The organism is Serratia sp. DD3, from assembly GCF_000496755.2.
Genome location: NZ_AYKS02000033.1, coordinates 1 through 57,671 on the forward strand (window position 1 = coordinate 1; position 57,671 = coordinate 57,671).

At 48.9% G+C, this 57,671-nt stretch carries 54 protein-coding genes, 1 other RNA gene and 3 pseudogenes (1 of these 58 running past the window's edge); 39 read left to right on the forward strand and 19 right to left on the reverse strand.

The features are described from left to right. Window positions 1–8: 8 nt before the first annotated feature. The 7 genes and pseudogenes from IO95_RS23880 to IO95_RS25970 all read left to right on the forward strand — a co-directional run. Window positions 9–311: pseudogene (locus IO95_RS23880) on the forward strand (GrpB family protein); the annotation flags it as partial. 118 nt (window positions 312–429) lie between these two features. Further along, on the forward strand, window positions 430–1,410 hold the full coding sequence (locus IO95_RS04925) for an MBL fold metallo-hydrolase (RefSeq protein WP_023492652.1): 981 nt from the start codon (window positions 430–432) through the stop codon (window positions 1,408–1,410). Between the two features lie 262 nt (window positions 1,411–1,672). Further along, a complete protein-coding gene (yjjJ, locus tag IO95_RS04930) occupies window positions 1,673–2,977 on the forward strand; it encodes a type II toxin-antitoxin system HipA family toxin YjjJ (RefSeq protein ID WP_023492651.1) in 1,305 nt (434 codons plus the stop codon). A 271-nt stretch (window positions 2,978–3,248) separates the two neighbouring features. Continuing rightward, window positions 3,249–3,908 (forward strand): hypothetical protein, encoded by a 660-nt coding sequence (locus IO95_RS04935; RefSeq protein ID WP_037384121.1) that lies wholly within the window; start codon window positions 3,249–3,251, stop codon window positions 3,906–3,908. A 14-nt stretch (window positions 3,909–3,922) separates the two neighbouring features. Beyond that, window positions 3,923–4,159: pseudogene (locus IO95_RS23885) on the forward strand (SDR family oxidoreductase); the annotation flags it as partial. Window positions 4,160–4,391: 232 nt separating this feature from the next. Then, window positions 4,392–4,643, forward strand: coding sequence for a hypothetical protein (locus IO95_RS25965; protein WP_235186732.1), 252 nt, complete (start codon window positions 4,392–4,394; stop codon window positions 4,641–4,643). Window positions 4,644–4,658: 15 nt separating this feature from the next. Beyond that, window positions 4,659–4,895, forward strand: a pseudogene (locus IO95_RS25970) (DUF2569 family protein); the annotation flags it as partial. Window positions 4,896–5,037: 142 nt separating this feature from the next. Here the strand turns inward: IO95_RS25970 and IO95_RS04945 are convergent. After that, window positions 5,038–5,418, reverse strand: coding sequence for a helix-turn-helix domain-containing protein (locus IO95_RS04945; protein WP_072011648.1), 381 nt, complete (start codon window positions 5,416–5,418; stop codon window positions 5,038–5,040). Window positions 5,419–5,539: 121 nt separating this feature from the next. Here IO95_RS04945 and IO95_RS04950 point away from each other — a divergent pair, with 121 nt between their 5' ends. Beyond that, the gene (locus tag IO95_RS04950) at window positions 5,540–6,283 is read left to right on the forward strand and encodes an SDR family oxidoreductase (protein WP_037384127.1); all 744 of its coding nucleotides are present in this window, start codon (window positions 5,540–5,542) and stop codon (window positions 6,281–6,283) included. Between the two features lie 152 nt (window positions 6,284–6,435). Here the strand turns inward: IO95_RS04950 and IO95_RS04955 are convergent, their stop codons facing one another. The 4 genes from IO95_RS04955 to IO95_RS04975 form a co-directional block, all read right to left on the reverse strand. Continuing rightward, entirely contained in the window at window positions 6,436–6,990 is a 555-nt protein-coding gene (locus IO95_RS04955; RefSeq protein ID WP_037384129.1) for a chorismate mutase, read from the reverse strand. Between the two features lie 340 nt (window positions 6,991–7,330). Continuing rightward, on the reverse strand, window positions 7,331–9,358 hold the full coding sequence (locus tag IO95_RS04960) for a family 10 glycosylhydrolase (RefSeq protein ID WP_051791110.1): 2,028 nt from the start codon (window positions 9,356–9,358) through the stop codon (window positions 7,331–7,333). Window positions 9,359–10,295: 937 nt separating this feature from the next. Continuing rightward, entirely contained in the window at window positions 10,296–12,281 is a 1,986-nt protein-coding gene (locus IO95_RS04965) for an autotransporter outer membrane beta-barrel domain-containing protein (protein WP_023492855.1), read from the reverse strand. A 575-nt stretch (window positions 12,282–12,856) separates the two neighbouring features. Next, a complete protein-coding gene (locus tag IO95_RS04975; RefSeq protein WP_037384134.1) occupies window positions 12,857–13,393 on the reverse strand; it encodes a ClbS/DfsB family four-helix bundle protein in 537 nt (178 codons plus the stop codon). Between the two features lie 286 nt (window positions 13,394–13,679). Between IO95_RS04975 and gss the strand changes: the two genes are divergently transcribed. The 3 genes from gss to IO95_RS04990 all read left to right on the forward strand — a co-directional run bounded on the left by gss (window position 13,680) and on the right by IO95_RS04990 (window position 16,617). After that, entirely contained in the window at window positions 13,680–15,539 is a 1,860-nt protein-coding gene (gene gss / locus IO95_RS04980; protein ID WP_023492857.1) for a bifunctional glutathionylspermidine amidase/synthase, read from the forward strand. A 395-nt stretch (window positions 15,540–15,934) separates the two neighbouring features. Beyond that, window positions 15,935–16,189 carry a type II toxin-antitoxin system Phd/YefM family antitoxin gene (locus IO95_RS04985; protein WP_037384135.1) on the forward strand — a complete coding sequence of 85 codons (255 nt, stop codon included), beginning with the start codon at window positions 15,935–15,937 and terminating at the stop codon, window positions 16,187–16,189. Continuing rightward, window positions 16,189–16,617: a type II toxin-antitoxin system VapC family toxin gene (locus tag IO95_RS04990; protein WP_037384237.1), complete on the forward strand. Its 429-nt coding sequence runs from the start codon at window positions 16,189–16,191 to the stop codon at window positions 16,615–16,617. The genes IO95_RS04985 and IO95_RS04990 overlap by 1 nt, the downstream gene beginning before the upstream one ends. 237 nt (window positions 16,618–16,854) lie before the next feature. Here IO95_RS04990 and IO95_RS04995 read toward each other — a convergent pair whose 3' ends face one another. Next, entirely contained in the window at window positions 16,855–18,315 is a 1,461-nt protein-coding gene (locus IO95_RS04995) for an EmmdR/YeeO family multidrug/toxin efflux MATE transporter (RefSeq protein WP_037384136.1), read from the reverse strand. Window positions 18,316–18,585: 270 nt separating this feature from the next. Between IO95_RS04995 and yfcF the strand changes: the two genes are divergently transcribed. Next, window positions 18,586–19,221 carry a glutathione transferase gene (yfcF, locus tag IO95_RS05000; protein WP_023492655.1) on the forward strand — a complete coding sequence of 212 codons (636 nt, stop codon included), beginning with the start codon at window positions 18,586–18,588 and terminating at the stop codon, window positions 19,219–19,221. Between the two features lie 73 nt (window positions 19,222–19,294). On the opposite strand, the gene aqpZ is transcribed toward yfcF, so the two are convergent. From aqpZ to IO95_RS05015, 3 genes are all read right to left on the reverse strand, one after another. Next, window positions 19,295–19,990, reverse strand: coding sequence for an aquaporin Z (gene aqpZ, locus IO95_RS05005; RefSeq protein WP_023492656.1), 696 nt, complete (start codon window positions 19,988–19,990; stop codon window positions 19,295–19,297). Between the two features lie 618 nt (window positions 19,991–20,608). Continuing rightward, window positions 20,609–21,952: an APC family permease gene (locus IO95_RS05010; protein ID WP_023491404.1), complete on the reverse strand. Its 1,344-nt coding sequence runs from the start codon at window positions 21,950–21,952 to the stop codon at window positions 20,609–20,611. Between the two features lie 331 nt (window positions 21,953–22,283). Then, a complete protein-coding gene (locus IO95_RS05015; protein WP_023491406.1) occupies window positions 22,284–23,990 on the reverse strand; it encodes an amidohydrolase in 1,707 nt (568 codons plus the stop codon). A gap of 265 nt (window positions 23,991–24,255) precedes the next feature. On the opposite strand from IO95_RS05015, the gene IO95_RS05020 reads away from it, so the two are divergent. Then, on the forward strand, window positions 24,256–26,277 hold the full coding sequence (locus tag IO95_RS05020; protein WP_023491408.1) for an FAD-dependent oxidoreductase: 2,022 nt from the start codon (window positions 24,256–24,258) through the stop codon (window positions 26,275–26,277). Between the two features lie 52 nt (window positions 26,278–26,329). Here IO95_RS05020 and rlmG read toward each other — a convergent pair whose 3' ends face one another. After that, window positions 26,330–27,469 (reverse strand): 23S rRNA (guanine(1835)-N(2))-methyltransferase RlmG, encoded by a 1,140-nt coding sequence (gene rlmG, locus IO95_RS05025; RefSeq protein WP_023491409.1) that lies wholly within the window; start codon window positions 27,467–27,469, stop codon window positions 26,330–26,332. A 185-nt stretch (window positions 27,470–27,654) separates the two neighbouring features. Between rlmG and IO95_RS05030 the strand changes: the two genes are divergently transcribed. The 4 genes from IO95_RS05030 to sstT all read left to right on the forward strand — a co-directional run bounded on the left by IO95_RS05030 (window position 27,655) and on the right by sstT (window position 32,197). Beyond that, window positions 27,655–28,203, forward strand: a complete 549-nt coding sequence (locus IO95_RS05030; protein WP_023491410.1) for a M48 family metallopeptidase — start codon at window positions 27,655–27,657, stop codon at window positions 28,201–28,203. A 51-nt stretch (window positions 28,204–28,254) separates the two neighbouring features. After that, window positions 28,255–29,235, forward strand: coding sequence for a Gfo/Idh/MocA family protein (locus IO95_RS05035; RefSeq protein WP_023491412.1), 981 nt, complete (start codon window positions 28,255–28,257; stop codon window positions 29,233–29,235). Window positions 29,236–29,708: 473 nt separating this feature from the next. Then, window positions 29,709–30,683: a TerC family protein gene (locus IO95_RS05040; protein WP_037384137.1), complete on the forward strand. Its 975-nt coding sequence runs from the start codon at window positions 29,709–29,711 to the stop codon at window positions 30,681–30,683. A 278-nt stretch (window positions 30,684–30,961) separates the two neighbouring features. Further along, window positions 30,962–32,197 carry a serine/threonine transporter SstT gene (sstT, locus tag IO95_RS05045; protein ID WP_023489468.1) on the forward strand — a complete coding sequence of 412 codons (1,236 nt, stop codon included), beginning with the start codon at window positions 30,962–30,964 and terminating at the stop codon, window positions 32,195–32,197. A gap of 39 nt (window positions 32,198–32,236) precedes the next feature. Here the strand turns inward: sstT and IO95_RS05050 are convergent, their stop codons facing one another. The 4 genes from IO95_RS05050 to IO95_RS25045 all read right to left on the reverse strand — a co-directional run bounded on the left by IO95_RS05050 (window position 32,237) and on the right by IO95_RS25045 (window position 36,310). Further along, on the reverse strand, window positions 32,237–32,806 hold the full coding sequence (locus tag IO95_RS05050) for a YgjV family protein (protein ID WP_023489469.1): 570 nt from the start codon (window positions 32,804–32,806) through the stop codon (window positions 32,237–32,239). A gap of 61 nt (window positions 32,807–32,867) precedes the next feature. Further along, complete coding sequence (locus tag IO95_RS05055; protein WP_023489470.1) at window positions 32,868–34,358, reverse strand: UxaA family hydrolase; 1,491 nt, start codon at window positions 34,356–34,358, stop codon at window positions 32,868–32,870. A gap of 20 nt (window positions 34,359–34,378) precedes the next feature. After that, a complete protein-coding gene (gene uxaC / locus IO95_RS05060; RefSeq protein WP_023489316.1) occupies window positions 34,379–35,791 on the reverse strand; it encodes a glucuronate isomerase in 1,413 nt (470 codons plus the stop codon). 234 nt (window positions 35,792–36,025) lie between these two features. Beyond that, the gene (locus IO95_RS25045; protein WP_152554900.1) at window positions 36,026–36,310 is read right to left on the reverse strand and encodes a hypothetical protein; all 285 of its coding nucleotides are present in this window, start codon (window positions 36,308–36,310) and stop codon (window positions 36,026–36,028) included. Window positions 36,311–36,433: 123 nt separating this feature from the next. On the opposite strand from IO95_RS25045, the gene exuR reads away from it, so the two are divergent. From exuR to IO95_RS05095, 7 genes are all read left to right on the forward strand, one after another. After that, window positions 36,434–37,210 (forward strand): transcriptional regulator ExuR, encoded by a 777-nt coding sequence (gene exuR, locus IO95_RS05065; protein ID WP_023489315.1) that lies wholly within the window; start codon window positions 36,434–36,436, stop codon window positions 37,208–37,210. 265 nt (window positions 37,211–37,475) lie between these two features. Continuing rightward, on the forward strand, window positions 37,476–37,925 hold the full coding sequence (locus tag IO95_RS05070) for a hypothetical protein (protein ID WP_152554901.1): 450 nt from the start codon (window positions 37,476–37,478) through the stop codon (window positions 37,923–37,925). A gap of 146 nt (window positions 37,926–38,071) precedes the next feature. Further along, window positions 38,072–38,737, forward strand: a complete 666-nt coding sequence (locus IO95_RS05075; RefSeq protein WP_023489313.1) for a DedA family protein — start codon at window positions 38,072–38,074, stop codon at window positions 38,735–38,737. Window positions 38,738–38,947: 210 nt separating this feature from the next. Then, on the forward strand, window positions 38,948–39,253 hold the full coding sequence (locus IO95_RS05080) for a YqjD family protein (RefSeq protein ID WP_023489312.1): 306 nt from the start codon (window positions 38,948–38,950) through the stop codon (window positions 39,251–39,253). 2 nt (window positions 39,254–39,255) lie between these two features. Then, window positions 39,256–39,675: a phage holin family protein gene (locus IO95_RS05085; RefSeq protein ID WP_023489311.1), complete on the forward strand. Its 420-nt coding sequence runs from the start codon at window positions 39,256–39,258 to the stop codon at window positions 39,673–39,675. Then, window positions 39,653–39,952 carry a YqjK-like family protein gene (locus IO95_RS05090; RefSeq protein ID WP_023489310.1) on the forward strand — a complete coding sequence of 100 codons (300 nt, stop codon included), beginning with the start codon at window positions 39,653–39,655 and terminating at the stop codon, window positions 39,950–39,952. Before IO95_RS05085 ends, IO95_RS05090 begins: the two co-directional genes overlap by 23 nt. Window positions 39,953–40,183: 231 nt before the next feature. After that, window positions 40,184–40,579 carry a DoxX family protein gene (locus IO95_RS05095; RefSeq protein ID WP_023489309.1) on the forward strand — a complete coding sequence of 132 codons (396 nt, stop codon included), beginning with the start codon at window positions 40,184–40,186 and terminating at the stop codon, window positions 40,577–40,579. A gap of 201 nt (window positions 40,580–40,780) precedes the next feature. On the opposite strand, the gene IO95_RS05100 is transcribed toward IO95_RS05095, so the two are convergent. Continuing rightward, window positions 40,781–41,686, reverse strand: a complete 906-nt coding sequence (locus IO95_RS05100) for a LysR family transcriptional regulator (RefSeq protein ID WP_023489308.1) — start codon at window positions 41,684–41,686, stop codon at window positions 40,781–40,783. Window positions 41,687–41,793: 107 nt separating this feature from the next. Here IO95_RS05100 and IO95_RS05105 point away from each other — a divergent pair, with 107 nt between their 5' ends. Next, window positions 41,794–42,495 carry a pirin family protein gene (locus IO95_RS05105; protein ID WP_023489307.1) on the forward strand — a complete coding sequence of 234 codons (702 nt, stop codon included), beginning with the start codon at window positions 41,794–41,796 and terminating at the stop codon, window positions 42,493–42,495. 105 nt (window positions 42,496–42,600) lie between these two features. Here the strand turns inward: IO95_RS05105 and rnpB are convergent. Then, an RNA gene (gene rnpB, locus IO95_RS23435) (RNase P RNA component class A) lies at window positions 42,601–42,978 on the reverse strand. A gap of 41 nt (window positions 42,979–43,019) precedes the next feature. Then, window positions 43,020–43,883 (reverse strand): 16S rRNA (cytidine(1402)-2'-O)-methyltransferase, encoded by an 864-nt coding sequence (gene rsmI, locus IO95_RS05110; protein ID WP_023489306.1) that lies wholly within the window; start codon window positions 43,881–43,883, stop codon window positions 43,020–43,022. A gap of 62 nt (window positions 43,884–43,945) precedes the next feature. Here rsmI and IO95_RS05115 point away from each other — a divergent pair, with 62 nt between their 5' ends. The 5 genes from IO95_RS05115 to cybC all read left to right on the forward strand — a co-directional run bounded on the left by IO95_RS05115 (window position 43,946) and on the right by cybC (window position 48,079). Then, on the forward strand, window positions 43,946–45,940 hold the full coding sequence (locus tag IO95_RS05115) for a penicillin-binding protein activator (RefSeq protein WP_037384142.1): 1,995 nt from the start codon (window positions 43,946–43,948) through the stop codon (window positions 45,938–45,940). Continuing rightward, complete coding sequence (locus tag IO95_RS05120) at window positions 45,937–46,290, forward strand: YraN family protein (protein ID WP_200874153.1); 354 nt, start codon at window positions 45,937–45,939, stop codon at window positions 46,288–46,290. Before IO95_RS05115 ends, IO95_RS05120 begins: the two co-directional genes overlap by 4 nt. Window positions 46,291–46,435: 145 nt before the next feature. Beyond that, a complete protein-coding gene (diaA, locus tag IO95_RS05125; protein ID WP_023489318.1) occupies window positions 46,436–47,026 on the forward strand; it encodes a DnaA initiator-associating protein DiaA in 591 nt (196 codons plus the stop codon). Between the two features lie 9 nt (window positions 47,027–47,035). Next, window positions 47,036–47,611: a division/outer membrane stress-associated lipid-binding lipoprotein gene (gene dolP, locus IO95_RS05130; protein WP_023489319.1), complete on the forward strand. Its 576-nt coding sequence runs from the start codon at window positions 47,036–47,038 to the stop codon at window positions 47,609–47,611. An 81-nt stretch (window positions 47,612–47,692) separates the two neighbouring features. Then, window positions 47,693–48,079 (forward strand): cytochrome b562, encoded by a 387-nt coding sequence (cybC, locus tag IO95_RS05135; RefSeq protein WP_023489320.1) that lies wholly within the window; start codon window positions 47,693–47,695, stop codon window positions 48,077–48,079. Between the two features lie 174 nt (window positions 48,080–48,253). Here the strand turns inward: cybC and rnk are convergent, their stop codons facing one another. Then, on the reverse strand, window positions 48,254–48,664 hold the full coding sequence (gene rnk / locus IO95_RS05140; protein WP_023489321.1) for a nucleoside diphosphate kinase regulator: 411 nt from the start codon (window positions 48,662–48,664) through the stop codon (window positions 48,254–48,256). 402 nt (window positions 48,665–49,066) lie between these two features. Here rnk and IO95_RS05145 point away from each other — a divergent pair, with 402 nt between their 5' ends. The 9 genes from IO95_RS05145 to IO95_RS05185 all read left to right on the forward strand — a co-directional run bounded on the left by IO95_RS05145 (window position 49,067) and on the right by IO95_RS05185 (window position 56,656). Further along, entirely contained in the window at window positions 49,067–49,402 is a 336-nt protein-coding gene (locus tag IO95_RS05145; protein WP_255351353.1) for a glycine dehydrogenase, read from the forward strand. Window positions 49,403–49,428: 26 nt separating this feature from the next. After that, window positions 49,429–49,794, forward strand: a complete 366-nt coding sequence (locus tag IO95_RS05150; RefSeq protein WP_037384149.1) for a glycine-rich SFCGS family protein — start codon at window positions 49,429–49,431, stop codon at window positions 49,792–49,794. Further along, the gene (locus IO95_RS05155; RefSeq protein ID WP_023489799.1) at window positions 49,794–50,090 is read left to right on the forward strand and encodes a DUF4312 family protein; all 297 of its coding nucleotides are present in this window, start codon (window positions 49,794–49,796) and stop codon (window positions 50,088–50,090) included. Before IO95_RS05150 ends, IO95_RS05155 begins: the two co-directional genes overlap by 1 nt. Before the next feature lie 86 nt (window positions 50,091–50,176). Continuing rightward, on the forward strand, window positions 50,177–50,953 hold the full coding sequence (locus IO95_RS05160) for a DUF4311 domain-containing protein (RefSeq protein WP_037384152.1): 777 nt from the start codon (window positions 50,177–50,179) through the stop codon (window positions 50,951–50,953). Window positions 50,954–50,964: 11 nt separating this feature from the next. Then, window positions 50,965–51,615: a DUF4310 family protein gene (locus tag IO95_RS05165; protein WP_023489801.1), complete on the forward strand. Its 651-nt coding sequence runs from the start codon at window positions 50,965–50,967 to the stop codon at window positions 51,613–51,615. Between the two features lie 48 nt (window positions 51,616–51,663). Continuing rightward, entirely contained in the window at window positions 51,664–52,803 is a 1,140-nt protein-coding gene (locus IO95_RS05170; protein WP_023489802.1) for an amidohydrolase/deacetylase family metallohydrolase, read from the forward strand. Beyond that, entirely contained in the window at window positions 52,787–53,905 is a 1,119-nt protein-coding gene (locus tag IO95_RS05175; protein ID WP_023489803.1) for a DgaE family pyridoxal phosphate-dependent ammonia lyase, read from the forward strand. The genes IO95_RS05170 and IO95_RS05175 overlap by 17 nt, the downstream gene beginning before the upstream one ends. Beyond that, window positions 53,902–54,642 carry a KDGP aldolase family protein gene (locus IO95_RS05180; protein ID WP_023489804.1) on the forward strand — a complete coding sequence of 247 codons (741 nt, stop codon included), beginning with the start codon at window positions 53,902–53,904 and terminating at the stop codon, window positions 54,640–54,642. The genes IO95_RS05175 and IO95_RS05180 overlap by 4 nt, the downstream gene beginning before the upstream one ends. 97 nt (window positions 54,643–54,739) lie before the next feature. Further along, entirely contained in the window at window positions 54,740–56,656 is a 1,917-nt protein-coding gene (locus IO95_RS05185) for a transcription antiterminator (protein WP_037384155.1), read from the forward strand. A gap of 164 nt (window positions 56,657–56,820) precedes the next feature. On the opposite strand, the gene IO95_RS05190 is transcribed toward IO95_RS05185, so the two are convergent. Next, window positions 56,821–57,671 carry the 3' portion of an iron-containing alcohol dehydrogenase gene (locus IO95_RS05190; protein ID WP_023489726.1) on the reverse strand. Its footprint extends 277 nt past the window's final position, so 851 of the gene's 1,128 nt are visible here — the last part of the coding sequence; its start codon lies beyond the right edge, outside the window; it ends in the stop codon at window positions 56,821–56,823.

A 57,671-nucleotide genomic window follows, 5' to 3' on the forward strand; every position in this document is an offset into this window, starting at 1 on the left:
GGGTTAATATGCGACAAGTCACTATTGTTGCTTATGATGAGCAGTGGCCTAGCCTATTTGAGGCTGAAAGCTCACTGTTACAGATAACACTTGGCAAGGTGATCTCGCGGATTCACCATGTTGGCAGCACGTCGGTACCGGAGTTGGCAGCAAAACCAGTCATAGACATATTGCTGGAGGTTGTTAGTCTGAATGAGTTGGATAACTTAAACGTTGAAATGGTGCGAGCTGGATATAATGCACGTGGCGAAAATGGTATTTCAAATCGCAGGTATTTCACCAAGGGCGAGGATCAACGTAGTCACCAAGTGCAGAAGAAATTGATATCCCTGGTGGGTAAGCGCATTTGTTGCTATAAAATTTACACTCACCGCAATCTATTATCACTCACCGCAATTTATTTTTTTCATCGACTTAAAAGGGATCTTTATGACTCAAACATTTCGCCGCACATTATTAGCCATCGCCCTGGCTTGCGCCAGTGTGACTCCATCTGTCAACGCCGCCAGTGTGCCAGCGCAGCAGCAAACCCAGGTTCCCGGTTACTACCGCATGATGCTGGGCACTATGGAGGTCACGGCGCTGTATGATGGCAATACGATGTTAAAGACCAGCCTATTCCACAACATCAGCGAACCCGATATGCAAAAGCTGCTGGCCCGCATGTTTGTTGACAGCACTTCAGGGATTCAAACCGCGGTTAACGCTTTCTTAGTGAATACCGGAACGCATCTAATCCTGGTGGATGCAGGTACGGCGCAGTGTTTCGGCCCAACGCTAGGTAAGATTCTGGGCAATCTGCGTGCTGCCGGTTATCAACCTGAACAAGTCGACAGCATATTGCTGACCCACTTGCACCCGGATCACGCCTGCGGCATTAACGATCAGGGTAAAGCAGCCTTCCCTAACGCGACTGTGTATGTCGCCAAGGCAGAAGCTGATTACTGGTTGAGCAAGGAGATCGCACAAAAGGCACCAGAAGCGGCACAGCCGATGTTCAAACTGTCGCAAGAGGCCGTAGCACCTTACGAAACCCAAGGGCGGTTGAAACGCTATGCGCCGGGCGACACGTTGTTCCCCGGTGTAGAAGCAGTATCAACGCCGGGCCATACGCCAGGGCACACGGCATACCTGTTCAGTTCCGAAGGGCAAAATCTGTTGTTGTGGGGTGATATTGTACATAGCCACTCGCTGCAGTTTGCTCAACCCAAAGTCACGCTGGAGTTCGATACCGACAGCAAGCAAGCCATTGCTACGCGCCTGAAAGTTTTTGCTGACGTCGCCAAAAAACAGCTTTGGGTCGGTGGTGCACACTTGCCATTCCCAGGGTTGGGGCATGTTCGTGCCGAGAAATCGGGTTATGCCTGGGTACCCGTTGAATATGCACCGGTAAACAGTAAAAAGCCGTGATGCGCTATTCCATCCTTTAATGATAGGAGCAGATAACACTTACCACCGCATGGCGCCCTTCTCCCCGGTTAAGTTACGTCAATATCCGGCGGTGGTAGTCCTCATCATCAATATAGGGATCCGTTTGGAAAAGGGGGTAGAGTCGAGATGTGGCGCGGTACCTTCTGGTGGGTGACCAGTGACAGTTTAATTGATAGGATGTTTTTTCACCTATCTATTTATCTATCTATTCATCTATCTATTCATTAAGTGATTCAACATTATGCCTACTCGCTCAGAAACGATACGCCAGTTGCTCAGCCAGGAACCGAGAACGGCAAGGCAACTAATTGAAATAATGAATATTAGCCAACCAACAATGTCCCGCGCATTGAAGATTCTTGACGATGACATTGTTCGAATTGGGGCTGGTCCATCTATTCAATACACTCTACGCGATGCCTATCGCGGATTCAGGTCTGCGCCCATTTACCACATCACCGATGAAGGGCGCATTAAGCCCCTTGGTGAGCTCATTCCTGTTCGCCCGGGTGGGTTTGTTATGGTGCAAACCAACAATAAGAGTCGACATAGTGACGGGCTACCGTGGTGGCTGTTTGACATGCGACCACAAGGGTATCTAGGGCGAGCCTATGCATCGGCCTATGCGGTTGAGCTCGGCCTGCCGGCGAATCCAGAGCAATGGGCAGACGCGGATATGATTAGGACATTGCTTGCACACAGTCATGATGCTATCGGCAACCTGCTGATAGGGGAGCAGGCACGGGAGCGTTTCTTGGCAATGCCAATACCCACCCCAGTTGAGCGTGCCACAACCTACCCCGCGTTGGCGTTGGCGGCTGGAGCCGGTGAAGCACCGGGGTCATCTGCTGGGGGGGAACAGCCGAAATTTTGCACTTATACAGAACGTGGTCATGTGTTAGTGAAATTCTCGGCTCCAGACGATAATCCGGTTAGCGAACGCTGGCGCGACCTTCTGTTGGCCGAGCACTTGGCACTAAGGGTGCTGGGTGTAGAAACAGAGGTATATGATTTTGATGGCCAGCGCTTCCTCGAGATCCCCCGGTTCGACCGCGTTGGGCAATTAGGTCGTCTCGGCGTTTGCTCGCTGCGGGCACTTGATGCGCAGTTTGTCGGCAATGCCAGGGCTCCTTGGCCTGTTCTGGTCAATAGCCTAGTTGCGGAGGGGCTTGTCCATCCGGATGCCGCCGCCAGCACCGCTCGACTTTGGGCATTCGGGATGCTAATTGGCAACACCGATATGCACCACGGGAACCTGTCGTTCATCAATAGCCATGGCCGCCCGTATCACCTAGCGCCAGCCTACGACATTCTGCCTATGGGGTTCGCCCCCAGAGCGAGTGGTGCAATCGTGAACGAGCTTCAACCGGCGTCACTACCGGAAGTGATTAGCGGGGATATCTGGCGAGAGGCACTGAGTTTGGCGGAAAACTTCTTGGTTATCGCCAGCAGTTGCAACCGCTTCTCCGCCAATTTCACTCCATGCCTTGAAGCATTACACCACCACCTTGACGAGGCCAGATCGCGTATCGCCCGCCTAGGATAAGCGAGTTCAACTTTTACTGAGCCACTTGTTTTTCAGACCAACATAATCCCAAGGGGGCGGGTATATCAACGGTGTAACTTCAGGTGCCCTGCATCATTATTATCTGATTTCTCATGGACAACATCTCCTCCCCCTGAATGACCGAATTTTACGGTGCAACTTGATAGCACTAATTTAATGGTAACTTATTGAATATACGTTAAATATGTGGGAAATTATTGGTTAAAAGCATACGCCCAATATTTACCATTAACTTTACCCAGGAGGATACTTGAAAAAATTCATTCTACTTTCACTTTTTATCGCATCTGGCGTCGCAAATGCACAGGCCTGCTTTGGTGACCCCCAGCCCAAAATGGCTGAAATGTTACATGCATTTCATGAGGTTAAACTGCCATATACATACGTACCTAATGTCATCGATTATGAAAGTAATGATGCTATACTCCCTAAAGCACTAGAGTTCACCAGAAACTATCCACTTCAATTACAGCAAATTGCTGCAATACAGGAATGGAAATCGCAAGATAAAAATTCACCGCACGAAGAATTAGATGTAATTAAAAGCAGGTTTGATATTTATATTGATGAGGAAAATGCATTTATCCGTGATGACTTTTTTTTACCTCTATTCAAGTTTTCATTACGAGAAGGTAAAGTGGCTATTGTTCTGAGGGTATTGTCTTCATACAGCGAGGCTACCGAGAAGACATGGGTCGCGGTTTTATGCCCTGATGGTAAAGTTCAAAAGGTAAGTGACATTGAACCTGGTTCCGACCGTTCAGATATATACAACTATATATATACAATAAAAAGTATTATCAATGCTGATATGACGGTCACTTATTGGAGAGAGATATTAAAAGATGGCGCTGATATTGGTGGCCAACCTAAGCCATATGATAAAGGTACAATTAACTTACTGGAATAATATCGTCTCCCCTACGTAGGATTCGTGTAAATGGTTTAAGCCCCGGGCCGACTGAAACACCGGCATTGAACAAAGTTGGGGGCGGAGTGGATGCAGATAAGTTCAGGGAAGATGTTCGAGCTCTGGTACCCATCGGGCGTTTAGGAACCCCCTATGAATTAGCTAAGGCAGCCGTTTTCCTTGCTTCTGATGAATCTTCATACGTTGTTGGTGCTGAGCTACTGGTTGATGGCGGAGTTGGTAATCTTTAGCTGATTAGTATAACCGTGGTCTGGTTGAAGGGTTATCAGGCCACAATAAGCGAGGATCGGACCCTGGCAATCGACTTTTAAAAGATGAATACCTAATACTGCGAATATTCACCCTAGACACAGATTCATCCAGAAATCATCAGCATTGTATACATTATTTCTGTTCAATTGCATCCGCGATACAGTTCGTTTAATCTAATGATAATTATAAAAATGTTTCAAGGATCCATATATGGAATGGGGATGCACAAAGTGTGGGGTGGAAATACCACAAGAAAGAGAGTTTTGCGATAAATGTGAAGAAAAACATCTCAGAAAAATTGGTGGGTTTCTGTTTTTACCCCTTATAGGATTAGTGGTCACTGCTGCTTCTTATCTATTTTCAATGACAGATTTGTTTAAAGTTATGACGGATAATTATTCGTACTTGAATGTAAATGCAAAAATCTTCTTCATATCTTCCATTGCTATTCATATTGGGTGATTTTTATTTTCAGTCACAGTCTTTTCATTTTTCTTAAAAAATAAAAAACCCCTGCCAAAGCTTTTTATTTTATTTTTGATATCTGTCGTGGCGATAATGTCATTAAATGTCTACATGCTTTACATATTAACCCCCGGTGTGGGAATTGGATACAATGAACTTGTTCCTGTTTTTAGAAGTGTGATATCGGCTGTTATTTGGATTCCATATTTCCTTACATCAGTTCGTGTAAAAAGAACTTTTATCCGATAGGAAGCCGCATTAGTGGCTTCTCATTACTGATGATTGAACATGCAGAGCACTATTGACTTACCTCTAATAATCAAAATAGAGCGGACGCTATCAATATCCGCTTTTGGCACGAAACGGACAGACTGACGGGCTGTCAGGTCTGCTATGAGCGAGGATCAGACGTTCTATCCACATTTTTATTCATTAAGCTCGCGTTGGCAGTCATCCACTCAGCTAAAGAATCAAGTGTCGGACGCAGCGATTTACCCAACTCGGTTATTTGATACTCCACTCTCGGTGGAACTTCAGCGAACACTTTTCTGTTAACCAACCCACGAGCCTCAAACTGCCGCAGTTGGCGAGTAAGTTCTTTCTGAGTGATAGGTCTGACCGCCCGTTGTAACTCACTGAAACGAACAGGTTCGCCTAATAAAATCAGACGATAGAGGATTGGGATCGCCCACTTACCGGCTATCAGATTCACAAAACTGACCATCGGGCATCCTGTGTTACTCTCAGCTAAAGTCGAAATATTTTGTTTCATTGGGCCCCTAGTCTCACTTCATAGCATCCTATATGGTTCCTTAGTATCTCTATGGTACCTACTTCCCAAAGGATACTAAAGGATAAATAATTACTCCACGAATAAAACGTGGAGTGGGAAAATGGGCAGACTTGATGGTAAATATGCACTGATTACTGGAGGTACTAGCGGCATTGGTTTAGAGACTGCGCGTCAGTTTCTGGCAGAAGGAGCCCAGGTTGCCATCACTGGTCGTAGTGAAAAAAAACTGCTGGAGACAAAAAAAGAGTTAAGTGACGTTGTTCTTTTTCGAATTGAGGCAGGTGATATACCTCAACAAACTAACCTGGCTGGGGCGTTACAGGAGCTATGGCCGCGACTTGATATCTTATATATAAATGCAGGTGATGTTACGCATAAGCCCCTGGAGTCTTGGGATGAGCAGGCTTACGATGTTCTGATGAATACAAATCTTAAAGGCCCATTTTTCCTGATCAAAGCACTGCTTCCAATGCTTTCCAATCCGTCCTCCGTCATTGTTTGTGGCTCAGTTAGCGCTCGTATTGGTTTCCCACAAAGTAGTGCTTACGCTGCAAGTAAAGCCGCGATACTCTCTCTGGCACGAACACTTTCTGCAGAACTTCACCCGCGTGGGATTCGTGTAAATGGCTTAAGCCCCGGGCCGACTGAAACACCGGCATTGAACAAAGTTGGGGGCGGAGTGGATGCAGATAAGTTCAGGGAAGATGTTCGAGCTCTGGTACCCATCGGGCGTTTAGGCACACCCTATGAATTAGCTAAGGCAGCCGTTTTCCTTGCTTCTGATGAATCTTCATACGTTGTTGGTACTGAGCTACTAGTTGATGGCGGAGTTGGTAATCTTTAGCTGATTAGTATAACCGTGGCCTGGTTGAAGGGTTATCAGGCCACAATAAGCAAGAAGCGGACTGCTGGGTAAGATCATAGAGGTGATGTCATCACCTCTACCACTAAACAGGTCACAGAACGACTAACCAAACGAGGCGGGTTTTCTGCTCACTATTTCTTCAAAGTGATCTGTTTTAATGCATACCATAAGCGCTCTTTATCGCCCTGTTTTAATTGAGCTTGATCAAGCACGCTCATAAAGGCGGTTGGGTCGGTAAATGGCTGCCCCTTGGTTAATTGGCTACTGATATCAGCTAGAATGCGCGTGTTTAAGTCGCTAAGTTTTGCTCTTACCTGTTCCAGTGGTTCAGGCTGCCAACCTTTTTCTGGCATCGATAGCCAGTCTGCACGGTAACGATATTGAATCGCCTTGGCAGCATCCATTTGCGCTTGTATAAAAGGTTTTACCGACTCACTATCCAGTCCTGACTTTTCTGCCTCAAGCACTGAATTGGCTAATACTTTGGCCTCCTGAGGTAAATCCTCAATGGCAAGATGATGGTTCTGTTTATATCCTGCGACGTCCTTCATATAAGACAAACGCTGGTTAATCAATGAAGCCACATCGTCGTTTTGCGTTGATGTTGGTGTTGGTGTCGCCATCACGGTTGCAGAAAAAAATAATCCCGCCAACAGCAGCACTCTTCCAAATACTTTACTCTCCATTTAACTTCACCTCTTTTGCAATTAGTCGCTTCATATAGGTAAACAATGCTGAGTGTCACACCAAGTTATTCGTTGAAAGAATAATGCAGAACCTAATAGCGATCCAATAAACTACCGTTTTGTAGACGCCATCAGGCACAAGAAAAATTCATCGGCCTTACCGTACAACCCAACACCAAGGCTTTGTACTGCAATCAACCCAACAAATAACCATGGCGAAATGTTTATCGGTCTAACCTTAAGAGAGAGGATCCATGCCACTGTATTATCAGCAGCATGGATTTAGTTTTGATTGTGCCGCAAATTATCACAGCACATTGTCAGTCAATGTATTACCGACTCATTTGACTGTCACGGTGACGGGTGCCGTCTCATTCTGTGCCGCATCAATAGCACTGATCAAGTAAGTATAACTTTGATCCTGATTATTACTGTCCTGATAATTGAAGTTATTACCTGTCCCCCGCCATACTTTGCCAATGATATTTTTTGGATCGGCAAAGATGGTACTTGGCTTGCCGGTACCACGGTAGATCACATAGTAGCGTGTATCGTTATCCGCGCTGTCCGACCAGCTAAAGGTATTTTTACTGTCGGAATCAAAGTGAGCTTGCTGCGGCAAAGCGGTCACTTTATGATCCAGCCAAGGTTTGCTCGGTGGCAGTGTCGGCGTACTGAGATAAGTTTGCGACAGCAGCTCAATAGAGGTGTTCTTCGCGCCGTAAGCCGCCTGCTGTGCCACAGCTTGTGACGCAACATTAGACACTGACAGATCGTTATAGCTGAAGAAAACACTGCCAGAAACATTTTTAAGTTCCTGATTATACAAAATTTGATTAGGGATCTCATTAGGGTTCATCCAAGCAGCATCGGCGGAGGCATTAGAAACATGCTTGTAATTGGCATGGCCAATATAGAGTTGCGTGTGGGAACCTTCCATCTGGTTATTCCACCAAGTGGAAAGTTCGCCATAGGGTGCTGCCGCTTGGTCAAAACTCCAGTAAATCTGTGGCACAACATAGTCAATCAGTTCTTCCTTAACCCACTTCCGGGTATCGGCAAAAATACTACCACTGTATGACTGTGAAGAACCGAGCGGTGTATTAGAACCCAGCTCATTACGCCCTTTATGTTCCCAAATACCAAACGGACTGATGCCTAACTGCACCGCCGAACCCTTATCCTGATTATGCTTAGTGATGACACTTTGCACGCCAGTAATCAGGCGAGTGATATTATCGCGGCGCCAATCCTCAATCCCTTGCGGGGTATCAGGATACTGGTTATTAATCAGACCATAGGCTTCGAATGCCGCTCTATCCTCGCCCTTATCCCCAAACTGCACAGTTGCACCATTAACCGAGATGCGGTAAGGATAAAAATAATCATCAAAATGGATGGCATCAACATCGTAGCGGCGCACGACTTCTTCCACCGTATCAACCACATGTTCAATGACTTCAGGGATTGCCGGATTTAAAAAGAATTTTTCGTCAAACATTAATACCCATTGTGGGTTTTTCGCCGCAAAATTATCTGCAGACAGAATACCGGCGCTAACCAGATAGCCAATCTGCTGTTCTGTCGTCGAGGATAAGATTTGTTGAGTAGACAACCCCAGCGAATTAGTTTTCAACAGGCTGCTAATTTTGATATTGGTCACCCGGTAAGGGTTAAACCAGGCATGATATTCCATACCACGCTGATGGGTCTGTTCAATCATCCATGTCAGGGGATCATAACCAGGATCTTTACCCTGCTTACTACTGAGAAACTGTGACCAAGGGTTAATCTCGGAATCGTAAAAAGCATCCAGCATCGGGCGTATCTGGAAAATCATCGCATTCATATTCAGTGCGCTAAATCGGTCCAGTATGCTCAAATAGGTTGTCTTAAAGGTATCCTCACTATTGACAATCGGAATATTGAGATTACTAATGGTCGCTACCCAAGCGCTTCTGAAAGCATGTTTCGGTGCAATATAATTATCGGGGATACTGATAAACTGATTGGCACCTTTATAAAGATCAACGGGAATATTAGTATCGTAACCGTAAGTTCCGTCACTGTTTTTAACATATTTATACAAAGGGGAATAAGTTTGTACCGGCTTATCGGTATCGTCAGTATCGGTATTGCGGTTGTCGGTATTGCCGTTATCGGTGTTGCCGTTATCGGTGTTGCCGTTATCGGTATTGCCGTTGTCGGTATTGCCGTTATCGGTGTTGCCGTTATCGGTGTTGCTACTGTCGGTATTGTTAGTACCATTATTCGCTGTCGTTTCGCCAGAGTCACAACCAAACAGCATTCCCGTAGCGAGAACCAGTGCAATCATTTTTGCGGTGATAGAAAAAGTGCTGTTATACATTTCAGTGTCCTTGAAGGTTTGATGATATAAGGCCGAGCTAACTCCTTGCTAATTCAGCCTCTGAAAATGTCATTACCAAGAATAATTAACACGACGGAGTACAAGCGGAAATCCTGCTGGTTATTATCTCCGTGAGTAATGGTCACTAGCTGATTATTTTTAGACTTATCCCAATGGGTGGTTTCCCATGCCATATTCGTCCATAAAGTCATCTTGGCAGTCAGGTTATAGTTAACAATCAAGCCGAGCCTTAACTCACCTAAATCAGCGCTGTTAGTCGTTCCCCCGTTAACGGGTTATAGCTTAGGAAAAAGCGAAAGTATGGCTGAAGGTTCCAGTCTTGGTTAATCTTTGTGGGGAAGTAGCCTCGGAAAGGACCATCACGCATGCCACCATGGCTATCATTCCTATCTTATTCACTGTCTTCCCTCTCCTCATCCATATAAAATAAGAATAATAAATTCCAAAGCATAAAACAAACTAATAAGTTAATATTTTGTTGTTGATCACATTACGAGGGTTCTGTTCTCCTTGAGACGCAGTCCTTAGAACAAGGAGACCTAATTGACTAAAGTAAAACATCATTCCAATGAAATTCGCCATACACCATTCATTGGCCTTTCACGGCTGTGGTCAAAATGCATACCCTGGGCAACTAGCAGGATCTCTGTTTAGGAAGGGGGGATGACAACTAAGCTGATACTGAGCTGATACTGAGGGTCTAACCGCGAAGTTGACTTCATCAGCTTACTGATTTAGAAAAAAAAGAGGCTATTGCAGTATTGCTTTCTCGAAACAGTAAAATAGGCTAAATCCGTTAAAAATCGCCAACCGTATTATGAGCAATCTGCGCCGTTGCTGTCTGGTTTTCCAATAACACGAATAACTACGTTAGAAAGGATGGCTCTCCCCATTGAAACTCAATGGGGCACTAGGATCAGAACCGGATGCTGAATCCACCAGTGGCATTCCACGGGCTTTCGATTTTGTTACCATTCAGGTAATTCATCTCTGCATAAACCGCTGTGTTCTTGGGGATATTGGCACTGATGCCGAGCCCATATTTACCGACATTGCCAGAATAGTTGTTATCCTGGCTAATATCGTTAATGGTCACGCTGCTGTTGCGGGTAAATTCACGCGCAATAGCCAGTTTGACATAAGGCACGACTTCTACCTCATTCAGCATCAGTTTGGTGCTAAGAAGCGTTCCGACCTCCCCTTGCACACTATTCGCCACATGGACCGAGGCTTGCATAGCATTACTTAGTGCATAATCGGCGGAACCAAGACGCGAGTAATTGACTTTGGCATACGGCTCCAGAATAACTTGTGCAGAAAGCGGTAAGCTGTAACCTGTTTCCAGTGAAGCGGTCAGCGTATTTTGGTTGTACTCCCCTTTGCCAATCGCGTCACTGTTCATTTGTGCCCGCACCGTTTGGCTTAAACGATTACCTTCCAGCCTGCTCTCCAGATACCAACCTGAATCAGCCAGATAGCTGGCATGCACACCGCTACTGTAACTGGCTACATCACCATCACCACCCGGGTTAAAGCTGACATGGGATTTGCTGTATGCGGTAAAAGCCCCCAACAGCAATTTGCCACCGGTGATATCCAACGATTTATCAGCACCAATCTCCATACCATTCAGTGTATTTTCAAACTCGGCATAACGATGGTCATTCAACCTGCTGTTATCACTCAAATAGTGAACCCAAACCCCGACATCGCCCACGCTACTACGCGGGTTACCCTGCCCTTGGCGCAAAGTACTCAGTTCGGTATTGAGAATATTCTGTGAATCTGCCGCCGTGCTCAGTATGTCCTGAGCACTGGTGCTAAGGGTTGGCGTAGGGGTTGGCGTGGGGGTGGGGACCGGTTCGCTAGGTTCATCGGTATTCTGCTCTGGCACCGTGCCCGTCTTACCGCCCACCAGATACCGCTGGGGATGGCCATCTTGAGAGCTGTTATGTAGCCAATACTGGTAAACACCCGCCTCAATGATTCCCACCTGGTTCAACAGGTTGAACTTGGCATCGCCACTGTTGATATAAACCAAGGGCACGTTGACCGGTTGCGCGATCTCCCGGCCACTATCCTCTACTAACAGGCCAAACTGCCCGGTTGCTTTCTGTGTCACTCGGATGCTGTCACTGACACCATCAGCCAGGCTGCTGACCAGCATAAAGGTCCCCTGACCAGAAAGATTTTCCACATCCAGATGATTAACCTGGTTGGCTGGGGCATAAGGAATCATCTGCAGGCTACCGCCTTGCATGGTCAATGTGCCTACCTTGGTGATGATCACCGGGCCGATTTCCGAGGTTGGCGGGGCTTTACCTAGATCATCCTGATAACCTGACCAAGAAGGTCCGATGGTAACTTCATCGGCAACTGTCAGTTTTTCCAGTGTAATATTGATCGGTTCAGCAGGCACATTGGTAGTAACATCAATTATCCGAGAATTAGTATTGATAATAAGGAGTTCACCGCCCTCTGCCACCACCAACTCTCCCTGTGAGCGACTGTTGGCCTCCATTGCCATACTGGCACCGCTATTAATCTGGGTGTTGTCAACCGTACCCATCGATTTAACGGACAGTCGCCCCCCTTGATTGCCTACGGTGTCATTAGCTATCGAGTTGTTTTGAACCTGTAACCAACCATCCTGACCAACGGTGGTAGCATTCCCTTGAGAATAATCATCAAGATAAATCATGCCTTTGCCATAGACGACGCCATTATTAACAATCCCTTTGGTGACGAATTGATCCGCATATGTCCCACTTTCCGTCGTTCTAAAAGCCGACTTATTATTAACCGTAATCCCATCGCCTCGGCTCGTATAGGCCTGTGCCTGAGCCGCCAATCCGCCATGACAAAGTGCCATCACTAGCGTTAAATACTTTTTTTCCATCATTCTTCTACTTTGTAACATAATAAAAATGCACAGAGAGCCATTTCTCCACTGAGTGGGAAGTCACGGAGATATCGAGTCTCTGCAGCTATTGCAGCGCGGGGAAAGAACCAACAAGGAAAGATGATTGAGGCCATCCTTAACATAGCGGGTACGCATCCATTCTTTGTCACCAAGGATTACAGCTCACCCACTGTTGGCATGATCTATCCATTGGTTATAAATCGGGCAACAGTATAATGTACTCCATTGGTAATACCCAATCATTTCGGCACCCTGCCTGTGTCCATAGGTTGTGCTGGCCGTAATTCGCGAAAATCAGCAAAAGCTGGCGTATCTACTGGAATAATCTCAATATACTCTTTGGTTATCCTGCTAATACTCGCAAAGCCATCGACATAGAAAAAATGGAGTATGTTAATCCAGAGCTGGCAGTTGACCATATTATTGAGTTCAGTGCCCACCTGAGCGAGCACCTTTTAATTACAGCGGCAGTTACACAGATTATTTAAAATGTCCTATAGATTACTGCCGAAACCTCACCACACAAGTCGATTTTTTTCGCATCCCAACCAAGCTTATTTGATTGTTTTAATGTGTAGCTTTATTTTCTTCATCGCCCAATCATAATGACTTGCTGTGACAGATACGCAATAACTACCTAAAGTAGAACCGCCTGTCCATGAAAAAGAACCTTTGGTAAATAGTTCATCATTTGAAAAAGGTTCAATAAGTGCCATTACTGCCGAATGGCTTTCCTTTACCATTTTTGTTGATTTGTCGTAAGGTGTACCTTGATGCTTTTCCCATAACTCAATATTCATATCGCCATATGTTTTCCAATTATATGATTCAAGTAAAAATGGCCTTTCCTCACCGTGTTGGTTAGCCTTTACCCAGTTCAATAATAGCTGCTGCCATTCATACAAATGGATAAGCACATCACGCAAATTTTTATCACGCGCCCAATGCGCTTCTTTTCTATTCTTATCATCACCGAAATTAAAGGTTGCATTTTGCTCATCGCTTGTCATGGAATCAATGAGCTGCCACATCTTCGCAAATTGCTCGTTAGCCGCCTTGATTAAGTCCGGCTTTGTTGTTGGTCTTGGCATGCTGATACCTCCGAAATGTTTACTTTATCCTACTATGTTAAACGCTGAAGCCAACCACATGTCATGTTAACAAACTATCCCCTTGCCTTTAGTCAACATTGCCGATGAGATAATCATTGTCGATTCAGGGAGTTCTGACGCCACACTGACGATTTGCCAGCGATTTGGTTTGGTAACGCGTCATCACCCTTACGCCACCCATCGTGCACAGATAAAACATTACCCCCGCCCTTGGTTCTGAGTGCTATGATAATCGTTACTCAGTCGGTTTAAGAAGGTCAGGTTGATGAGTAACAGCCCAATAAGTGGTGATGCTCCGTTTGGAGCCTTACTAGGATATGCACCAGGTGGCGTCGCCATTTATTCCTCAAATTACGCTAGTTTAGCTCCTCGCCCCCCCTCCATAGATGTCTCATTTCGCAGCTATATCAATAACGAATACATGGGTCACAAGTGGCAGTGTGTCGAATTTGCCCGCCGTTTTCTGTTCCTGACCTATGGCTTTGTCTTTACCGATGTCGGTATGGCCTATGAAATTTTCTCACTACGTTTTTTGCGCCAGGTCGTCAATGACAACCTGTTGCCATTGCAAGCCTTTGCCAATGGCTCAAAACGGCCGCCGCTGCCGGGTTCATTGCTGATCTGGCACAAAGGGGGGGAATTTAAACATACCGGCCATGTGGCAGTGGTTACCCAACGGGTGGGCGATAAAGTCCGCATTGCAGAACAAAACGTGGTTCACACGCCATTGCCACAAGGGCAACAGTGGACACGCGAGCTGAAGTTGGTAGAAAACCAGGGCCATTACACTATCGAAGACAGCTTCGATGACACCACCATTCTCGGCTGGATGATCCAGACCGACGACCGTGAGCATAGCCTGCCACAACCGGCATTGCCGGGAAAAGCATTAGTGATTGAAAGCGCACGGCTGGAAAATAACGGGCAATACGTGGGTAAATGGCTCAACGAGCAAGATCCCCTGCAGGCGGTCTATATCGAGTCCAAAGGGCACTTTATTAATAAAGATCCCTGCCAGTATTTCACCATCAGCCAACGTGCCGAGCAGGAGTTGGTCAAAGCCACCAATGAACTGCACCTCATGTACCTGCACGCCACCGATAAGGTGATGAAGGATGACAACCTACTGGCGCTGTTCGACATTCCTAAAATTCTATGGCCACGGCTACGGCTTTCCTGGCAGCGTCGGCGTCATGATATGATCACCGGGCGCATGGATTTCTGCATGGATGAGCGCGGTCTGAAGGTGTACGAATACAATGCAGATTCAGCCTCTTGTCACACCGAAAGCAAGCTGATCATCGAGCAATGGGCAAAAACCGGTTACCAAGGCAAAGGCTACAACCCCTCCCAAGAGCTATTAAGTGAATTGACCGGTGCCTGGAAGCACAGTAAAGCGCGTCCCTTTGTGCATATCATGCAAGATAAGGATCTGGAAGAGAACTACCACACCCGCTTTATGCAGCAAGCCCTCACTGATGCTGGGTTCGGCAGCAAAATTCTTAACGGGCTCGATAAACTCAGCTGGAATGCCACCGGGCAACTGATTGACAGCGACAATCGACTGATCACCTGCGTGTGGAAAACCTGGGCATGGGAAACCGCCATCGATCAGGTGCGCGAGGTCAGCCCAAGCGAATATGCCGCCGTGCCTATTTATACCGGCCACCCACACAAAAAAGTACGCCTTATCGATGTACTGCTGCGCCCTGAAGTGATGGTTTTTGAACCACTATGGACCGTGATCCCGGGTAATAAAGCGATCTTGCCGGTGCTCTGGCAGTTGTTCCCTCATCATCGTTACCTGCTGGAAACCGATTTTGTGCTCAATAACCAATTGGCGAAAACTGGCTATGCGGTGAAGCCTATTTCTGGCCGCTGCGGTGACAATATCGATTTGGTTAGCCATGACGATAAACTGCTTGATCATAGTTCCGGTAATTTCCTCGATCGTAAAAATATCTATCAGCAACTCTGGTGTCTGCCTAATATTGCTGGCAAGTATATTCAGGTTTGTACCTTTACGGTCGGGGGTAACTATGGGGGAGCCTGCTTGCGTGGTGATGACTCGCTAGTCATTAAAAAAGAGAGCGATATTGAACCGCTGATGGTTGAAAAGCGTTGAGGAAATTGACCTTCATCGAAAGGCAGGGCTCGTCAAAGAGCCTTGCCATTAAAGCTCCCTGCCACCGCAGTGTTATTCGGGTGATACACTGAACGGAGCTAGATAGTCTGAATAACCGCTATATTAAGTGTTCTATCGAAAAGATAAGCCAATTCTCCAGCCCTTACTGATCTACCCGCAAAGTTAATGCAAAACAAAGAGATTGTATGTTTAACACGTTGTTTGGCACCATTTGCCTGCTGTTTGCTGCTTTCTGTTATGCCCAATCACCTACAACGATAACCGGCAAGCAATACGCGAGATTCACTCATTGTGTTAATCCAGCTTGACTTTGACAGCATAAATTAAATGTAGTAACGTTACTACATGGTGAGTTGTTACTGGAGGAGTTGGATATGCCCATCACGACATTTTCTAGCAGAGAACTGAATCAGGATGTTACCAGAGTCAAAAAAGCAGCTCTGAATGGCCCGGTGATAATTACAGATCGGGGTAAAGCTGCTCATGTTCTTCTGAGTATCGAGGAGTATCAAAGGTTGACAAAACAACGACGGAGTATTGCCGATGCATTAGCTATGCCTAGTGCGGCTGATGTTGAGTTTGAGCCGCCCCGCGCGTTGATCGGAACGAAGCCGGCTGATTTTTCATGATGTACGTTCTCGATACTAACGTGGTGTCTGAACTGCGTAAGGTGCGGACCGGCAAGGTAGATCCAAGCGTGGCAGCATGGGCTGAAAGCATGGATGCTGCTGATCTCTTTGTATCTTCGATCACCATCATGGAGTTGGAACTGGGGATCCTGTCTGTTGAGCGCAGAGATGCAGCACAGGGTACAGTGCTTCGAGCTTGGCTCGAACAGCAGGTACTGCCTGAATTTGCCGGAAGAACGCTGCCTGTTGATACTGCGGTAGCGTTGCGTTGTGCTCGGCTACATGTTCGCGATAAGCCCGGTGAACGTGATGCCCTTATCGCGGCCACGGCACTTGTGCATGGAATGGCCGTAGTGACTAGGAATGTTGTTGATTTTGAACAAACAGGTGTGGAAATTATCAATCCATGGGGTCTTGGAAAAAGATAAGCCAATCCTCCAGCCCCTACTGATCTACCCGCAAAGTTAATGCAAAACAAGGAGATTGTATGTTTAACACGTTGGTTGGCACTGCTTGCTGCTTTCTGTTATGCCCAATCACCTACAACGATAACCAATAAACCTTCCCCACAAGAAGCTAAGGAAGCTATTCAATCGACTATAGAAACGATTGTTTTTTATCCAACGCCATTGAGAGTAGCGCTACGCCGCTTTGGTGCTAATCCGTCAGGAGGCGGATGGCGGTTTTTCTGCCAAAACGGCTGGTTGTCCCTTAACGCGTGGATATCGCCACAACCAGCGGCCGCTGACCATGCGCCAATAGAAAAAAGTACCGCGCACAATCCAATCAAAGAACATACCCAACCAGACGCCGACCACCCCCATGCCAAGTACCACACCGAGAATATAACCGACAATCACTCGGCAACCCCACATACTGAGCATCGCAACCCACATGGTAAAACGAGCATCACGCGCTCCCTTTAACCCGGGTGGCAATACCCACGAGGCAGCCCAGATGGGCATAAAAGCCGCATTCCACCAGATCAACGTTTTCACCACTTCTTTAACGTCGTTTTCCTGGGTATAGAAAGAGGCCAATAGCCCGGCGAACGGCGCTGTTCCCCAGGCAATAAGGGTTAAACCAAGGGTTGCCAGCCAGAATATATGGCGCAATTGCCGCTCAGCCTGCCCTCTCTGCCCTTTACCCAAGCGGCGGCCAACAATGATCATTGCAGAAGAACTCAAAGCGTTACCCGGCAGGTTAATCAACGTCGCAATGGAAAATGCGATAAAGTTACCGGCGATAACGTTAGTTCCCATCCCGGCAACAAACATCTGCGTCAACAATTTCCCGCTGTTGAATAGTACTGACTCAATACTGGCTGGAATGCCGATCCCCAACACATCCCACAAGATATTGCGGTTGAGTGGCTTCAGGTAACTCTTGAGTGAAATACGTAGCGCCGGGCTGACACCCACCGTCAACACGTAAAGAATACAGACGGCACCGATATAGCGGGAAATGGTCAACCCTAGGCCTGCACCGACAAAACCCAATCCATGCCAATCAAGCAGGCCATAAATCAGCACACTACTGATCAGGATATTTAAAATGTTCATACCGCCATTAATCAGTAGCGGAATTTTGGTACTCCCCGCACCACGCAAGGCACCACTGCCGATCATGGTAATGGCCGCTGCCGGATAACTCCACACGGTGGTTTGCAGGTAAGAAAGCGCCAGGGTTTTCACTTCCGGCGAGGCTTGACCGGCAATCACATCAATAATCTGTTCCCCTGCCAGATGGATCCCCAATGCCAGCAAGAGCGCCACAGCGGCCATCAATACCAGAGATTGGCGCGCGGCCGCCCGTGCCCGCTTGCGATTCCGGGTGCCCAGGCTAAAGGCCACCACCACAGTGGTCCCCAAATCGACGGCAGCGAAAAACGCCATAATGAGCATATTGAAACTGTCTGCCAGCCCCACCCCCGCCATCGACTCCTTACCAAGCCAACTCACCAGAAAGGTGCTAAACACCCCCATCAACAAGACACAGGTATTTTCCAAGAATATCGGTATCGCCAGTGGCGTGATCTCTCGCCAAAAAAGCACCCGATAACTCTTTCTCTTGGCATACCAAGGCGTTTTGCCAACACTTTGGTGAAGTAGCCTATGTAAGTTCAAAGTCAGCCTGCTGGGGGAAAGTGAAACGTCGTTTCGAATGATGATTTATCTCTGTTCACTCTGCAAGATATTCCTGTTGAACGAGGATTTACAATGGCAACAGAGTGGCAACCATGATACCTGCAGCTTAAACAGCGATGGGCAAAATTTGTCGGCTTAATCGACCAAACCGGAATTATCCTAGTCAGTATCCTCTGACGATACCATCACCTTGATTTTGTTTGATGGCTGACTAATGATGTCAGTTCCCACTATTTTCAGGAAGATGTTATGAACCAGTCAGCCTTTGTTCTCTACACGGATGCAAACTTTTTCAGCCCTTATGCCATGTCAGCATTTGTGACACTGACAGAAAAAGGGATCCCCTTTACCATTAAACCGGTAGATTTATCTCAAGGGGAACAGCGGAGTCAAACCTATGGCAAACTGTCATTCACTCATCGTGTACCCACGCTGGTGATGGATGATTTTCATCTTTGCGAATCTTCAGCCATTGATGAATACTTGGAAGAGGCCTATCCCGCACATCCAGTCTATCCACAGGATATTAAACAACGCGCTAAAGCCCGTGAAATCCAAGCCTGGCTGCGTAGTGATCTCTTGCCATTGCGCACTGAGCGACCAACGGAGGTCATTTTTGCTCAGGGCAAATTTGCACCTTTAAGTGACGCTGCCCAGCAAGCTGCTCAAAAATTACTTAACGCGGCGCAACAATTGTTGAACCATGGTCATGAGAATTTATTCGGCCAGTGGTGCATCGCTGATACCGATCTGGCGCTGATACTTAACCGATTGGTTATGCACGGTGATGAGGTACCGGAAAATATTCGCCACTATGCACAAAAACAGTGGCAACGCCCTTCGATACAGGCTTGGTTGGCATTACCCAAAAATTTTGGTCGCTAAAACTATCGTCGCTAAAACTATCGTCGTTACAATAATAGCAGGGCAGCCACAAGGGCTGCCCTGAGAGTGATACTTATTTTTTGTCTTCCAACAGACAGCGGTAAATCAACCCGCCAATAATGCCGCCAATTAATGGGATCAACAAGAATACCCAGAGTTGCTGTAGCGCCCAAGTGCCTTGGAATATCGCCACACCCAGACTGCGTGCTGGGTTAACTGAGGTATTGGTGACTGGAATGCTGATTAAGTGAATCAATGTCAATGCCAGACCAATAGCCAGTGGAGCAAAACCTGCCGGTGCACGCTTATCCGTTGCGCCATGAATAACAATCAAGAAGAATGCGGTCAGGACTAATTCAATAACAATGGCTGCTTGTAGAGAGTATCCATCAGGCGAATGCTCACCATATCCATTCGAAGCAAAACCACCTGCGGTAGCATCAAAGCCGGTTTTACCGCTGGCAACTAAATAAAGCACTGCGGCGGCGGCGATACCACCAATAACCTGAGCAATAACATAAGGAACAACATCTTTTGCCGGGAAGCGGCCACCAGCAAATAATCCCATGGTCACTGCCGGGTTAAAATGTCCACCTGAAATATGACCGACAGCATAAGCCATGGTCACCACGGTGAGACCAAACGCTAACGCTACACCCGTAAACCCAATACCCAGTTGTGGAAATGCAGCAGCTAATACTGCGCTCCCACAGCCACCAAATACTAACCAAAATGTACCAAAAAATTCAGCAAAAAGTCGCTTTGACATAGATTGTATCCTACAAGAAAAAATAAATTTCTATCAGAGAGATACTCGTCATACTTCAAGTTACATCGGGGAGGCAGAGACTGATTACTCGGCTCTTCCCTGAGCCCTGCCCTTCTGGGCCAACACAAACGCAATTCAAAATACGCTACTCTTTTGAATTGTGACTTGATTTATTTAGGGTATGGATTACAAATGCGTGGAAAGTAAAAACTGATCAGCTGACTTCGGTCAATAGTTCTGTTTTATAAGCATTACCAGCGCACAGGCAACTTAAATTATGATGGTCTATCTGATATATCCCTATTACGGCGGCTATTAAATGCCTATTTTTTTATCTTGTCTATGCCTATAGTGACCAGTAATAATAATAAAATGTAAAATAATGTGTCCGATTTTTTACCGAGAGTGATGTATTCAATACATTGCTCGTCCTGAAAGCATAATGCTTATTCTCAATTGAACCCATATAATCACACTGATTTTACAACACCCATTAAATTGCTAACAATATGTTTTTCTCACGATAATTCGTCGTTATTGGCTACATGCTGGGTTGGCATTATCAAAGAAAAGCATGTATTGAGAAGATAGGGCAGCCTTATTAAGCCACCCTCAGTCTTAATCAAGCAGGTGGGAAATATCATCATGGGTGACTGCTGGGGGATCCTTGCGCAATCCTTTGGTCAACCATAGCAGATAGATAAAACCGGCCAGCAACCAGCCTAGGCCTACTTTCAATGCTTCACTATCCAGGTTAAACCACAACCATACTGACATGCCAAAACCAATCAGCGGCAACAAGCCATATTTGAACATCGCCTTCAGGCCCCGCTGCTTTTCATTAATCAGAAAATGTTTGATTACGCTGAGATTAACAAAGGTAAATGCCCCCAATGCCCCAAAGCTGATCATCGACACCACCATGTTCAAATCCATACACAGGGCCAATAAAGAAACTATTGCCACAAACACTATCGCCCGCCATGGTGTACGAAAACGGGAATGGAGATGGAAGAATACTTTACGCGGCAGCACACCTTCACGCCCCATGGCGTAGAAAATACGCGAGACACTGGTTTGTGCGCTCATGCAAGAGGCGTATACCCCCGTCAAGTAAGTGGCCATAAAGAAGTTGTACATCCACTTGCCACCCACATGTTCAGAGATAATCAAGCTGGCAGTATCCTGATGAGGAATCAACGCTTGCCAGTCTGGATAAGCCAGATGTGCAGCATAAGATACCGCCACAAAAATGGCACCGGCACTGATCACCGTAATCAGGATCGCTCGTGGCAGAGTATTCTTAGCGTCGTCAGCCTCTTCTGCCATGGTGGCGATAGCATCAAAACCAAGAAATGCCAGGCAAAGTACCGCGGCACCAGCAATCAGGCCGGAAAAGTTACCCGCATCCACCAAGAGGGGTTTCATCAACGCGGCGGGGCTGAGATCCGCTTCGCTAAATGACAACACAATAAACAGCACAATAAACACCATCTGCAAACCAATCAGCGTAAAGTTGACTGAGCTCAACAGGCGGACACCCAGAATATTCAGGGCGCTGACACTACCAATGGATGCCAGAATAAACACATAGGCCGGAATCGATGGAAATGCCTCATGCAAGAAAATACCTAAAACCAAATAGTTAAGCATGGGCAGAAACAAATAATCCAGAATCTGCGCCCAACCCACCAGAAAACCAGTTTTCCCACCAAAACTGCGTTGCACATAAGAATAGGCCGACCCTGCTAACGGCATCGCGTTAGTCATCCGGCAATAACTCAGTGCGGTAAACAAGATGGTCACAATGGTCACCAGGTAAGCAATCGGCAAATGGCCTTGGCTTAACACCGTCACCTGACCATAGGTGGTGAATACGCCCAACGGCACCATATAGGCAAGACCAAATGCCACTAAGGCTGGGGTTTTAAGAACTCGTTGCAACTGAATATTTTGTGGCATTGCCGTATCATCTCCTGGCGCAGCGCCATTCCCTCAGGGCCGATTCCCATGGGTTATTCTGTGCTGCGGAAAAAACAAGGCACGGATTCTGGCACAAGAAAGGCTACCGGGGAAGTGAACAATTCGCTTCACGCCCATCTGGTGACAAGAGGTAAAAAATTCGCTACCAACCCGTTGATTTAATGTTTCAACAATATGTCGATAGCATTGCCATAAGCAGCCAATAAGTTCACCAGAAATGATGGGATAACAAATCTATTTAAGCAGATTTAAAGGCTTTTGCAGGGGGAGGTTACCCTTTCCCCCTGCTAGTTAAACAACAACGTTGGTACTAGGCCTGATAGACCACTTCCCCCCCCACCAGCGTCCGCTCAATACGGGTTTGATATATCTTATTCGCCGATTGTTCGAACAAATTATGGTGCAGCACGATGGCATCAGCAAATTTGCCCACCTCAAGCGAGCCAATATACTGCTCTTTAGCAATCATGTAGGCAGCATCGATGGTCGCAGCGCGTAATGTTTCAATGAGGGTTAGGTCACGATCATTATCCAAGCGTGGCCCAGTAGGATTCCCTTCAGCATCCCAAGCGCAGCGTGTCATCCCCACTTGCAGGTTATACCACTCATCCAGCCGGTCAATGGGCCAGTCACTGCCATAAGCCAAGCGCACCCCGGCATCGAGGAAGCGAGCTGCGGGTTCCAGATGAAGGAATCGCTCTTCACCGAGCATTTCACGCTCTTCATCAATCAACACCGCTGGTAATCCCGCCCATTGGAACGACAGTACAGCGGTAGCCCCAAGAGCGGCAAAACGTTCATATTGATGGGCAGCCACCAGCTCTGCATGGGCCAACCCCGGGCGGACATCTTTACCAGGGCAGGCATCACGCATCAACTCAAGTGCATCCAGTACCTGCTCAATAGCCCCCTCACCCACAGTATGGGTATGTGGGTGCAAACCAGCGCGGCCACATTCAACAATCAACGCATTGAGCACCGGCGTAGTGAAGTAGAGATCCCCATAGCGATCACCCGTTCCTTCACCATGATGTTCGCGATACGGCTCCAACAGCGCTGCCGTCATGGTTGGGGGCTGTAAAACGCCATCAACAAAGAGTTTGAGATGCTCAACCGCAATACCGGCTTTGGGTGTCCAGGTTTTGTCGCTCCACTGGTTGGCAAAATCAACCACTTCCTGCACCGCACGTGCCGCATCTTCTGGCCCTGGGACGCTATCTGGCGTCACTTCTTTGGCCCCAAGCATCCGTAGCGTCAGTTCTCCGCGAGAACGTAGCGTGGCAAACGCCTGGAGTTGCTCGGCAAATATGCGGGTATCCATGACGGTGGTGACCCCTTGGGCATGTAACGCCTGCTGCACGCGGGCCGCTACCTGTACGCTCTGCTCTGCAGTACCGGAAGGAATGCTGTCGAAGGCGCGCATGGCGGGGGCATCTTCCAGAATCCCGGTTAATTGCCCATCGGCATCTCGGGCAATCTTACCATCTGATGGAACAGGGGTATTTTCATCAATACCCAACATGACCAAGGCGCGGCTATTGGCGGCCAGGGTATGACAATCATTAGAGAACAGTGCCACCGGGCGACGCGTATTGAGGCCATCCAACAGCGCACGGCTCATATCAGCCCCCGCCGGAACCATTCCTTGACGCTGCCAGGCACGTACCGTCAACCACTCATCATCAGCTGCGGGGTATTTATCCAAATGCGCCTGAATATGCTGCAATGTCTGTTCCACCGTCAGCGCCGCATAGTGCAAGCTGCATCCTTGGAGTTGCTTGCCCCCCCAAAAGGGGTGCATATGGCTGTCGATCAGCCCCGGCATCATCATTTTACCTTGCAGATCGATACATTCTGTCGCTGAAGAGGCCAGTGCCAGCACCTGTTCATCGCTCCCTACCGCTAAAACGTATCCCTGCCCGATCGCCAATGCACTGCAAATGCTATTAACCGCATCCGCTGTATAAATGGTGCCGTTGTAATAAATCACATCGGCAACGTTGGTCGCTGGTGTCATATTCACTATCTCAAAACCACATAAAATGACCCTAAGTATATACTCAAGTCGATTCAAGTGGCAGGTAGAAGGTGCTGGCGTTTATCCCTATAGAATGTAATGAAATAATCAAGATCCATGCGCACTATCACATTCGACATCACATTCAACCGCTCTTCTGTTCCCAAGTCAGTAAACAACAGCTAGATTTATCTCATCCGACCACTTTTCGTCATCGCCCGCTGGGCTTGAATGGTGACTGGCATAATAACTCTCGGAGAGTGCGATGAATTCATACCCCCATCTGTTGGCCCCGCTCGATCTCGGTTTCACCACCCTGAAGAATCGCGTGTTAATGGGATCGATGCATACTGGCTTGGAAGAACTGCCTAATGGAGCTGAACGTCTGGCGGCCTTTTATGCCGAACGCGCGGCCGCAGGCGTCGCCTTGATCGTAACCGGGGGCATCGCACCCAATGAAAAAGGCGTGGTTTATCAAGGGGGGGCCGTGCTCAATCAGCCACAGCAGGTGGCACACCACCGCATCGTCACTGATGCCGTCCATCAGGCGGGGGGTAAGATCGCGCTGCAAATTCTCCATGCCGGGCGCTACAGTTACCAACCACAACCGGTTGCCCCTTCGGCGCTACAAGCCCCCATTAGTCCATTTTGCCCCACCGCCATGGCGGAACAAGAGGTTGAACAAACGATTACTGACTTCGCCCACTGCGCTGTGTTAGCACAACAGGCCGGTTACGACGGTGTGGAAGTGATGGGTTCTGAAGGTTACCTGATTAATCAGTTTCTGGTGGCGCGCACCAATCAGCGCAGTGATCAATGGGGTGGCAGCTTTATCAAACGTATGCGTTTTGCGGTGGACATTGTGCGGGCGGTACGTCAGGCAACAGGGGCACAGTTTATTCTGATCTACCGCCTTTCGATGCTCGACCTGGTGGAAGACGGCGCCAGTTGGCCTGAGATCGAACAACTTGCCAGTGCCATCGAACAGGCGGGCGCGACACTGATCAACACCGGTATTGGCTGGCATGAAGCGCGTATCCCTACCATTGCCACCCTGGTACCTCGCGCAGGCTTCAGTTGGGTGACAGCAAAATTGATGGGCAAAGTGGGGATCCCACTGATCACTACCAACCGCATTAATGATCCGGCCGTGGCAGAACAGATTTTAGCTAGCGGTGGTGCTGATATGGTGTCTATGGCGCGCCCTTTCCTGGCGGATGCCGCCTGGGTAGAGAAAGCGGCTGAAGGGCGAGCCGACGAAATCAACACCTGCATTGGCTGCAACCAAGCTTGTCTGGACCAGGTTTTTATGGGGCAAGTCGCGTCTTGTCTGGTTAATCCGCGCGCCTGCCACGAAACTGAAATGCCCTGGGTTGCCACCACTTCAGTGAAAAAACTGGCGGTAGTCGGTGCCGGGCCTGCGGGATTAGCATTCGCCACCACCGCGGCCCGGCGTGGACATCAAGTCACGCTGTTTGATGCTGATCATCAGATTGGTGGTCAATTCAATATTGCCAAGCAGATCCCCGGCAAGGAAGAATTCCACCAGACACTGCGATATTTTCACCATCAATTAAAGTTGAATAACGTGGTGCTGAAATTGGGGCAACCAGTACAGGCGCAGGATCTGGCAAGCTTCGATAAAGTGATCCTCGCTTGTGGCATCAAGCCACGCCTACCGGACATTCCCGGTATCAAGCACGGGATGGTGATGGACTATCTGGCGGTATTACGGGATAAAAAGCCGGTTGGTCAGCGGGTGGCGATCATTGGTGCGGGTGGGATCGGTTTCGATACTGCCGACTATCTCAGCCAAAGTGGAGCTTCCAGCAGCTTGCACCTAGAGGCGTTCAACCGTGAATGGGGTATCGACCCGCAGTTTACTCACCGTGGCGGTCTGAGTGATCAAGGGCCAATCGTGCCCGCAGCCGCACGCCAACTGTTTCTGTTACAACGCAAAACCAGCAAAATAGGCGAAGCCTTAGGTAAAACCACCGGTTGGATCCATCGCACCAGTTTGGCAGCGCGCGGTGTAAAAATGCTCAATGGCGTCAGTTATCTGCGCATTGATGATCAAGGGTTACATATCCTGCGGGATGGGCAAGAACACTGTCTATCGGTAGATACCGTGGTGATCTGTGCTGGGCAAGAACCACGTCGCGAACTACAGCAACCGCTGCTGGAGATGGGCAAAGTGGTTCACCTGATTGGCGGCGCAGATAGCGCCGCCGAATTGGATGCCCGCCGGGCGATTGAGCAGGGTATGCAGCTCGCCATGGCACTTTAGCGCCCATCATCGCTGCGGGTATAGGTTGGGCGATCCCGGCCCAACCTAACCACTAACGGCGTACGCCAGACTTAACCGCCTTGAGGATCAGAAACTTCTTATTGGCAGCGACCGTGGTGCAGTTGCCAAACAAGCGCTGCAACTTCTGGTAGTAGTCAAGATGACGGTTACCAACAATGTACAACGCACCACCCACTCGTAGACAGCGTTTGGCATCGCAGAACATCTGCCAGGCAGTATGATCAGTGATGGCATGCTGTTGGTGGAAAGGCGGGTTACACAATACTGCCTGCAGACTGCCACCCTCAATACTCGCCAGTGAGTTATTCACTTTAAACTCACAGCGCTCCAATGCCTGCGGTAAATTATGCGCCACATTCAGTTCGCTGGAAGCCACCGCCATATAAGATTCATCAATAAAGGTGACCTGCGCTTGCGGATTCTGAACCAAGGCTTTCATACCGATAAGGCCGTTGCCGCAACCCAGATCGACAATATGACCGTTGATATCCTGCGGTAAGTGTTCCAGAAACAGACGAGCGCCAACATCCAGGCTACCACGGGAAAACACATTGGCATGGTTATGAATCAGCCAATCTGTACCATCAAGCGGCCAGTTGGTGGTTTCCGCTGCCGCTGGGGGCACGATATCAGCGACCTGGCAATAAATCAGGCGAGCCTTTTTCCAGGCCAGGCTGGTACGCGTTGGACCAAGTACCCGTTCAAAGAGTTGTAACGTGGAAGTATGAACATCCCGTGCTTTGGCACTGGCTACAATCAGGGTATCTGGCGCGACCACCTGACGTAATGCCCGCAATTGTTGTTCCAACAACGCCAAGGCTTTGGGAATGCGCATCACCACGACAGCCGGGTTGGCAGGCAATGCGGCCAGGCTGTCTTGCAGTGTTACCTGCTCTACATCCAATTCATTAAGCTGCAGATTATGGCGGGTTGCCAACTGGCTCATCAAGGAATCACTGATGCTGTAAGGCTTGTAGCCATGCAGGGCACAAGCCAGCGCACCGAAGTTATCGTTGAAGATCAGCAGTGGGCGTTCACCTAGATCAATGTTTTCAACTTGTTGCAGCAAATATTCATCTGCTGCCTCCCATGCCTGGAGTTGACTGGCCTCTTCCTGTTGAGGATAACGCTCCAGCTCCAGTTGCTGTGTTCCTAAATCGAGTTGGCTCATTGCCGCTCCTGACCAATAAATTTGGGCTGTTTATCCCCTAAAAACGCTCAGCAGTAAAATGTTTTTTTACCAAGACGGGAGCAGCGCGATATGATTGAGTACACTGACCAGGCCAAATAACCGCACTGCCCCTCTTCCTCCAGCAGCTTGATTGGTGACGGGTATAACACGGAATATTGAATCACATGCCTCAACTGATCTACCTGCAAGGCTATCCCGACCACCTGCAAACGCAGGTGCAACAGCTTATCGAACAGCAACGGCTGGGAGAGGTACTGTTACAGCGCTATCCGCAGGTTCACGACTGCACCACTGACAAGTCGCTGTATCAGTTTACTGTCGATCTGAAAAATCAATATCTGCGTAATGCGCAACAACTCAGTAAAGTGGCCTACGACAGCAAAATTCAGGTGTTAAAACAGGCGTTAGGTCAGCATACCGCCATTTCCCGCGTACAAGGTGGCAAGCTGAAAGCCAAGGCCGAGATCCGCATCGCGGCAGTGTTTAAAAATACCCCAGAACCCTTCCTGCGTATGATCGTGGTTCATGAATTAGCGCACCTGAAAGAGAAAGAGCACAATAAAGCGTTCTACAGTTTATGTTGCCATATGGAGCCGAGCTACCACCAATTGGAATTTGATACCCGCTTGTATCTGACGCATCTGTCACTGTTTGGTGAGCTCTATCCCCCGCCAGGTAACCTGCCAGATATTAGGGATATTCGCCTAACATGATTCGCATGCTAATCTGCTGTAAATAATTTTCCTGAGCAACCGGAGTAACCTATGATTCGCTTTGCTGTTGTTGGTACCAACTGGATTACAGAACGCTTTGTCGATGCTGCTCATAAAAGCGGCAAGATGCAACTGACCGCCGTCTACTCACGTAAACTCGAACAAGCGCGGGCATTTGCGGCCAATTACCCCGTTGAACACTTCTTTGACTCGCTAGAAGCACTGGCCCAGTCCGATGTTATCGACGCAGTGTATATTGCTAGCCCAAACTCACTACATTACTCGCAATCCCTGCTGTTCCTCAGCCACCAGAAACATGTGATTTGTGAAAAGCCATTAGCCTCTAATTTGCGTCAGGTGGAAGAATTACTGGCTTGTGCGCGGGAAAATCAGGTGGTGGTATTTGAAGCCTTTAAAACTGCCTACTTGCCAAACTTTGCCGTACTGCAACAAGCCTTACCAACGCTGGGTAAGCTGCGTAAAGTCTTTCTTAATTATTGCCAATACTCTTCCCGCTATCCGCGTTATCTGGCTGGTGAAAACCCGAATACCTTCAACCCGCAATTCTCCAACGGTTCGATCATGGATATCGGTTACTACTGTGTCGCCAGTGCAGTCAGCCTGTTTGGTGCGCCTAAAGAAGTGAAGGCCAGCGCGACCTTGTTGGACACGGGGGTCGATGGCCACGGCAGCGTTTGCCTGAATTATGGTGACTTTGATGTCACTATTTGCCATTCCAAGGTGAGTAATTCCGATATCCCAAGCGAAATTCAGGGGGAAGAGGGCACGCTGGTGATCGAACGGCTCTCTGAAGTGCAAAATGTGGTGCTCACACCACGGGGTGAGAAATCACAAGTCCTGACTCAACCACAACACGAAAATACCATGCTGTACGAAGCACAGGTATTTGCCGATTTGGTAGAGAAACAGCAGGTCGAGCATATTGGTCTGGAAAACTCACGGCACATCGCTCAGTTATTGACTGAGATCCGCCGCCAAACCGGCGTGGTGTTCCCAGCAGACAGTGAATAACCGATGAAACCGCAGCTGTTGATATAAACCGGTGTTGTTGATGTAAACCGGTGTTGTTGATGTAAACCGCAGCTGTTGATGTAAACCGGTGCTATTAAAGCAAAGCGGTAACGCCCGCAACGTATCTTGCAGGAACAGGCTAGCGATACGCCGTTAAGCCAAAGCCTGTTGCAGAATTTCATCCGCTCCGTGGGTGTACAAAAAATTGTGCCATAATAAGGATTAACGTTGACCAGCCGCACATTTTGTTTTAACTTCCTGCGCTGCAAAGGGGAGTAACTTCATTGCCGGTTAATCGTCAATACGGTGCGCAAGCATCCGGTTACCGGGCAATCTGATGTTGAAGGTGTTTATCACCACATCAGCGTTGTAAGTGAGACCTTGCCGGAAGGCGAGGTTTGCTTGTAGCGTTAATCATAGCGGCTAGCGTCTTCCGACGTTGGCCGTTTTTGTTTTGTAGAAGGATTTCCTGAATGATAAATACCGTTGGCACCCCTTGGTTGTGGGGCAGTTTTGCTGTCATCATTGTCGTAATGCTGGCCATAGACCTGTTTTTACAGGGCCGTAAAGGCGCGCAGACCATGACATTTAAGCAGGCTGCCAGCTGGTCACTGGTGTGGGTGAGCCTGGCGCTGTTATTCAACTTTGGTTTTTGGTACTACCTGAATCAAACCGCAGGACGCGCAGTAGCCGATACTCAAGCGCTGGCTTTCTTGACCGGTTACTTGATTGAAAAATCGTTGGCTGTTGATAACGTCTTCGTTTGGCTAATGCTATTCAGTTATTTCGCCGTTCCTTCCCATTTACAACGCCGAGTGCTCATTTACGGTGTGCTAGGCGCAATCATCTTGCGTACCATCATGATCTTCGCAGGAAGTTGGCTGATTACCCAATTTGCCTGGTTGCTCTATCTGTTCGGTGCTTTCTTACTGTTTACCGGTATCAAGATGGCCATAGCGAAGGAGGATAATGCCGCCATTGGCGATAAGCCCCTAGTGAAGTGGCTGCGTAGCCATTTACGCATCACCGACAACCTGGAAGGGGAGCGTTTCTTCGTACGCCGCAATGGGATATTGTTTGCTACCCCTCTAATGCTAGTACTGATTTTGGTTGAACTGAGCGATGTTATTTTCGCCGTTGACAGTATCCCGGCGATCTTCGCGGTGACCACCGATCCGTTTATCGTGCTGACCTCCAACCTGTTCGCCATCATGGGGTTGCGCGCCATGTATTTCCTGTTAGCCAACGTGGCTGAACGTTTCTCATTGCTGAAGTATGGTTTGGCGGCGATCCTGATGTTTATCGGTATCAAAATGTTGATTGTCGATTTTTATCATATCCCGATTGCCATCTCATTGAGTGTTGTCGCAGGGATCCTCCTCGTGACATTGCTGATCAATGCCTGGGTTAACCAGCGCAATGATATTAAATCTCGGCAAAAACCATAATCTATTATTTGGGGTGTTAATCACCCCATTATTGTTTGGCGATTTCTTATATATACAGAATGTTATCAGGGTCACACAAATGTAAATGAAATGTATTTGGCCAGTTATCTACGCATATTATTTCATCGTCTCCCCTTTTCAAGGCGCATTGTTTACTGAATACTAACAAGGCAAACACACTTCGTTACAGAGACAACCATAAATAACCCGGCAACGTTCCTGCCAAGGTAGAGAGCTCTGTATGTCATCTTATCAGGGAGCGGAAACGCAAAAGCATCATGAATAAATTATTAGCACGAATCACTCAGGGCAGCCTGGTTATACAGATCATGGTTGGCCTTGCTGCAGGTATTATCCTGACACTGGTGTCACCCCCTGCTGCCAAGGCAGTGGGTTTATTGGGCTCGCTGTTCGTCGGTGCGCTGAAAGCGGTAGCTCCACTGCTGGTACTGGTACTGGTTATGGCTTCCATCGCTAATCATAAACAGGGGCAAAAAACCAATATCCGCCCAATTTTGTTCCTTTATCTGTTAGGCACTTTCGCCGCTGCGCTTTCCGCGGTCGTGTTCAGTTTCCTGTTCCCGACCACATTGACTCTGGTTGTGGGAAACACCGACATCAGCCCGCCAAGCGGTATTACAGAAGTCTTGAAAGGCCTGCTGATGAATGTCGTCGCCAACCCGTTCCATGCCCTCACCAATGCTAACTATATTGGTATTCTGGCCTGGGCTATCGGGCTGGGACTGGCATTGCGTCATGCCTCTGACACCACCAAGTCATTAATCACCGATATGTCCCACGCAGTAACCATGGTGGTACGGGGAGTGATCCGCTGTGCGCCACTGGGTATCTTTGGCCTGGTGTCATCGACACTGGCAGAGAGTGGTTTTGGGGCGCTCAGGGACTACGCACAATTACTCGTGGTGTTGATCGGCTGTATGTTGCTGGTGGCACTGGTTTTAAACCCGCTGATTGTTTACTGGAAAATCCGCCGTAACCCTTACCCACTGGTCTTGACCTGCCTACGTGAAAGTGGCGTAACGGCCTTCTTTACCCGTAGTTCCGCCGCCAATATTCCGGTGAATATGGAACTGTGCAAAAAGTTGAACCTGAACCAGGATACCTATTCAGTTTCTATCCCACTGGGTGCAACCATCAATATGGCTGGCGCTGCGATCACCGTCACTGTGTTGACCCTGGCCGCTGTTCATACCCTCGGTATTGCTGTTGATATTCCTACCGCGCTGTTACTGAGTGTCGTCGCCGCAGTTTGTGCTTGCGGTGCTTCTGGCGTGGCTGGTGGCTCCCTGTTGTTAATCCCGCTGGCCTGTAATATGTTTGGTATCCCTAATGATATTGCCATGCAGGTGGTAGGTGTCGGCTTTATCATTGGCGTGCTGCAGGACTCAGCAGAAACTGCTCTCAACTCCTCTACTGATGTGGTGTTTACCGCAGCAGTCTGCCAAGCAGAAGATCAGCGCTTGGCTGATAAGGACCCACTAAAGGTTCGTTAATGCCCCCCTTACCCTCTCCTTGCGAGAGGGTAAGACACTTCACGTACTCTCTGGTTTAACTGGCTGGCATTGCGCTGTCGGTAGCTCTTTTTCCACCGCAAAAGGATCGATGCCACGCAGTTGCAAGCGCCGAAAACGGATAATGTTAACAGCGTTGATCAACAGAAAACTCCCTTCAATCAGTGAACCGCCTATCGAGCCGAGCCAGATATTGTGTGTTAACCAACATGCGGTTGAACACCACAGTACACAACGGGTGGTCAAACCACGGGTGCGGAAGAGTGCCCAAGTGGTGATGGTGGTACCAAAGATAGGCAACAACTCGACCCAGTATTGAAAACGCCATAAACCGATAGACAGGGTCAGGATGATAAACAGCCACATCACCCACAAACTGCGAACCCGCATGGAGACCAGGTTGCGGCAGGCGCCGATCAGGGCGCTGGTCCCGGCGGCATTCACCCCCATCATAAAGAAATGGATACCGATAACTAGGCTGTAGCCTGACAGTTGCAACTTAAAACGCTGATCATTTCGATTGAAAAAGCTGGTGATACCGACAAAAAAAGCCAGCACACCGACTGCCTGGGCAAACCAATAAAACGTCATGAATGGATCCTGAGAGGGGAAGGGGTAAAACAAAATAACGTTTTATTTTACCCCTGATACTTTACAGCGTCACTCCACTTTTAAAAATAGCCAGTTCGCGGAAGTCATTCACTTCGTTACATGTCGGTTTACCATCAGCAATGGCGACAATTAAATCGATAAACTGCGTCAGCAGTTGCGCCATCGGCACGCCATGGATCAAGCGGCCAGCATCAAAATCGATCCAATGCGGTTTTTTAGCCGCCAACTCCGAATTGGTGGACAACTTCACCGTTGGAACAAAACCACCGTAGGGTGTTCCTCGCCCAGTAGTGAATAACACCATATGGCAACCCGCCCCCGCCAGCGCGCTGGTAGCCACCGCATCATTACCGGGTGCACTCAACAGGTTCAGCCCTGGCCGATGCAGACGTTCACCATACTTTAAAACATCCACAACCTCACTTTGACCCGCTTTTTGGGTACAACCCAATGACTTCTCTTCCAGCGTGGTGATGCCACCGGCTTTGTTACCCGGTGAAGGGTTCTCGTAAATCGGCTGGTCATGCGCAATAAAGTACTGTTTGAAATCGTTAACCATGGCAACGGTTTTTTCAAAAGTCACCGCATCCTGACAACGGCTCATCAGTATCCGCTCGGCACCAAACATTTCCGGCACCTCGGTCAGTACCGTGGTGCCACCGTTAGCGATCACATAGTCAGAAAAACAGCCCAGTAATGGATTGGCGGTGATCCCCGATAACCCATCAGAGCCACCGCATTCCAAACCAAACTTCAGCTCACTGAGTTTGCCTGGCTGGCGATGATCATCTCGCATGGTCTGGTATAACGCCTGTAGAGAGGCCAAACCAGCTTCAACTTCATCATCCTGCTGTTGGCAGACCATAAAACTCACGCGCTGCGGGTCAAAATCACCCAGCGTACTGCGGAAAATATCTACCTGGTTATTCTCACAACCTAAACCAATCACCAATACCGCACCCGCATTGGGATGACGCACCATATTCTGCAACATGGTGCGGGTATTATCATGATCCTGCCCAAGTTGAGAGCAACCGAACGGATGGCTGAATAGATACACACCGTCAATCCCGGGTGCTCCTTCGGTCACTTTCAGAAAACGCTGCAGGATGTGACGTGCAGTACCGTTGACGCAGCCTACCGTCGGGATGATCCACAGTTCGTTACGGATCCCAACCTCACCATTGCTACGCCGATAGAGTTGTACTTCACGATCAGCCGCTTGCTGCGGTAACGTCTGGAATTCCGGCTGATATTGATAGCTATCCAGATCACTCAGGTTGGTTTTGATATTTTGCGAATGGATATGCTCACCCGGCGCAATAGCAACCAACGCATGGCCAATCGGTAAACCGTACTTGATAACCCTCTCCCCCGCAGCAATCGGTTCAAGGGCAAACTTGTGCCCTCGAGTCACGTCCTGCACCAAGGTAATCGTCTGGTCATCCCATGTTAGTCTTTCACCAGTAGGCAAATCACGTAGCGCTACCGCCACATTATCTTTTGCATGAATCTTTATAATGCTTTGCATAAACCAACCTTGAGTTCTAACTAGCCCAATTCGATAGCGAAATAGCGTTTAGCGTTGTCGAAGCAGATGTTTTTCACCATGTCCCCCAGCAACACCATATCTGCTGGCGCTTCGCCATCAACCACCCAACGGCCAATCATCTGGCACAGAATACGACGGAAGTATTCATGCCGCGTATAAGAAAGGAAACTACGGCTATCCGTTAACATGCCGACAAAACGGCTAAGCAAGCCAAGTTGAGCCAACTGAGTCATCTGACGCTGCATACCGTCTTTCTGATCGTTAAACCACCAGCCAGAACCAAATTGCATCTTGCCTGGCATCCCTTCCCCCTGGAAGTTACCGATCATGGTACTGAGCACTTCGTTATCACCCGGGTTGAGGCAGTAAAGGATGGTCTTCGGCAAGGTTCCTTGTTTGGCCTGAGCATCAAGTAAACGTGACAGCGGTTCGGCCACCGGTTGATCGTTAATGGAATCAAAGCCAATATCTGGGCCAATGTGGTTAAACATCCGGCTGTTATTATTGCGCAGCGCACCAATGTGATACTGCTGCACCCACTCACGGCGCTGATATTCTGTCGCCAGGAACAGTAAGACCGCCGTCTTGAACTGGGCAACTTGCGACGCTGTTGGCTGTTTGCCACTCAAGCGTTGCGCCAGAATGTTATCCAGTGTGGTTTCATCGGCCTCGCCATAAACCACCACATCCAGCGCGTGGTCGGAAATCTTGCAACCATGTGCAGCAAAGTGGTCCATCCGTTTTTTCAATGCATCGCAGAGATCGCTAAAGCGGGTAATTGAGGTATCCGCAGCGGCTTCGAGCTTTTGCATATAATCATTAAACCCGGCAGATTCAATGTTAAAGGCTTTATCAGGTCGCCAGCTTGGCAACACCTTGATAGCAAAACTGCTGTCAGCCGCAATGGCTTTATGGTGCCGCAGATCATCGATCGGATCATCCGTGGTACCCACCATTTTCACCTTCATCTGCTGCATAATGCCGCGAGCACGAAAAGCATCCTGCTCCAACAACTGGTTACCGCGCTGCCAAATTTCATCCGCAGTAGTAGGGGAAAGGAGTTTACCGGTGATCCCGAATGGACGGCGCAATTCCAGATGGGTCCAGTGGTACAGTGGATTGCCAATGGTATGCGGCACGGTTGCTGCCCAGGCATCAAATTTCTCACGGTCAGAAGCATCACCGGTACACAGACGTTCTGCGACACCATTAGTACGCATAGCACGCCATTTATAGTGGTCCCCCTTCAGCCAAATATCGTACATATTCTGAAAACGGGTGTTTTCGGCTATCTGCTGCGGTGGCAGATGGCAGTGATAGTCAAAAATAGGTTGCTCCGCAGCATAGTCGTGGTACAAGCGACGGGCAAATTCACTGTCTAGCAAAAAATCATCACTCAAAAACGTGGCCATATCGGGTTCCTCACCTTGTGTCCTATCTAGTATCGCTGTCATTCCAAAAAGATATTATACCAATTCAATGAAGCACCCCGCACCATATTGACTTGGTTTATACCTTTTCATCGCACCAAAGCCCATTTCGCGGGAAATTCATCGTTAATTTAGTGCCATATGATGCGTTTTATTATTACTTAATAAAATAACGCTTTTTGTGATATCACTCAACTTTCAAAGTTGTATGACAAGTTATTGTGACACCATCCTGCCAAGGGCTTTTGGCAATTCACTATCCCAATGCCCAGGCTGTGCCGGTAAAGGAATATCGGCAACAGGATGAAAGGGAATCAGTATCAGAGGTGACTTCAATGTCGGTTTGCCTATCGGCGGTATGTTCGCACCACCGTTGGTCGTCGCGGCCATTGTGGCGCGCAACTGGGAAGTGACAATCGCTAACGGTATGGCCACCTGGACCTTGTTGCAAAACCACTCAGTTGTGGAGTTGGAACAGGAACGACTAAAAATAATAGACAATTATAGTTAACCCTACCTGAAGCCCGGTCATCGTACCGGGCTTTTCATTGGCAGCCATGGGGGTTAAGTGGTATAACAACCCTCATTACAGCCTATTTTCCTGCCTACCGCCGAGTATTCATTATGGAATTCACTGAAACCAGACGCCTTTATCAGCAGTTAGCCGCCGAACTCAAGCGACGCATTGAAGGAGGGGTTTATTCAGTGGGTGATAAATTGCCAGCCGAACGTTATATCGCTGAAGAGATGAATGTGAGCCGCACCGTGGTGCGTGAGGCCATCATCATGTTGGAAGTGGAAGGTTATGTCGAGGTACGTAAAGGTTCTGGGATCCATGTCATTTCCAACCAACAGAAGAATCTGGTGGGGAGTAGCGACAATCTCGAATTTGCCACTGCCGGGCCTTTTGAACTGCTACAGGCGCGCCAGTTAATCGAAAGTAACATTGCCGAATTCGCCGCGACCCAAGTCACCAAGCAGGATATCGTCCTGTTGATGGAAATCCAGGAACAAGCGCGCCAGGAAGACCGCTTCCGCGATTCGTTATGGGATCTTAAATTTCACGTTCAAGTGGCCCAAGCGACCCAGAACACCGCCATGGCGACCATTGTAGAAAAAATGTGGGCTCAGCGTGTCAGCAACCCTTACTGGCTCAAACTGCATGAACACATCGACGCACGCTCGATTGCCAGTTGGTGTGACGACCACGATGAAATTCTCAAAGCCCTGATCCGCAAAGACCCCCATGGAGCCAAACTGGCAATGTGGCAGCACTTGGAAAACACTAAGCAGATGCTATTTAACGCAACAACAGATGACTTTGAGTACAATGCAGACCGCTACTTGTTTGCAGAGAACCCGGTGATCCATCTCGATACTCTGGCAACCGGTAGCAAATAGTCTTTATTTTTGTCTGCTATTCAAGCTCCCCTATACCGTGAATAACGACAGGTATAAGGTCATCCAAGAGTAATGCATGGGGCTTCAGTGTCAGGTTTTGTAAAAACGGCTGAATCGATCCCAGATTCCCTTACTTTCGTGTCATATTACGCCGCTTTCAACATAGATTTCCCTGTTGCCAATCGTGCTATTTTGGTAAAGTGAGACCACTTTTTTATCTGTGGATACTGGGGCGGAACGCGAATAGATGCACGGGTTGTTTGCCATGCTGATTGTACTTTTTTGTTGGGCCGATTCGGCTACCGGCCAAACATCTCATGCAACTAAAACCACCGGTATCGTTGCCTCGCTCAGTGCTACAATCGCTGATGAGCACCCCGGGATTTCAGCTTCTGAACATCATGTTGAGCTTGATCGTCCATCCAGTGATTTGCGCCGTAAGCCCCTTAGCCAGAGACCGCAACTGTTGCTCCGGGTACATGCCTACGCTAATTCACTGCTCGCTTCTTCCTGGTTGGTTCCGGCCTATACTTTAACGGCAGAAACTCCAGAGCCAATCGGTGGTATGCGGCAACAATGGCGGTCAGTTCCCCCTATTGCCCAACGACTTCAACAGATCAACTGGATGCTGCACTCACCAGCGCAACAAAACAGAGTCGGCGGTTGGAAAGAAAGTAACATACTCTACCGTGGCTCACTGACTTATGATTCGTGAGCGGGTGTTGCCCCAAAAGAAGTGAAGTAAAGAATAACGCAGCCCTGTCTCATTATTTTCAGTAGTTATAGGCTTTCGCGATCATCTTGTTTACCGCCGCCCAACTGCTGAACGAAAACAAACAATGACGTTTTTAGGAACACCGGATGGAAATTATTAAGCAATTGTTGCATGCATTATGGCAACAAGACTTTGAAATGTTGGCTAACCCCTCGTTAGTCTGGACACTTTATGTCTTGCTGTTTCTTATTTTATTTCTGGAAAATGGCCTGCTACCCGCCGCCTTTCTACCGGGTGACAGTCTGTTGATCCTGGTGGGAGTGCTGGTCGCCAAAGGGACCATGAACTTCCCCGTCACTATCTTGATTCTGACGACGGCAGCCAGCCTGGGGTGCTGGCTCAGTTATATACAAGGCCGATGGCTGGGTAACACACGTATTGTGCAAAACTGGCTTTCACACTTGCCAGCACATTACCACCAGCGCGCTCACCAATTGTTTTATCGTCATGGCCTGTCAGCACTGCTGATTGGCCGTTTCCTGGCGTTTGTGCGTACCTTGTTACCGACTATCGCCGGTTTGTCCGGTTTAAGTAATGTTCGTTTTCAGTTCTTCAACTGGGTTAGCGGATTGCTGTGGGTATTGATCCTGGTTTCTGTGGGTTTTAGCTTGGGGAACACCGCCGTGTTCCATCAATATGAAGAGAAACTGATGTCCGGGCTGATGATGTTGCCAGTAGTGCTGCTGGTGCTTGGATTTTTCGGTTCCTTGGTGATGCTATGGCGTAAGAAGCGTGCTAATAAGCAAAAGTAACACGCCTAACAAGTAGAGGGGGAACATACGCAAGTGTGCCCCTCTTTGTGGTATCAGATCTTTGATATCAGGAACAGTAACCCACTCCGCCCCCTGTAACGAGTCCATTACGATAGATATAGTCACAATTGTGGGCTACATCCCTTTGCTCTCCCCCATAAATCAGCTATGTTGAAGCTCTGTCCCAGTTAATCTTAAGGAGTCGTTACCATGGCACAAGATCCACATACAGAAAGTTTACGCACCGAACTAAAGTCCTTGGCCGATACACTGGAAGAAGTACTCAATAGCTCCTCCGACAAATCGAAAGCTGAGCTCGAAAAACTCCGTGCCAAAGCAGAAAACGCACTGAAAGATAGCCGCGCTCACCTCAGCGATGCGGGTGATAAATTAGTCCACCAAACCAAACAGATTGCTGGTCACGCTGATGAGTATGTGCGTGGCAATCCGTGGGCTGGTGTAGGCATCGGTGCTGCAGTTGGCGTGGTGTTAGGCGTTCTGCTCGCTCGCCGCTGATTATGGCAAATATTCCACAATCTCGTGAACAGGGCCCCGCTAAAGGGGTTCTGGATATTGCGCAACGTATTCTTACCATCTTGGTCAGGATGGTGGAAACGCGAGTCAAGCTGGCTGTTATCGAGTTGGAAGAGGAGAAAGCCAACCTCGTCCAGTTACTGATGATGGCCGGGATCACCTTGCTGTTTACCGCCTTTGGGCTAATGAGCCTATTGCTGCTGATCTTCTGGGCAGTCGATCCGGCTTACCGTCTGATAGCACTGGGTACCACCACGGCTGCTTTGCTGTTCCTGGCAATCGTGGTAGGCATCTGGACATTAAACAAGGCTCGCCGTTCAACCCTACTAGGGGCAACACGCAAGCAATTAGAACTCGACCGTTCGGCATTGGAGGGGGAACATGAATCACCGCCAATACCGTGAATGGCAAAAAGAGCAATTGTTACTGCAGATCCAGCAACAGCGGCTGGATCTGGCTGCCAGTAAAACCCTATGGCTGGAAAAAACCGCCCCCATCGATCACGGCTGGCAGGTGGTATATGGCCTACGTAAATATATCGCCATCGGCTCCACAATTTTTACGTTTTACAGCCTGCGACACCCCAACAAGCTGATGCGTTGGTCACGACGAGCATTGAGCTTATGGGGAACATTCCGCTTAATGCGTAAAAGTTATCGGGCATTACGGGTAAAGAATTAAGCGCCGAGTATGCACTCAAATGGCAGCACCGCTAGGACCATCACTATGGGCATCCCCCATCTGGAGGCTTTAAACACCGCTGACATACTCATTTTTTTTGAAAGAAAACACCAATAATTATTACTAACAACCTAAACCATCCCCGTTTAACATTCACTCCACTAATCCGTTTTGGCTAAGAACAGCCATAATAATGCAATAACAGCCAAGATTGGCTTTTTGGAGTTAATGATGAAAAAATTAGAAGATACAGGTTTATTGGTTGCTCGTATTCTGATGCCTATCCTGTTTATTGTTGCTGGTTACGGCAAAATGGGTGATGCCTATGCCGGTACGCAAGCCTACATGCAAGCGATGGGCGTACCTGGCTTTTTACTGCCACTGACCATCCTGCTGGAATTAGGCGGCGGTTTGGCTATTCTGTTCGGCTTCCTGACCCGCACGGTGGCGCTATTCACCGCTGGTTTCACTATTCTCAGCGCCTTTATCTTCCACTCTCAGTTTTCTGAAGGCGTCCACCAACTGATGTTTATGAAAAACTTGAACATTGCTGGTGGTTTTATCGTTCTGGCAATAGCAGGCCCAGGCAGTTTCAGTATTGACCGCCTGCTGAACAAAAAGTGGTAATTTTAACAATCTATACTCAAAATAATTCGTGTTGCTTGTAGGCGGCAAGCACTGGAATCCCCAGGAGCATAGTCCACTATGTGACTGGGGTGACAGAGCACAGCCAACACCCAAGCAACTTGAAGAATGAAGAGTATAAATGTGTTCAAGTTGCAGCTTACCTTCCTGCAACTTGAATTATTTAAGGTATAAAAGTAAAGATTACTGCTTTTCCTGCCGGGCAAACAGACGCGGGATCTCACGCAAAAACCAGGATTTAGCCTCCCCCATGTTGTCACGCCGCCAGGCCATGATGATGTCCACTTCCCTTTTGTATTCAGGCCCCACCACTCGCAAACGCCCCTGTTCAATATCTTGTTCCACCATAGGATAAGGCATGGTGGCCACTCCCAGCCCGGCCAGTAAAGCTCGGCGTTTATCTTCAATGCTACTCACGGTCAAACGCTGCTGTTTATCCAGTAATTGCACCGTCAATACCGGCCTTTCCCGCGCGGTATCCGCCACGGCGATCCCACGGTATTTGACGCGGGTAAGTTCTGATAACGGTTCAGGCTCTTGATGGATCGGGTGATCCGGTGCCGCCACATAGACACTCATGACTTTATACAATTTGCGCGTGTTAATCTCAGAAGAGGCGCGAAAGTGAATATCCGGTGCAATAACGATATCCGCCCGCCCTTGATCCAAACGCTCCCAAGCCCCAGCCAATACTTCAGTAAGAATCGAAACCTGAGTATCCGCTTTCAACGCCAGCTTATCGAGCAACGGAAACAATTTAGCAGCCGGTGACAACGTTTCGCTGACAATGGTGATATGGGTTTCCCAGCCCCGAGATAGCGCCTCGGCATCGGTGGTCAGTTTATCCGCTGCCTCAAGCAAGATACGGCCACGCTCAAGTAACATTCTACCGACATTAGTAAATTTGGTGCGATGACCTGAACGGTCAAACAAGACCACATCAAGCTCTTCCTCCAATTTCTGCATGGTATAGCTCAATGCAGAAGGCACCCGCCCCAGCTCATCGGCAGCAGCAGCAAAACTGCCTCGGCGGTCAATCGCATCCATGACCCTCAACGCTTCTAGTGTTAACGCACGCTCTCTGGCCATCGAATCTCTCTTTCAGGAAATTTGAATATGCCTACCAGATTAACTGGCTAACAATCTGCCGTCCAGATGCTTACCCTATAAACCATCAATTTAAAGAGTCGATTGCCATGATAATCCGTAGAACAGCACAACAATGTGGGCAAGCTGACTTTGGTTGGCTACAAGCGCGTTATACCTTCTCTTTTGGTCATTACTTTGATCCCAAACTGATGGGATACGGTTCACTGCGGGTACTCAACCAGGAAGTCTTAGCACCAGGAGCCTCATGCCAACCACGCACCTATCCTAATGTGGATATTCTGAGCCTGATTTTGCAAGGTGAAATCGAATACCGGGACAATGACGGCCATACTATCCGGGCTGGAGTGGGCGAAGCGCTGTTGCTGGCGACTCACCCGGGGCTAAGTTATAGCGCTCGGAATATCAGTAACACCTCCCCCTTGACCCAAATGCACCTGTGGTTAGATGCCTGCCCGACACGCAGCAACCAGCAGGTACAGCGTCTGAAGCTGCCGACGCAACCTCATGCGTTACTGGCCTCACCCGATGGTGAACAAGGCAGCCTGCAACTACGGCAACAGCTCTGGATACATCATCTGGAGTTACAGCCTGGGGAACAGAAGACAGTGGCCCTTAATGGATCACGCGCTTACCTGCAATCAATCAACGGCTCGGCAACGGTAAGTGACGAACATCACCCTAGCCAACCTATCAACTGTGGGGATGGCGCATTTATCCGCGAAGAGAAACAGCTGACCATCCAGGCGGTTACACCACTACGTATGCTATTGATTGATTTACTGGCGTAGCGATATCGCGAGTTGGGGAAGTTGAGAGAAATTGGGGGAAGTTGGGAAATATATATAAAGAAAGAAAAACCCCGTATGGCGAATACCACACGGGGTTATCTGTATAACGAAAGTTGACCGATAAGCCGGGTTCTGTCGTGGACAATCATTCATCTAGGCCAGCAATCGCTCACTGGCTCAAGCAGCCTACCCGGGTTCAGTACGGGCCGTACCATGCGAACCCCTATTTGGCCTTGCTCCGGGTGGAGTTTACCGTGCCACGAACTGTTGCCAGCCGCGCGGTGCGCTCTTACCGCACCCTTTCACCCTTACCTGATCCCGCTTGCGCGGGCCATCGGCGGTTTGCTCTCTGTTGCACTGGTCGTAGGCTTGCGCCCCCCAGGCGTTACCTGGCACCCTGCCCTATGGAGCCCGGACTTTCCTCCCCTTTACTCGTCTCCCCGAAGGGGACGGCAATAAAGCGGCGATTGTCTAGTCAACTCCGGCGCGGATAGTAGCGTGGCGGTTACAGCAGGTCAAATGTTTTACTTTTCTTGATGTTCCAACCCATGCTTATACAGCGCATTTTTTTTCACCCCATGGATCTCTGCCGCTAATGCTGCTGCCTTCTTCAAGGGTAGCTCCTGTTGCAACAAGGCCAAGGTCCGCAGCGCTTCAGGGGGTAAGCTCTCCTCTTGCACTTTGTGACCCTCGACAATCAGCACCATTTCCCCCCGGTGACGCATTTCATCTTCCTGGACCCATGCCAATAACGCCCCCACCGGGGCGCCGTAAATGGATTCCCAGGTTTTAGTCAGTTCGCGAGCCAACACCACATAGCGTTGCGGCCCCCACACAGTGACCATATCTTGCAAACTGTCCAATAAACGGTGGGTCGATTCATAGAAAATCAGGGTCCGTGGTTCGGTCGCCAATGCCAGCAAAGTATCCTTGCGACCTTTGGTTTTAGCTGGCAGGAAACCTTCATAACAAAAACGATCAGAGGCGACACCGGCTGCGCAAAGTGCAGTAATCGCTGCACAAGGACCCGGCAAGGGAACCACACGCACCCCCGCTTCACGACAGCGGCGCACCAGGTGATAGCCGGGGTCATTAATCAGTGGTGTGCCAGCATCACAAACTAATGCTATGCTCTGCCCTTCCTGCAATTTGACCAGCAGTTGATCCGCTTTCTGTTGTTCGTTATGGTCATGTAGCGCAAACAACCGCGCGCTAATAGCAAAGTGTTGCAACAGCAATCCGGTATGACGCGTATCTTCTGCCGCAATCAAATCAACGCTTTTCAGTACCTCCAGGGCTCGATAAGTGATATCACCCAGGTTACCGATAGGGGTAGGTACCACATACAGCGTTGATGCAGAAATAACTGATTGTTGGTGTTGATTCATTGTCTCATCCGGATTGCCGATTTAATATTGAGCATCTTGAAAAGAACATCACTGGATACAGTATGCTTTCCTCAACGTTCGTTCGTTCCAAAGTAGGGCGTGTAATACCTGCGATGCTGGTAGCCCTCCTATTAGCTGGTTGTCCTAGCCGAGCACCGCAAACTCCGCCTGCCAATATTCAGGGCGAAGCGAGAGCCAGTGCCTATTATTACCTGCAACAGTTGCAACAAAGCACTGATGATAACAAGGCTGACTGGCAATTACTTGCTATTCGCGCGTTAATTCGCGAAGGCAATCTGCCACAAGCCACCCAGCAACTGAATACCTTGCCGCACGACATGACAAGTCTACAGCAACGAGAACGACTATTACTGAACGCCGAATTACAAGTCGCCGGCAAAGATTATGCCTCTGCCCGAGAGACTCTGAGTCATGTTGATAGCAGTATGCTGTCATCTAATCAGTTGGTGCGCCTCTATCAGGCTCAGATCACCGCTCACCAGGGGCAAGCCTCATTAGCGTTAATCCGCACCTATATTGCTCTGCAACCCTTACTGAAGGGTCCGGCATATCAGGATAACCTGGATAAAACCTGGCAGACATTAGTGGCGCTGAAACCAACAGAGCTCAACAGTCTGGTGATTAATGCCGATGAAAACGTGCTGCAAGGCTGGTTGGATCTGCTGCATATCTATCAGGATAACCGACAGGATCCTGAACTACTGAAAGCCGGGATCAAAGACTGGCAAAATCGTTATCCACAAAACCCGGCCGCAACAAGCCTGCCAACCCAGTTAAGCCAAGTGCAGAATTTTACTCAAGCTTCCGCTTCACATATCGCCTTGCTGTTGCCCTTGAACGGCCAAGCTAAAGTGTTTGCTGATGCTATCCAGCAAGGCTTTGTCGCAGCCCAAAGTGGCGTAACACTCGCCATGCAGGTCCAGGCTCCAGCAGCAACCAATAGTCCTGATCAGGCGGCTATCGGTAGCAACACCGAAAGTGCTGCTGCGCCTGCAACAGAGGCGGAAAATACAGCCCCGGTGACTGCGGTGGAAACCGCCACAGCGGTTCCCACTCCAATGACTATCAGTAGTCAGGTAAAGGTTTACGATACTACCAGCCAGCCTTTAACCGCTTTACTGGCTAAGGCGCAGCAGGAAGGGGCAACTCTGGTGGTCGGTCCATTGCTGAAAACCGATGTAGAACAACTTGCTGGCACACCGACCCCGCTCAACGTACTGGCTCTCAATCAACCAGAGCAACCCAAAGATAATCCCAATATCTGTTACTTTGCCTTGTCTCCTGAAGACGAAGCCCATGATGCTGCACACCATATTTGGGAACAACAGAAGCGCCAACCCTTGTTGTTGCTCCCTCGTGGCGCATTTGGTGTCCGTATTGCCAAAGCCTTCGCCGAGGAGTGGCAGAAACTGGGGGGGCAAACCGTACTGCGGCAAGAGATCGGTTCGGCTGGTGAGTTGCGCCAGATGGTCAATGGGGGTGGTATCCGCATGAGTGGTACCCCCGTCACCGTATCAGCACCAGCAGAACAGTCTGTTACCATTGCAGGTCTGACTATCCCTGCTCAACCCAGCGAGACCTCAACAACCATCGGTGGAGGTGTTGATGCGGTTTATATTGTTGCAGGGCAAAATCAACTAGCCCTGATTAAGCCGTTGATCGATATGACCACCAACTCTCGCAGCAAACCGGCTATATTTGCCAGCTCGCGTAGTTATCAAGCAGGTGCTGGCCCGGATTTCCGGCTGGAAATGGAAGGAGTGCAGTTCAGCGATATTCCTTTATTGGCCGGTGTCAATCCACAGTTGCAACAGCAAGTCAGCCGACAACTCCGCAACGACTATTCTCTGGTGCGCCTCTATGCCATGGGGATGGATGCTTGGGCATTGGCCAACCACTTTGCTGAAATGCGCCAATTGCCTGGATTCCAGGTGGCCGGGGCCACCGGTGTGCTATCATCCTCACAAAATTGTGTGATAAACAGGAAACTGACTTGGCTGCAATACCGTCAAGGCTCGGTCGTACCGGTCTCCTGAGTCAACGCGCCAAGGGGGCGGGCTATGAACGACAAGCCCGCCATTATCTTGAACGCGCAGGATTGACCTTCACGGCGGCCAATGTCGTGATAAGAGGTGGTGAACTCGACCTCATTATGCGTGATGGTCAAACCTGGGTGTTTGTTGAAGTACGCTACCGGCGCAATGCGGCTTTTGGCGATGCGGCCAGTAGCGTAACTTACCGTAAACAACAACGTTTGCTGCATGCTGCGGCTGTTTGGCTGGCCAAACGAGGTGCCAGTTTTGACACATCATCTTGCCGTTTTGATGTTTTAGCCATTACTGATAACCAATTAGAGTGGATACCTAATGCCTTCAACGCAGATTAATCATGGTATGACTGATGCCGACCATTCTGGCTCAAATGACTCATAAATACTCGTCGTCATTCGAGCGGTAACCAGCGACCAGCAAGTTGAATGAACCTGGGTATAATAGCCTGATAAACCAGGCACTTATATGGATTAATACAACGTGTTAGATAGAATCAAAGCTTGTTTTACCGAGAGTATCCAAACCCAGATTGCAGCGGCAGAAGCCTTGCCTGATGCCATATCCCGTGCAGCAATGACCATGGTGCAATCACTGCTTGATGGTAACAAGATTCTGTGTTGTGGCAATGGTGCCTCGGCGGCCAATGCTCAACATTTTGCTGCCAGTATGATTAACCGTTTTGAAAGTGAGCGTCCCAGCTTGCCTGCCATTGCATTAAATGCCGACAGCGTAGTGCTAACAGCAATTACTAATGACCGCCTGCATGATGAGGTCTATGCCAAACAGGTACGCGCTCTGGGCAACACCGGTGACGTCTTGCTGGCCATTTCTACCCGGGGCAATAGCCGTGATATTGTGAAGGCGGTTGAAGCTGCAGTAACGCGGGATATGACCATTATTGCGCTTACCGGTTACGATGGGGGTGAGTTGGCGGGTTTACTGGGTCAGCAGGATGTGGAAATACGTATTCCCTCTCACCGTAGCGCGCGTATTCAAGAGATGCATATGCTTACCGTAAACTGCCTATGTGACCTGATCGATAATACATTGTTCCCCCACCAGGATGATTAAGGAGCAGAAATGAAGCTAAAAGCCACATTTGTGGTGCTGTTAAGCACTTTGCTATTACAAGGTTGTATCGCTGGCGTCGTTGCCGGTGGTGCCGCTGTTGCAACCAAAACGGCGACCGACCCACGTAGCGTAGGAACACAGGTAGACGACACCACATTGGCAGCCCGGATCGAGAATGCCGTGCGCAAAGATCAACAACTGAAAAAAGAAGCCCGCGTAGTCGCTACGGCCTACCAAGGCAAGGTTTTGTTGACAGGTCAGGCCCCTAATACCGAACTCGCCACCCGTGCCAAGCAAATCGCCCTTGGCGTTGAAGGTGCCACTGCCATCTATAATGAAATCCGCCAAGGGACGCCGGTCGGTTTGGGTACCGCGTCTTCAGATGCCTGGATTTCCACCAAAGTTCGCTCAGAGCTGTTAACCAGTGATTCGGTCAAATCCTCCAATGTGAAAGTGACCACCGAAAATGGCGAAGTTTTTCTGTTAGGGCTGGTGACACAGAAAGAGGGACAATCTGCGGCGAAAATTGCCAGCCAGGTTAGTGGGGTAAAACATGTCACCACCGCTTTTACCTACGTGAAGTAAACAAAAAGTGAGAAAAGCAAACCTGCAGACTACAATTGGTAGTTAAACTGGGTTCAAATACCACAACAACGGAAGGTGAATATGAAAAAGACATTTAAAGTAATGACGGCACTGACGCTACTGGCTGCCAGTTCTTGGGCGATTTCTGCCGACTTGGAAACAAGTATGGGAGCGCTCGCGACCAATTACAAAATCGTATTAAAAACTGACTCTATCGATACCTTCAAGATGAGCCTGCAAAAAATGCATCAGGCTGCCATAGATTCTCAGCAAGGTACCCCAGCAAAACTGGCAGGCAAAGATAAGAACAGCCCTGAAATGCAACAATTCCGCGAAGGGATGTCAACCCTGACATCACAGATTGAACAAGCCATGGCGCTGGCGAATGAAGGCAAATTGGAAGAAGCACGCAAAGTAGCACAAGAGTTTAAACAGACCCGCGATGTCAACCACAAGAAATTCCGCTAATCGATAGGCGGTGATGAGCTACGCTCAAAACGATTCGAGTAAAACAATTCAAGTTGCTTGTCAGCAAGCAACTTGAAGAATGAAGCGTAGAGATCTTATGAAGGGCAGACTGAAAAGTCTGCCCTTGCGCTTTAGAAGCCAGGAAAAGCGATTAACTGCGAAGCTATTGACACCTTAGCGGTGATATTCGCCCGCTGCTTCCGGTTGATACAGCAGCTCCAACACCTCAATCTGCGCTTCCTCGCCGTTTGGCAATGTCCAACTGATCTGTTTGCCAACATGCATGCCTAACAGCGCCGCGCCCAACGGGGCCATTACCGACAGTTGTTGGTTGCTGTCTTTGAGGGAAGCCGGATAGACCAGCGTGCGCACATGTTCCTCCGAGGTATGTAAATCCCGAAAACGCACACAACTGTTCATGGTGACGACATAGGGCGGAATTTGCGATGGCGGCACAATATCAGCACGATCCAGTTCAGCATTCAGTGCAACTGCAACATCAGTGTTAGCAAAAGCTGGCTGTGCCAGCAGTGTATCCAGACGTTCCGCATCCAGCTCATTAATGGTAATGGTTGGTTTGCTCATTCCACTCTCCAGTCCAATCAAAAGGCGCCCTTCTCGCGCTCATAAATTCGGAAAAACAACACAAAGCAACACCCCCGCACTTTTAGGCACGGGGGTGTTGGAAATGCTGACTTATCTTGATGATAGTAGGCCTTAATGGCAAGAAAAGAAAGAGATCTCGATCACGAAGCCTAGGCGATAATTTCCGCAGCGGCTAACTACCTGCCATGGCACTGAAATACCAGACAAAATAATCCTCTCCCCCTGGTTTTGAGAAACCGATCCCCGGCTGCCACTTAATTTCCAGTTCGAACTGGAAAAAAACGGACTACACAATAAATTCTCCTGCGGTTAGGGTAAAGGCATCAAAAAAAGCATCTGTCCAGATCAATATCCAGAGGTAACTGAAAAGTGAATGAAGGGATAGCTTCGGCAAATAAAATAGCACAGGTTGATATTAGTAAGGCCTCAGCAATAACCACGCAGGTACTGGCTGATATCAGCACCATGCTGAGTGCAAATAATATTTACACCAATGCGGTACAACAGCAAATGCTGGAGTCGCATATCCGCGCGATGGTATTGCGCTCAATAACCGGTGAACCATTACCTGAAGTTGATAAATCACTGTTTGATGAAATATCTGCCGAATCAATGCAACTAGCAGAACAGGTGGTGGACAAATTCCCCACCTTACCGATAGAGGAAGCGTATCTACTTTCTGTCCATTTTGAAGTAGCTAAAGATAATAACCAATAAATATCGTTTAATCAGGAGAATACACCATGACACAAATCACAGTAGTTATCGGCGACCGTCTGGGTAAAGGGCAAAAAGTAGGCCTGGGCATCGAAAATGCGGGGGCCAAAGCCATCGTAATCCCTGGTATGGCGGCAGATATGAAACTGGGTGATGTGATGAAAGCAGAAAACGCCCAATTGGGTATTTCCTTCTGTGGTAGTGGCGGAGCCGGAGCCATTACTGCCCAGAATAAATATGGCTATAAAGCGAAATATGGCATGCGCTCTGTTGAAGAAGGCGTCACGGCAATTAATGAGGGCTATAACGTATTAGGCTTTGGCTTTATGGATAAAGAGGAGTTAGGCCAGCGCTTGGTAGAAGCCTACATCAAAAAATATGGCAATGCATGATGAAAGAGCTCTACACAACGTCAGTCAAGGTGGAGGGAAAAGGCGATACTAAAGCAAAAGCCTTTGCCTCTGCATTAGCGAATGTGCAGGGTGCGATTTTAAAATCCACCAATAATATTCTGCTGCGCATTGAGCCGCAGGACGTCAGCATATTAAAAGCGGAAGAAAAAACAACCAGAGAAAAATTTCTTTTCTTCTTTCTACCGCGTGAAAGGAAAAGCTATAGCGTTTCTTTGGAAATAACCGTGACTGTCACCATCATCAATACGGAACAGGTGGTCTTTGTCACAAAATAAAAACGTTATTCCCCTAATCACTTAAGTTATGAACCATTGACACCACTTATAAGTTCCAGGGGATATAACATAAAAAGGGTATTATGATGTTTCTAATCATCTTATTTAAGTCGATTATTATCGGCGGGCTGGTAGGTGTCGGCGTAGGAGCCGGTGCCGCACGTATGTTCCATGCCCCGACGACACAGGGTATGGGTGCTTTCCGCACCTTGGGTGAGCTGAACTCCTGCGAAGGAGACCCTGCATCTCACTTCTCTTTTGGTCTTGGTTTCTTCTTCAACGCCTGGGCATCGTCTGTGGCGGCGGGTGCCTTCACGCAGGATGTTGACCACCGCATTATTCCCAACTGGGGTGCCGCGGCCTTGATGATCAAGAACCGTAATGTGGCAGAAACACTGCACGACCCGAAAAAAATGGCCATTGCCTGCGGCATTATTGGCATTTTGGTGGTGGCGTTCCTCAACACCACGGCTTCAGCAGTCCCTGCCGCTTTGCAGGTCACCGCAATCAAAGTTTTGGTACCTGCGGCTAACCTGCTGGTCAATACCGTAATGCCGGTGATCTTCTGGCTGGCGGCCATCGAAGCCGGTAAACGCTCGGGTTTCTGGGGCACTATTTTCGGTGGTTTGGCACAGTTAATCATGGGTAACGCGGTTCCCGGCCTGGTGTTAGGGATCCTGATCGGTAAAGGTGTGGAAGAAAGCGGCTGGAATAAAGTGACCAAAATCATGATGGCGGTGATTGTCCTGCTGTTCGTGCTGAGCGGTTTCTTCCGTGGCTTTGATATCAAACTGCTGCAATCCTTCAGTCTGGGCATCCCTGGCTGGCTGGACGCCATTCACAATACCCTGAGCGGTAAATAAGGAGCTAACTCATGGAAGCACAGACTCAAAAAGGCTTCTGGTATGCCGACTGGTCATTTCCGATTTTTGTTGGCCTACTCTCATCTGGCGTGTTCGCCGGTACACATATGTATTACCTGTACGGTATTGGCGCGTTTAACGAAGTGGCTTTTGTTTCCATGCTGCGCGCTGGGATGGATACCGGGGTTTACGGTGCAGTGGCGGCGTTCGGTGCCAGCTTCCTGTTTGCCCGCATCATCGAAGGTTCACTGGTGGGTATTCTGGATATCGGTGGTGCGATCCAGACCGGGGTGGGGCTTGGTGTCCCCGCACTGTTATTAGGTGCAGGCATTGTTTTTCCCGTTGCCAACTTTGCTGCATCGCTGGTAACGGGCTTAGTGATTGGCCTGGCGATCGGTTATCTGATTATTCTCGCCCGTAAGTTCACCATCAACCAGAGTAACTCAACCTACGGCGCCGACGTGATGATGGGTGCGGGTAACTCCTCCGGGCGTTTCCTTGGGCCGTTGATCATCTTGTCTGCCATGGCCGCGTCAATTCCCATTGGTGTCGGTTCTTTGCTCGGCGCACTGCTGTTTTACATCTGGGGTAAACCTATCACCGGTGGAGCCATCTTGGGTGCCATGATATTAGGGGCGATTTTCCCGGTAGCTATTTCTTAATCTTAATTTCCCCCTGGCTCACCGCCCAGGGGGAAAGGAGTACCTCGTATGTATGACCTCATCATTCGGCGCGCCAGACTGGTGGATGACACCTTGGCCGATGTAGCTATTGTGGGGGGTAAAATCGCCACTATAGGGCAACTGCCTGAAGACGCTCACGCTCACAAGTTACTGGATCTGGCGGGCATTTATCGCCTGAGCGCTGGCTGGATCGATAGCCACGTACACTGTTATCCCTCCTCACCGATTTATCATGATGAGCCGGATCGCGTTGGCGTGGCAGCCGGTGTCACTTCGGTAGTCGATGCCGGTAGTACAGGAACTGATGACATTGATGAGTTTTATGCCCTGACACGCAGTGCTAAAACCAACGTTTTTGCCTTCCTCAATATCTCCCGTATCGGCCTGTTAAGACAAAATGAACTGGCCGATATAACGGATATCAATAAGGAACAGGTCAACAAGGCCATCAATGACAAGAGCGGTTTCGTTATTGGCATCAAAGCGCGCATGAGTAACAGCGTCGTGGGTCAGAACGGTATCAAACCGCTGGTGATGGCAAAAGAGATCCAGCAGGAGAATCACTCATTGCCACTGATGGTGCATATTGGCAACAATCCGCCCGATCTGGATGAAATTGCCGATTTGCTGACCCAAGGTGACATCATTACTCACTGCTACAACGGCAAACCAAACCGTATTCTGACTCCCGCAGGCAAGTTACGCGCCTCCATCGAGCGTGCATTAAAACGTGGCGTCTTGCTGGATGTAGGTCACGGTAGCGCCAGTTTCAGTTTTGAGGTTGCCCGGCAGGCCATCGCACTGGGGATCCTTCCGCACACTATCAGTTCCGATATTTACTGCCGTAACCGCATGGCTGGCCCAGTGCATAGCCTGGCAACCGTGATGTCAAAATTCTTTACCATCGGGCTTTCTCTGCAACAGGTGATTCGCTGCGTGACAGAAAATGCCGCCGCAGCACTACAGTTGACGAGCAAAGGGCAACTGCACCCGGGTTTTGATGCCGACCTGACCATTTTTGACATCCACACAGCACCACAGGTGTTCGCTGACTCTGAAGGGGAGTCAGTCCATGGTGAACAACTGTTGGTACCACTGGCCGCCATTGTGGCTGGTGAAGTCCTATTAACCGATGAAGGAAAAGCGGCTCATGTCTTCAATCTATAAAAAATATAATTTAAAGCAGGTGATCAATACTTCGGGTCGTATGACCATTCTCGGTGTTTCTACACCACGCCAGGAGGTGATTGACGCCGTAAACTACGGCCTGAATCATTACTTTGAAATCAAAGATCTGGTCAATAAGACTGGGGCCTATATTGCCAACCTGCTGAATGTGGAAGATGCGGTGATTGTTTCTTGTGCGTCTGCGGGTATCGCCCAATCGGTAGCGGCAGTGATCGTCAAAAATAACGCCAATCTGTTAGTCAATCTGCATTCGGCACCGGTCAATGAGCCGCGCGAGATCGTGTTGCCACGGGGTCATAATGTCAACTTCGGCGCCCCGGTAGATACCATGGTGGCACTCGGTGGTGGCAAAGTGGTGGAAGCGGGCTATGCCAACGAATGTTCCCCAGAGCAGCTAGAAGCCTGCATCACCGCGCAAACCGCCGCCATTTTGTATGTGAAGTCCCATCACTGCGTGCAAAAAAGTATTCTCTCCGTTGAGCAGGCCGCCGTGGTAGCACGAAACCATAATCTACCGCTGATCGTCGATGCTGCTGCAGAAGAAGATCTGATGTGTTACTACCAGATGGGCGCAGACCTGGTGATTTACAGTGGTGCCAAAGCTATCGAAGGCCCCACCAGCGGTCTGGTGATCGGCAAGAAGCAATATGTGGAATGGGTGAAACAGCAGTCCAACGGTATTGGTCGTGCCATGAAGGTAGGCAAAGAGGGCATTATTGGCCTGACACAAGCGATTGAAAGCTATCTGACGCTTGAACAAACCACTGGCGCGCAAATGGTTGAGTTGATGACACCGTTTATTACCCAGTTGAATACCCTGAATGGCATTAGTGCCAAAACTGTCTGGGACAGTGCCGGGCGCGATATCGCCCGAGTTGAAATTACCTTTGATGAAGCGGTACTGGGGATGTCCACCGTGGATATCGTCCAGGCATTGAAAACCGGCGATATTGCTATCTATTTCCGTGGCTACAAGGCCAACGAAGGCAAAATTGAAGTGGATGTCCGCAGCGTTAACCAACAGCAATTGATGACCATTTTTACCTGCATTAAAAATCTGTTTACGGAGCAATCAGCATGAAACTGAAACCGAATTATTATAAAGATCGTGTTTGTCTTAACGTGTTAGCAGGGTCAAAAGATAATGCGCAGGAAATCTATGACGCCGCGCAAGGGCATGTGCTGGTGGGCGTACTTTCCAAAAACTATCCGGATGTGGACAGCGCCGTGGCGGATATGAGCCGTTATGCCCGCCTGATTGACAATGCGCTCTCTATCGGATTGGGTGCTGGTGACCCGAAACAGTCAGCGATGGTCAGCCTGATCGCTCAACAGGTTCAACCACAGCATGTCAACCAGGTGTTTACCGGTGTGGGTACCAGCCGCGCTCTGCTTGGGCAAAGTGACACGGTGGTTAACGGCCTGGTTTCACCCACTGGTCGCGTGGGTTGGGTCAAGATTTCAACCGGGCCATTAAGTGCACTGTCGGCGGATGGCATCGTACCCGTGGAAACTGCCATTGCGTTACTGAAAGATATGGGAGGCAGTTCGATTAAATATTTCCCTATGGGCGGTTTGAAACACCAGGACGAATACCAGTACGTGGCAAAAGCTTGTGCCGAACATGACTTTATGCTGGAACCTACTGGTGGTATTGACCTGGAAAACTTTGAGCCCATCCTTGAGATTGCGCTGCAAGCGGGTGTCAAGCAGGTGATCCCGCACATCTACAGTTCAATCATTGATTCCACCACTGGCAATACCCGCCCTCAGGATGTTAAAACTTTGTTGGAAATCAGCAAAAAACTGCTAGGGTAAACATCAGCGGTACGACAAGACATAACTTGTATAGCAATGCAGTCACACCATTGCCTGCCTGACACCGTTAGGCAGGCTCATTGATAACGGAAATAGAATGGTAAGGTTCCCCTATCCACGCCTGGCGTACCTGTTTGATGCCTTGCAGTCCGAGGTGTTACCTCAGGAAGAGTTGGCAAAGCGTTTTGCCGTCTCTACCCGCACAGTACGCACGGATATCACGGCGCTAAACGAGATACTGAAAAACTACGGCGCACACTTTGTGCATAGCCGTGGCGCTGGCTATCGTCTACAGGTAGACGATGAAACCCTGTTTAGTGCCTTGCAACAGAAAAAGCACAAAAAGCAGGCCACTCCGCGCAGCGCACAAGAGCGAGTAAATTATCTGTTGATCCGTTTTCTGACCTCAGCTTTCTCGATGAAGCTGGAGGATCTGGCCGATGAATGGTTTGTTAGCCGCGGTACGCTGCAAAACGATATGGCTGAGGTGAGAGAACGGCTGGCACATTACCAATTAACCATTGAGACCAAACCACGCTATGGCATGAAGTTGTTTGGTTCAGAAATGGCGATCCGTGCCTGCCTGACCAACCTGCTGTTTCAGTTGCATCTGACCGATGCGGAAAGCCCCTTGCTGAACAATAACATCCTTCACCAACCGCAAGTCGCTACCTTTGCCAGCTCACTACATCCCTTGCTGTCCCAATACGCTATCCGCCTGACAGATGAAGGCGAACAATACCTGATTTTCTATTGTGCCGTTGCGCTACGGCGCATCATCGATGGCTATCCACTCCAAGAATTTGAGGTGGAAGACGGCGACGAAGCGGTACGTAAAGCATCAACCTGGCTGGCTGGTGAACTGCGCAACGCCGCGGGCAAGGCGATCTCCTCAGCGGAAGAAGCCTATTTGCGCGTCAATATTGCCGCCAGGCAGGTACAAAATGTACAACCCAGCAAAATCAATGCGGATGATGAAGAGGCGTTGGGAGATTACATTCTCTCCTATATCAACTCGCACTATAACTACAACCTACAAGGCGATAAGCAATTACGGGCAGACCTGCTCACCCATATCAAAACCATGATCACCCGGGTGAAATACCAGATCAACATCCCCAATCCGCTGTTGGCAAATATTAAGCAGCATTATCCCATGGCCTATGATGTGACACTGGCGGCCATCTCCAGTTGGGGTAAACACACGCCTTATACCTTGAGCGAAAACGAAATCGGCTATCTGGTGCTGCATATCGGTGTCGGTCTTGAGCGGCACTACAACATTGGTTACGAACGCCATCCACAAGTGATGTTGGTATGCGATACCGGTAACTCGACGATACGGATGATCCAGGCTCAAATCGCACGCAAATATCCGCAACTGGTGATCACACGCACCATTTCACTGCGCGATTATGAGATTCTCAACCATATTGAAGAGGATTTTATTATTTCCAATGCCCGTATCAATGAAAAGAACAAACCGATTGTCGTGATGTCGCCATTCCCTACAGAATATCAGTTAGAACAGCTAGGTAAGCTGGTCCTGGTGGATCGTACCAGACCCTATATGCTGGAAAAGTTCTTCGATGCCGACCATTTCATGGTTATTGATGAACCGCTTTCTCAACAACAGTTGTTTACCAAGGTTTGTTCTCAGTTAGAGCAAGAAGGCTATGTTGGCAGTGATTTTTACCCTTCGGTAGTCGAACGAGAAGCCATCGTTTCTACTCTGTTAGGGGAAGGGATTGCCTTACCACACTCTCTGGGGCTACTGGCAAAAAAAACCGTGGTGGTCACCTTGCTGGCCCCTCAAGGGATCTCTTGGGGGGAAGGAGAAGTGGCTCATGTCATTTTCCTGCTGGCGATCAGCAAAGATGATTATGAAGAAGCCATGGCAATCTATGATTTGTTTGTCACCTTTGTGCGTGAACGTTCGATGACCCGCTTGTTGGGCAGCGATAATTTCGAATGTTTTAAAGCCGTTGCCCTAGACTGCCTGAGCCGAATTTAAGCCACTCGATACGCTTAGGGAATAAAGGAGAAAACTGCTGGCCTTATTTCTCCTTCTTATTGCTCAACACCTTGATCAACGCCCCAATGAGCAGGCCCAGCACAATACCCACCAGTATCCAGTTAATCAGACTCATGTTCGCTCTACCTTAATTATATTTATTGTCATTCAACCAGAAACGCCCGTTCAATCATCAGCGCTCTTTGTTCTGTGGAATAAGTCACCCAGGAATTTTTACTGTTGGATCTCTCCAATACCGTGGCAAACGCCTGTTGGCTGAGAGGAAGGGCCTGCTGCCAGAAAGGAGCAATGGCATGGCGGGTGATAAAGTCACTCAGGTAACGTTCTGGAGCACCCTGCTGTTGTGGAAACAATCGCAAGGCCAGCTCCGCCATTAACAGGCGCTGTTGCGGGTGTGCACTTTCAGCCAGCAGTTCAAGAAAAGGTAGCAGTAAACGCCCACACACCTGCCCATGGTGATAATCTCGCAGGGCGCCGATCTCGCCAGCAATACCATGGATCACCCCCAACCCTGCCATGCTCAGCGTCAAACCACCAAGATAGGAAGCCTGCATCATCGCCTCTCGGGCTTTATCACTCCGATTCAGATCAGGCCAGGCCGACAGAAAGTGACGCATACCCACCAGCGACATCTCTCGAGACCAGTTACTGGCCTTGTCAGAGAGATAAGACTCCAACAGATGCGTGAAAGCATCAATGCCACAACAGGCCAATAGGTTATCTGGTGTCCCTGTTAACAGTTCGGGGTCAAGGATCGCCACTTGGGGGACAAAATTGGCGTGCCGCAAAGAGGCTTTCACTTTGCTGATCTCGGTATCGGTAATCACCGCATTTTGCGTGACCTCACTCCCGGTACCGGCGGTGGTAGGAACGGCGATTAATGGCAATGTGGCACCACTGATTTGGCTATCCCCGACCTTCTCCATATAACGTAGGGTCGGTAAAGGATGTTCGATCAGCGCAGAGAACGCCTTGGCAGCATCAAGCACGCTCC

Coding starts and splice junctions, on each gene's coding strand:
- IO95_RS04955 (WP_037384129.1), bottom strand. CDS start 6,990: ATGGAGAGTAAAGTATTTGGAAGAGTGCTGCTGTTGGCGGGATTATTT.
- sstT (WP_023489468.1), top strand. CDS start 30,962: ATGAATAAATTATTAGCACGAATCACTCAGGGCAGCCTGGTTATACAG.
- IO95_RS05070 (WP_152554901.1), top strand. CDS start 37,476: ATGCTGATTGTACTTTTTTGTTGGGCCGATTCGGCTACCGGCCAAACA.
- IO95_RS05040 (WP_037384137.1), top strand. CDS start 29,709: ATGATAAATACCGTTGGCACCCCTTGGTTGTGGGGCAGTTTTGCTGTC.
- IO95_RS05150 (WP_037384149.1), top strand. CDS start 49,429: ATGACACAAATCACAGTAGTTATCGGCGACCGTCTGGGTAAAGGGCAA.
- IO95_RS05105 (WP_023489307.1), top strand. CDS start 41,794: ATGATAATCCGTAGAACAGCACAACAATGTGGGCAAGCTGACTTTGGT.
- yjjJ (WP_023492651.1), top strand. CDS start 1,673: ATGCCTACTCGCTCAGAAACGATACGCCAGTTGCTCAGCCAGGAACCG.
- gss (WP_023492857.1), top strand. CDS start 13,680: ATGAGTAACAGCCCAATAAGTGGTGATGCTCCGTTTGGAGCCTTACTA.
- IO95_RS04965 (WP_023492855.1), bottom strand. CDS start 12,281: ATGATGGAAAAAAAGTATTTAACGCTAGTGATGGCACTTTGTCATGGC.
- rsmI (WP_023489306.1), bottom strand. CDS start 43,883: ATGAATCAACACCAACAATCAGTTATTTCTGCATCAACGCTGTATGTG.
- IO95_RS05030 (WP_023491410.1), top strand. CDS start 27,655: ATGCCTCAACTGATCTACCTGCAAGGCTATCCCGACCACCTGCAAACG.
- IO95_RS05055 (WP_023489470.1), bottom strand. CDS start 34,358: ATGCAAAGCATTATAAAGATTCATGCAAAAGATAATGTGGCGGTAGCG.
- IO95_RS05075 (WP_023489313.1), top strand. CDS start 38,072: ATGGAAATTATTAAGCAATTGTTGCATGCATTATGGCAACAAGACTTT.
- IO95_RS05015 (WP_023491406.1), bottom strand. CDS start 23,990: ATGACACCAGCGACCAACGTTGCCGATGTGATTTATTACAACGGCACC.
- IO95_RS25965 (WP_235186732.1), top strand. CDS start 4,392: ATGGAATGGGGATGCACAAAGTGTGGGGTGGAAATACCACAAGAAAGA.
- IO95_RS04990 (WP_037384237.1), top strand. CDS start 16,189: ATGTACGTTCTCGATACTAACGTGGTGTCTGAACTGCGTAAGGTGCGG.
- IO95_RS05160 (WP_037384152.1), top strand. CDS start 50,177: ATGTTTCTAATCATCTTATTTAAGTCGATTATTATCGGCGGGCTGGTA.
- IO95_RS05090 (WP_023489310.1), top strand. CDS start 39,653: ATGAATCACCGCCAATACCGTGAATGGCAAAAAGAGCAATTGTTACTG.
- IO95_RS05010 (WP_023491404.1), bottom strand. CDS start 21,952: ATGCCACAAAATATTCAGTTGCAACGAGTTCTTAAAACCCCAGCCTTA.
- IO95_RS04985 (WP_037384135.1), top strand. CDS start 15,935: ATGCCCATCACGACATTTTCTAGCAGAGAACTGAATCAGGATGTTACC.
- rlmG (WP_023491409.1), bottom strand. CDS start 27,469: ATGAGCCAACTCGATTTAGGAACACAGCAACTGGAGCTGGAGCGTTAT.
- dolP (WP_023489319.1), top strand. CDS start 47,036: ATGAAGCTAAAAGCCACATTTGTGGTGCTGTTAAGCACTTTGCTATTA.
- uxaC (WP_023489316.1), bottom strand. CDS start 35,791: ATGGCCACGTTTTTGAGTGATGATTTTTTGCTAGACAGTGAATTTGCC.
- IO95_RS05020 (WP_023491408.1), top strand. CDS start 24,256: ATGAATTCATACCCCCATCTGTTGGCCCCGCTCGATCTCGGTTTCACC.
- exuR (WP_023489315.1), top strand. CDS start 36,434: ATGGAATTCACTGAAACCAGACGCCTTTATCAGCAGTTAGCCGCCGAA.
- IO95_RS05095 (WP_023489309.1), top strand. CDS start 40,184: ATGAAAAAATTAGAAGATACAGGTTTATTGGTTGCTCGTATTCTGATG.
- IO95_RS05035 (WP_023491412.1), top strand. CDS start 28,255: ATGATTCGCTTTGCTGTTGTTGGTACCAACTGGATTACAGAACGCTTT.
- IO95_RS04950 (WP_037384127.1), top strand. CDS start 5,540: ATGGGCAGACTTGATGGTAAATATGCACTGATTACTGGAGGTACTAGC.
- IO95_RS05170 (WP_023489802.1), top strand. CDS start 51,664: ATGTATGACCTCATCATTCGGCGCGCCAGACTGGTGGATGACACCTTG.
- IO95_RS05085 (WP_023489311.1), top strand. CDS start 39,256: ATGGCAAATATTCCACAATCTCGTGAACAGGGCCCCGCTAAAGGGGTT.
- yfcF (WP_023492655.1), top strand. CDS start 18,586: ATGAACCAGTCAGCCTTTGTTCTCTACACGGATGCAAACTTTTTCAGC.
- IO95_RS05155 (WP_023489799.1), top strand. CDS start 49,794: ATGAAAGAGCTCTACACAACGTCAGTCAAGGTGGAGGGAAAAGGCGAT.
- cybC (WP_023489320.1), top strand. CDS start 47,693: ATGAAAAAGACATTTAAAGTAATGACGGCACTGACGCTACTGGCTGCC.
- IO95_RS04960 (WP_051791110.1), bottom strand. CDS start 9,358: ATGTATAACAGCACTTTTTCTATCACCGCAAAAATGATTGCACTGGTT.
- IO95_RS05180 (WP_023489804.1), top strand. CDS start 53,902: ATGAAACTGAAACCGAATTATTATAAAGATCGTGTTTGTCTTAACGTG.
- IO95_RS04925 (WP_023492652.1), top strand. CDS start 430: ATGACTCAAACATTTCGCCGCACATTATTAGCCATCGCCCTGGCTTGC.
- IO95_RS05080 (WP_023489312.1), top strand. CDS start 38,948: ATGGCACAAGATCCACATACAGAAAGTTTACGCACCGAACTAAAGTCC.
- IO95_RS05050 (WP_023489469.1), bottom strand. CDS start 32,806: ATGACGTTTTATTGGTTTGCCCAGGCAGTCGGTGTGCTGGCTTTTTTT.
- IO95_RS04975 (WP_037384134.1), bottom strand. CDS start 13,393: ATGCCAAGACCAACAACAAAGCCGGACTTAATCAAGGCGGCTAACGAG.
- IO95_RS05175 (WP_023489803.1), top strand. CDS start 52,787: ATGTCTTCAATCTATAAAAAATATAATTTAAAGCAGGTGATCAATACT.
- rnk (WP_023489321.1), bottom strand. CDS start 48,664: ATGAGCAAACCAACCATTACCATTAATGAGCTGGATGCGGAACGTCTG.
- aqpZ (WP_023492656.1), bottom strand. CDS start 19,990: ATGTCAAAGCGACTTTTTGCTGAATTTTTTGGTACATTTTGGTTAGTA.
- IO95_RS05165 (WP_023489801.1), top strand. CDS start 50,965: ATGGAAGCACAGACTCAAAAAGGCTTCTGGTATGCCGACTGGTCATTT.
- IO95_RS05185 (WP_037384155.1), top strand. CDS start 54,740: ATGGTAAGGTTCCCCTATCCACGCCTGGCGTACCTGTTTGATGCCTTG.
- IO95_RS05100 (WP_023489308.1), bottom strand. CDS start 41,686: ATGGCCAGAGAGCGTGCGTTAACACTAGAAGCGTTGAGGGTCATGGAT.
- IO95_RS05115 (WP_037384142.1), top strand. CDS start 43,946: ATGCTTTCCTCAACGTTCGTTCGTTCCAAAGTAGGGCGTGTAATACCT.
- IO95_RS04945 (WP_072011648.1), bottom strand. CDS start 5,418: ATGAAACAAAATATTTCGACTTTAGCTGAGAGTAACACAGGATGCCCG.